Source organism: Bacillus sp. ISL-45, from assembly GCF_018613195.1.
Classification (GTDB): domain Bacteria; phylum Bacillota; class Bacilli; order Bacillales; family Cytobacillaceae; genus Mesobacillus.
Map to the genome: position 1 here is coordinate 108,911 of NZ_JAGGQQ010000001.1, position 57,671 is coordinate 166,581.

General features: G+C 45.6%; 54 protein-coding genes, 1 tRNA gene, 1 other RNA gene, 1 pseudogene and 1 other annotated feature (1 of these 58 cut by a window edge). Of the genes and pseudogenes, 11 read left to right on the forward strand and 46 right to left on the reverse strand.

Translation table 11 applies throughout. The features are described 5' to 3' along the window. Positions 1-269: 269 nt before the first annotated feature. Positions 270-512: a binding site (T-box leader), on the forward strand. A gap of 96 nt (positions 513-608) precedes the next feature. Continuing rightward, entirely contained in the window at positions 609-1,940 is a 1,332-nt protein-coding gene (gene brnQ, locus J7E35_RS00595; protein ID WP_214776274.1) for a branched-chain amino acid transport system II carrier protein, read from the forward strand. A 47-nt stretch (positions 1,941-1,987) separates the two neighbouring features. On the opposite strand, the gene J7E35_RS00600 is transcribed toward brnQ, so the two are convergent. Beyond that, positions 1,988-2,530: a GNAT family N-acetyltransferase gene (locus J7E35_RS00600; RefSeq protein WP_214776275.1), complete on the reverse strand. Its 543-nt coding sequence runs from the start codon at positions 2,528-2,530 to the stop codon at positions 1,988-1,990. 212 nt (positions 2,531-2,742) lie between these two features. Here J7E35_RS00600 and J7E35_RS00605 point away from each other — a divergent pair, with 212 nt between their 5' ends. Then, a complete protein-coding gene (locus J7E35_RS00605) occupies positions 2,743-3,375 on the forward strand; it encodes a DsbA family oxidoreductase (RefSeq protein WP_214776276.1) in 633 nt (210 codons plus the stop codon). Between the two features lie 85 nt (positions 3,376-3,460). On the opposite strand, the gene J7E35_RS00610 is transcribed toward J7E35_RS00605, so the two are convergent. From J7E35_RS00610 to J7E35_RS00625, 4 genes are all read right to left on the reverse strand, one after another. Further along, positions 3,461-3,640, reverse strand: a complete 180-nt coding sequence (locus tag J7E35_RS00610) for a hypothetical protein (protein ID WP_214776277.1) — start codon at positions 3,638-3,640, stop codon at positions 3,461-3,463. Positions 3,641-3,694: 54 nt separating this feature from the next. Further along, complete coding sequence (locus J7E35_RS00615) at positions 3,695-6,814, reverse strand: MMPL family transporter (RefSeq protein WP_214776278.1); 3,120 nt, start codon at positions 6,812-6,814, stop codon at positions 3,695-3,697. Between the two features lies 1 nt (position 6,815). Then, a complete protein-coding gene (locus tag J7E35_RS00620; RefSeq protein WP_214776279.1) occupies positions 6,816-7,271 on the reverse strand; it encodes a MarR family winged helix-turn-helix transcriptional regulator in 456 nt (151 codons plus the stop codon). Positions 7,272-7,610: 339 nt separating this feature from the next. Further along, positions 7,611-8,039 (reverse strand): cell wall hydrolase, encoded by a 429-nt coding sequence (locus tag J7E35_RS00625; RefSeq protein WP_214776280.1) that lies wholly within the window; start codon positions 8,037-8,039, stop codon positions 7,611-7,613. Between the two features lie 480 nt (positions 8,040-8,519). On the opposite strand from J7E35_RS00625, the gene J7E35_RS00630 reads away from it, so the two are divergent. The 4 genes from J7E35_RS00630 (at position 8,520) to J7E35_RS00645 (ending at position 10,789) form a co-directional block, all read left to right on the forward strand. Then, the gene (locus J7E35_RS00630; RefSeq protein WP_214776281.1) at positions 8,520-9,296 is read left to right on the forward strand and encodes a 2-phosphosulfolactate phosphatase; all 777 of its coding nucleotides are present in this window, start codon (positions 8,520-8,522) and stop codon (positions 9,294-9,296) included. Next, the gene (locus tag J7E35_RS00635) at positions 9,205-9,981 is read left to right on the forward strand and encodes a phosphosulfolactate synthase (RefSeq protein WP_214776390.1); all 777 of its coding nucleotides are present in this window, start codon (positions 9,205-9,207) and stop codon (positions 9,979-9,981) included. The genes J7E35_RS00630 and J7E35_RS00635 overlap by 92 nt, the downstream gene beginning before the upstream one ends. Beyond that, complete coding sequence (locus tag J7E35_RS00640; protein ID WP_214776282.1) at positions 9,978-10,376, forward strand: VOC family protein; 399 nt, start codon at positions 9,978-9,980, stop codon at positions 10,374-10,376. Before J7E35_RS00635 ends, J7E35_RS00640 begins: the two co-directional genes overlap by 4 nt. Positions 10,377-10,513: 137 nt before the next feature. After that, positions 10,514-10,789, forward strand: a complete 276-nt coding sequence (locus tag J7E35_RS00645; RefSeq protein WP_214776283.1) for a DUF2188 domain-containing protein — start codon at positions 10,514-10,516, stop codon at positions 10,787-10,789. A gap of 52 nt (positions 10,790-10,841) precedes the next feature. On the opposite strand, the gene J7E35_RS00650 is transcribed toward J7E35_RS00645, so the two are convergent. Further along, positions 10,842-11,405, reverse strand: coding sequence for an FAD-dependent oxidoreductase (locus tag J7E35_RS00650; RefSeq protein ID WP_214776284.1), 564 nt, complete (start codon positions 11,403-11,405; stop codon positions 10,842-10,844). Positions 11,406-11,577: 172 nt separating this feature from the next. Continuing rightward, positions 11,578-11,863 (reverse strand): annotated as a pseudogene (locus J7E35_RS00655) (DUF2935 domain-containing protein). 134 nt (positions 11,864-11,997) lie between these two features. Here J7E35_RS00655 and J7E35_RS00660 point away from each other — a divergent pair. Continuing rightward, positions 11,998-12,729, forward strand: a complete 732-nt coding sequence (locus tag J7E35_RS00660; RefSeq protein WP_214776285.1) for a YwaF family protein — start codon at positions 11,998-12,000, stop codon at positions 12,727-12,729. A gap of 47 nt (positions 12,730-12,776) precedes the next feature. Here J7E35_RS00660 and J7E35_RS00665 read toward each other — a convergent pair whose 3' ends face one another. The 19 genes from J7E35_RS00665 to J7E35_RS00755 form a co-directional block, all read right to left on the reverse strand. After that, entirely contained in the window at positions 12,777-13,493 is a 717-nt protein-coding gene (locus J7E35_RS00665) for an endonuclease/exonuclease/phosphatase family protein (protein ID WP_214776286.1), read from the reverse strand. Beyond that, positions 13,490-15,088 (reverse strand): alkaline phosphatase family protein, encoded by a 1,599-nt coding sequence (locus J7E35_RS00670; RefSeq protein ID WP_214776287.1) that lies wholly within the window; start codon positions 15,086-15,088, stop codon positions 13,490-13,492. The genes J7E35_RS00665 and J7E35_RS00670 overlap by 4 nt, the downstream gene beginning before the upstream one ends. Positions 15,089-15,210: 122 nt before the next feature. Then, positions 15,211-16,230, reverse strand: a complete 1,020-nt coding sequence (locus J7E35_RS00675; RefSeq protein ID WP_214776288.1) for an NAD-dependent epimerase — start codon at positions 16,228-16,230, stop codon at positions 15,211-15,213. Next, positions 16,227-17,429 (reverse strand): hypothetical protein, encoded by a 1,203-nt coding sequence (locus tag J7E35_RS00680; RefSeq protein ID WP_214776289.1) that lies wholly within the window; start codon positions 17,427-17,429, stop codon positions 16,227-16,229. The genes J7E35_RS00675 and J7E35_RS00680 overlap by 4 nt, the downstream gene beginning before the upstream one ends. Next, on the reverse strand, positions 17,402-18,379 hold the full coding sequence (locus J7E35_RS00685) for a glycosyltransferase (RefSeq protein WP_251040685.1): 978 nt from the start codon (positions 18,377-18,379) through the stop codon (positions 17,402-17,404). The genes J7E35_RS00680 and J7E35_RS00685 overlap by 28 nt, the downstream gene beginning before the upstream one ends. Before the next feature lie 951 nt (positions 18,380-19,330). Then, positions 19,331-19,666: a transfer-messenger RNA gene (gene ssrA, locus J7E35_RS00690) on the reverse strand. 157 nt (positions 19,667-19,823) lie between these two features. Beyond that, on the reverse strand, positions 19,824-20,291 hold the full coding sequence (gene smpB / locus J7E35_RS00695) for an SsrA-binding protein SmpB (RefSeq protein WP_023613945.1): 468 nt from the start codon (positions 20,289-20,291) through the stop codon (positions 19,824-19,826). A gap of 152 nt (positions 20,292-20,443) precedes the next feature. Continuing rightward, positions 20,444-22,834: a ribonuclease R gene (rnr, locus tag J7E35_RS00700; protein ID WP_214776291.1), complete on the reverse strand. Its 2,391-nt coding sequence runs from the start codon at positions 22,832-22,834 to the stop codon at positions 20,444-20,446. Between the two features lie 85 nt (positions 22,835-22,919). Beyond that, positions 22,920-23,666 carry an alpha/beta hydrolase gene (locus J7E35_RS00705; RefSeq protein WP_214776292.1) on the reverse strand — a complete coding sequence of 249 codons (747 nt, stop codon included), beginning with the start codon at positions 23,664-23,666 and terminating at the stop codon, positions 22,920-22,922. 172 nt (positions 23,667-23,838) lie between these two features. Continuing rightward, entirely contained in the window at positions 23,839-24,072 is a 234-nt protein-coding gene (secG, locus tag J7E35_RS00710) for a preprotein translocase subunit SecG (protein ID WP_102264285.1), read from the reverse strand. A gap of 746 nt (positions 24,073-24,818) precedes the next feature. Further along, positions 24,819-26,117 (reverse strand): phosphopyruvate hydratase, encoded by a 1,299-nt coding sequence (eno, locus tag J7E35_RS00715; protein WP_214776293.1) that lies wholly within the window; start codon positions 26,115-26,117, stop codon positions 24,819-24,821. A 12-nt stretch (positions 26,118-26,129) separates the two neighbouring features. Beyond that, complete coding sequence (gene gpmI / locus J7E35_RS00720; protein ID WP_214776294.1) at positions 26,130-27,668, reverse strand: 2,3-bisphosphoglycerate-independent phosphoglycerate mutase; 1,539 nt, start codon at positions 27,666-27,668, stop codon at positions 26,130-26,132. Further along, positions 27,661-28,422 carry a triose-phosphate isomerase gene (gene tpiA, locus J7E35_RS00725; RefSeq protein WP_214776295.1) on the reverse strand — a complete coding sequence of 254 codons (762 nt, stop codon included), beginning with the start codon at positions 28,420-28,422 and terminating at the stop codon, positions 27,661-27,663. The genes gpmI and tpiA overlap by 8 nt, the downstream gene beginning before the upstream one ends. A gap of 427 nt (positions 28,423-28,849) precedes the next feature. Next, the gene (locus J7E35_RS00730) at positions 28,850-30,034 is read right to left on the reverse strand and encodes a phosphoglycerate kinase (protein WP_214776296.1); all 1,185 of its coding nucleotides are present in this window, start codon (positions 30,032-30,034) and stop codon (positions 28,850-28,852) included. Positions 30,035-30,162: 128 nt separating this feature from the next. Further along, positions 30,163-31,170: a type I glyceraldehyde-3-phosphate dehydrogenase gene (gene gap / locus J7E35_RS00735; RefSeq protein WP_214776297.1), complete on the reverse strand. Its 1,008-nt coding sequence runs from the start codon at positions 31,168-31,170 to the stop codon at positions 30,163-30,165. A 49-nt stretch (positions 31,171-31,219) separates the two neighbouring features. Beyond that, on the reverse strand, positions 31,220-32,188 hold the full coding sequence (locus J7E35_RS00740; RefSeq protein WP_483297643.1) for a sugar-binding transcriptional regulator: 969 nt from the start codon (positions 32,186-32,188) through the stop codon (positions 31,220-31,222). Positions 32,189-32,368: 180 nt separating this feature from the next. Then, entirely contained in the window at positions 32,369-32,629 is a 261-nt protein-coding gene (locus J7E35_RS00745) for a glutaredoxin family protein (protein ID WP_214776299.1), read from the reverse strand. Between the two features lie 31 nt (positions 32,630-32,660). Continuing rightward, entirely contained in the window at positions 32,661-34,004 is a 1,344-nt protein-coding gene (rpoN, locus tag J7E35_RS00750; RefSeq protein WP_214776300.1) for an RNA polymerase factor sigma-54, read from the reverse strand. Positions 34,005-34,650: 646 nt separating this feature from the next. Next, positions 34,651-34,722 (reverse strand) — tRNA-Arg (locus tag J7E35_RS00755). Positions 34,723-35,084: 362 nt separating this feature from the next. On the opposite strand from J7E35_RS00755, the gene clpP reads away from it, so the two are divergent. Continuing rightward, the gene (gene clpP / locus J7E35_RS00760; RefSeq protein ID WP_214776301.1) at positions 35,085-35,690 is read left to right on the forward strand and encodes an ATP-dependent Clp endopeptidase proteolytic subunit ClpP; all 606 of its coding nucleotides are present in this window, start codon (positions 35,085-35,087) and stop codon (positions 35,688-35,690) included. 49 nt (positions 35,691-35,739) lie between these two features. On the opposite strand, the gene J7E35_RS00765 is transcribed toward clpP, so the two are convergent. The 15 genes from J7E35_RS00765 to J7E35_RS00835 all read right to left on the reverse strand — a co-directional run bounded on the left by J7E35_RS00765 (position 35,740) and on the right by J7E35_RS00835 (position 49,954). Next, complete coding sequence (locus J7E35_RS00765; protein ID WP_041967465.1) at positions 35,740-35,997, reverse strand: HPr family phosphocarrier protein; 258 nt, start codon at positions 35,995-35,997, stop codon at positions 35,740-35,742. Positions 35,998-36,020: 23 nt separating this feature from the next. Further along, entirely contained in the window at positions 36,021-36,968 is a 948-nt protein-coding gene (whiA, locus tag J7E35_RS00770; RefSeq protein WP_214776302.1) for a DNA-binding protein WhiA, read from the reverse strand. A 124-nt stretch (positions 36,969-37,092) separates the two neighbouring features. After that, on the reverse strand, positions 37,093-38,076 hold the full coding sequence (locus J7E35_RS00775; RefSeq protein WP_214776303.1) for a gluconeogenesis factor YvcK family protein: 984 nt from the start codon (positions 38,074-38,076) through the stop codon (positions 37,093-37,095). Then, complete coding sequence (gene rapZ / locus J7E35_RS00780) at positions 38,073-38,966, reverse strand: RNase adapter RapZ (RefSeq protein ID WP_214776304.1); 894 nt, start codon at positions 38,964-38,966, stop codon at positions 38,073-38,075. The genes J7E35_RS00775 and rapZ overlap by 4 nt, the downstream gene beginning before the upstream one ends. Positions 38,967-38,997: 31 nt before the next feature. After that, positions 38,998-39,456: an NUDIX hydrolase gene (locus J7E35_RS00785; protein ID WP_214776305.1), complete on the reverse strand. Its 459-nt coding sequence runs from the start codon at positions 39,454-39,456 to the stop codon at positions 38,998-39,000. A 531-nt stretch (positions 39,457-39,987) separates the two neighbouring features. Continuing rightward, positions 39,988-40,938 (reverse strand): thioredoxin-disulfide reductase, encoded by a 951-nt coding sequence (gene trxB, locus J7E35_RS00790; RefSeq protein ID WP_214776306.1) that lies wholly within the window; start codon positions 40,936-40,938, stop codon positions 39,988-39,990. 413 nt (positions 40,939-41,351) lie between these two features. Further along, a complete protein-coding gene (locus tag J7E35_RS00795; protein WP_214776307.1) occupies positions 41,352-42,860 on the reverse strand; it encodes a tetratricopeptide repeat protein in 1,509 nt (502 codons plus the stop codon). A 479-nt stretch (positions 42,861-43,339) separates the two neighbouring features. Continuing rightward, positions 43,340-44,032, reverse strand: a complete 693-nt coding sequence (gene hisIE / locus J7E35_RS00800; protein ID WP_214776308.1) for a bifunctional phosphoribosyl-AMP cyclohydrolase/phosphoribosyl-ATP diphosphatase HisIE — start codon at positions 44,030-44,032, stop codon at positions 43,340-43,342. Continuing rightward, complete coding sequence (gene hisF, locus J7E35_RS00805) at positions 44,029-44,787, reverse strand: imidazole glycerol phosphate synthase subunit HisF (protein ID WP_214776309.1); 759 nt, start codon at positions 44,785-44,787, stop codon at positions 44,029-44,031. Before hisF ends, hisIE begins: the two co-directional genes overlap by 4 nt. Further along, complete coding sequence (hisA, locus tag J7E35_RS00810; RefSeq protein WP_214776310.1) at positions 44,787-45,518, reverse strand: 1-(5-phosphoribosyl)-5-[(5-phosphoribosylamino)methylideneamino]imidazole-4-carboxamide isomerase; 732 nt, start codon at positions 45,516-45,518, stop codon at positions 44,787-44,789. Before hisA ends, hisF begins: the two co-directional genes overlap by 1 nt. Further along, positions 45,518-46,156 (reverse strand): imidazole glycerol phosphate synthase subunit HisH, encoded by a 639-nt coding sequence (gene hisH / locus J7E35_RS00815; RefSeq protein ID WP_214776311.1) that lies wholly within the window; start codon positions 46,154-46,156, stop codon positions 45,518-45,520. Before hisH ends, hisA begins: the two co-directional genes overlap by 1 nt. Positions 46,157-46,254: 98 nt before the next feature. Then, positions 46,255-46,842: an imidazoleglycerol-phosphate dehydratase HisB gene (hisB, locus tag J7E35_RS00820; protein ID WP_214776312.1), complete on the reverse strand. Its 588-nt coding sequence runs from the start codon at positions 46,840-46,842 to the stop codon at positions 46,255-46,257. Between the two features lie 20 nt (positions 46,843-46,862). Further along, positions 46,863-48,128, reverse strand: a complete 1,266-nt coding sequence (hisD, locus tag J7E35_RS00825; protein WP_214776391.1) for a histidinol dehydrogenase — start codon at positions 48,126-48,128, stop codon at positions 46,863-46,865. A 30-nt stretch (positions 48,129-48,158) separates the two neighbouring features. Then, a complete protein-coding gene (gene hisG, locus J7E35_RS00830) occupies positions 48,159-48,782 on the reverse strand; it encodes an ATP phosphoribosyltransferase (RefSeq protein WP_214776313.1) in 624 nt (207 codons plus the stop codon). After that, a complete protein-coding gene (locus J7E35_RS00835) occupies positions 48,779-49,954 on the reverse strand; it encodes an ATP phosphoribosyltransferase regulatory subunit (protein ID WP_214776314.1) in 1,176 nt (391 codons plus the stop codon). Before J7E35_RS00835 ends, hisG begins: the two co-directional genes overlap by 4 nt. A 265-nt stretch (positions 49,955-50,219) precedes the next feature. Between J7E35_RS00835 and J7E35_RS00840 the strand changes: the two genes are divergently transcribed. Further along, positions 50,220-50,771: an HAD hydrolase-like protein gene (locus J7E35_RS00840; protein ID WP_214776315.1), complete on the forward strand. Its 552-nt coding sequence runs from the start codon at positions 50,220-50,222 to the stop codon at positions 50,769-50,771. Between the two features lie 205 nt (positions 50,772-50,976). Here the strand turns inward: J7E35_RS00840 and J7E35_RS00845 are convergent, their stop codons facing one another. From J7E35_RS00845 to hprK, 5 genes are all read right to left on the reverse strand, one after another. After that, positions 50,977-51,507 (reverse strand): acyltransferase, encoded by a 531-nt coding sequence (locus J7E35_RS00845; protein ID WP_214776316.1) that lies wholly within the window; start codon positions 51,505-51,507, stop codon positions 50,977-50,979. 1 nt (position 51,508) lies between these two features. Then, positions 51,509-52,153, reverse strand: coding sequence for a pyrophosphatase PpaX (ppaX, locus tag J7E35_RS00850; protein ID WP_214776317.1), 645 nt, complete (start codon positions 52,151-52,153; stop codon positions 51,509-51,511). Next, a complete protein-coding gene (locus J7E35_RS00855) occupies positions 52,143-53,087 on the reverse strand; it encodes a nucleoside recognition domain-containing protein (protein WP_214776318.1) in 945 nt (314 codons plus the stop codon). Before J7E35_RS00855 ends, ppaX begins: the two co-directional genes overlap by 11 nt. Before the next feature lie 75 nt (positions 53,088-53,162). Then, complete coding sequence (gene lgt, locus J7E35_RS00860) at positions 53,163-53,975, reverse strand: prolipoprotein diacylglyceryl transferase (RefSeq protein ID WP_214776319.1); 813 nt, start codon at positions 53,973-53,975, stop codon at positions 53,163-53,165. 513 nt (positions 53,976-54,488) lie between these two features. Continuing rightward, positions 54,489-55,424, reverse strand: coding sequence for an HPr(Ser) kinase/phosphatase (hprK, locus tag J7E35_RS00865; RefSeq protein ID WP_214776320.1), 936 nt, complete (start codon positions 55,422-55,424; stop codon positions 54,489-54,491). Between the two features lie 275 nt (positions 55,425-55,699). On the opposite strand from hprK, the gene J7E35_RS00870 reads away from it, so the two are divergent. Further along, positions 55,700-57,073, forward strand: a complete 1,374-nt coding sequence (locus J7E35_RS00870; protein WP_214776321.1) for a PTS transporter subunit EIIC — start codon at positions 55,700-55,702, stop codon at positions 57,071-57,073. A gap of 292 nt (positions 57,074-57,365) precedes the next feature. Continuing rightward, positions 57,366-57,671, forward strand: the 5' end (the start) of a protein-coding gene (locus J7E35_RS00875) for a DUF871 domain-containing protein (protein ID WP_214776322.1). 780 nt of this gene lie beyond the right edge of the window; the window shows 306 of its 1,086 coding nt (coding positions 1-306); it begins with the start codon at positions 57,366-57,368; the stop codon falls past the right edge of the window.

A 57,671-nucleotide genomic window follows, 5' to 3' on the forward strand; every position in this document is an offset into this window, starting at 1 on the left:
AACAACACTTCTTAGACATTTCGAAGTGTCTTGGGCGTCAAAATGTCTATTAAGAGGAGCTTCTTAGACATTTCGGAGAGTAAAGCACTCAAAAATGTCTATTAAACAGGGCTTCTTAGACATTTTGAAGAAAACGAGCTTCAAAATTGTCTATTAAGCAGGGCATTCCGAGGGTATCGGGCTTAAAATGAAAAACTTTCCTTGGCTAATAGTATTGACATATCATTATCTGAATATTAATATAGTTCTTGTTAATATATTTTACAATAATAAAATCGATGACGAGAACACGTCCTTTATGGAACCTGATCCCCAGAGAGCCGGTAATTTGCTGCAAGCCGGTGTTCAGATTATAGAGGAACATCATCTCTGAGATGCAAAGCTGAAACCAAGTTGCAGTAAGCTTTGCCGGCTGGTCCGCCGTTAAACGGAACACGTATGATGGTACGTTGATGAGAGCCGCATGTTTGTGCGGAATCAGGGTGGTAACGCGAGCGCAACTCGTCCCTAGTATTAGGGTCGAGTTTTTTGTTTTTCATTGTATAACATTCCGTTCAGAAGTTCCTATACTCTCAGTGCCAGAACATTATATTAGGAGGAGAAAAAGAATGGGAAGCTTAAGGGGTAAAGAAACACTCACAATCGGTCTTATGTTATTTGCATTATTTTTTGGAGCAGGGAATCTGATTTTCCCGCCGTTCCTGGGGCAGGAAGCAGGGGCGAATTTTTGGCCAGCCATGCTTGGTTTTGTTGTAACCGGAGTTGGACTGCCATTATTGACTGTTGTTGTCATTTCGATGGCTAAGGATGGTATAAAAGAAATCGGCTCTAAGGTACACCCAGTTTTTGCAATCGTTTTCAGCGCTGCAGTGTATTTATCGATCGGACCTTTCTTCGGAATTCCAAGGAGTGCCAATGTCGCTTTTGAAATGTCCGTTAAGCCGTTCCTTGGGGAATCCGGACTGAATTCCACAGCACTTTGGCTGTTTACACTAGTCTTTTTCGCACTCGTTTACTGGGTTACGTTAAACCCTTCAAAAATGGTCGAACGGATTGGAAGCACCCTGACGCCTGTTTTGCTTGCGGCGATCGTCCTGCTCGTGATTGGCAGCTTTTTCAAGCTGGAAGGTTCGTTTGGACAGGTATCTGAAAAATATACATCAGCTCCATTTGCTACGGGATTCCTGGAAGGGTACCTGACGATGGATACCATTGCTGCATTGGCCTTTGGTATCATTGTGGTTGGAGCTATCCAGCAGAAAAAAAAGCTGGAACGCAAGCAGGTTGTAAGGGAAACAATGAAAGCTGGCGTAATCGCTGGCATCGGATTAGCTTTTGTATATGTAACAGTCGGCCTTCTTGGTGCAAAAATAGCCTCTGTTGGTGAATACGAAAATGGCGGTGCCATTTTAACAGAATCAGCAAAGCTGATGTTCGGGGCGCCAGGCATGCTGCTGCTCGGTTTGATCGTAACGCTTGCCTGCTTCACAACGGCAGTTGGCCTTGTAGCCGCGACAAGCCAATTTTTCGCCAAAATGATGCCAAAGGTTCCTTATAAGACTTTCACACTCGTTGTGACAGTGTTCAGCTTATTGATCGCGAATCTTGGCCTCAACCAGATCATTTCGATTTCGGTACCAGTGTTGATCGTCCTTTATCCGATCACGATCGTCCTTGTCATCCTCTCCTTCCTTGACCGTTTCTTCAAGGGGGCACGCGGAGTCTATGTGGGAGCAGTTTTTGCAACAGCACTAGTGAGTGTAGTTGACGGTTTGAAGACATTCGGTGTTGAGTCAGAGGCACTCGGATCACTTCTAAAATCATTGCCGCTATATGCGGAGGGACTGGGCTGGCTGCTGCCTGCACTTGTTGGCGCACTTGCCGGCTGGGCCTGTGACAGGCTTGTTCCATCTAAAGAGTTAAAGGCGGCCTCAGAATAATAGGACTGAAATGGACCGGGCGTGAAGTATGCCCGGTCCATTATTTTTTATATGGAGAGTTCTTCCCACTCCGGCCTTAGGATTCCCATATTGATTCGGTCGTAAATTTTGCCATCACGATGGACCCCTTGCCTCACCCTGCCTTCGATTTGAAAGCCAGCTTTCTGGTAGGCACGGATTCCCCGCTCATTATATTCAATGACATCCAGGCCGACACGGTTCAGGTTTAGTTCATGAAAGGCATAGCGAAGAATCAGCTGCAGCGCTTCGGAACCATACCCTTTACCACGGTCATTGGCGTTGCCGATGCCCATTGCGAGCATTCCAGCCCGATTATTCCATTCGATGCTGTGGATGACGATAAATCCAATCAGCCTGTCATCCTCGATCGTCCGTAAGCGGAAGTAAAAGCTATTCGAACTCGGATCACCCTCACCTTCAAAATGTTCAACTGGGCGGGGAATCGCAATATCGGTGTCAACATTTCTCAAATACTCCGGGTCTTCATCCCAGGAAGCGATGATATCTATATCCCCTTCCCTTTTTGCTGTAAGCTTTAGCGTTTGGCCGCGAAAAAGATTCTTTGTCATTATTTTTTCTCCTATTTTAGTATTAATTTCACCTCTTCATCTGAAAAAACCAAGCTATATATACGCAATATACTATCCCCTTTAAGTTTGATATTTCCATCTTATGGTTTCCGCGCGTTTTAGGCAATAAAAATTATTGTAAGTTTTATGTTCGATGTATAAAGGTATAATCCAAACAAAATCTAAAGATAACAATTTTACAGGAGGCTGCTATGACACTAAATATCAAAATCTACTCTGATTACGTTTGACCATTTTGCTTTTTGGCGGAGTTTCCGCTAATGGAAGCGATAAAGGGTAAGGATGTCCGACTTGAATGGATGCCTTTTGAATTGAGACCCTATCCGAACAAAACACTGAAGCCTGAAGAACACTATCTGCAAAGCACCTGGAAGCAATCCGTCTACCCAATGGCTGAGCGGATGGGCATCGACATTGTCCTTCCGGATGTGTCTCCCCAGCCATATACGCATCTGGCATTCGAGGGCTATCAGTATGCGAAGGAGAAAGGAAAAGGAAATGAGTATAACGACCATATGCTCCGTGCTTTTTTCCAGAGAGGGCTGGATATTGGGGATGTCGAGGTATTGACGATGCTTGCTGAAGAGATCGGCCTGGATAAAACGGAGTATCGTGAAGCACTGGAAACAAGGAAATATAAAGAGGCACATCAGCAGGCTCTTCACCATGCATATAACGAGGTTGATATAACCGCTGTCCCCACCTTCATCATTGGTGACAGGGTCGTTCCGGGAATGAGGTCGAAAGAAGCGCTGGAACAAGTGATCCATTCAGAAATGGGAGACTCAGATGATGGTTTAGCATGCGGAGTGGATGGATGCTAATAGCAGAAAGAGGCAGCCACAAAGTGGTCTGCCTCTCTTTTAAAATCTAAAATGTATAAAATTCAACTTCGATAATTGTCCAGCTTCAGCGCCTAGCCACTCGAGTCGCTTGTCTAGTTTCGCCTCCTAGAAACTCCGAAACTTCAACTCCGCCGGCAGAAGCAAAAAGCGCTTCTTTGTGGAAGTCTCCAATTTCTCCGTTTCTGGGCAGTCGGCTATACATTTCGTTTTCGGTCTGCCCAATGAAGTCAAAGAGCGACTTCACTGGCCAGCCCTCCAGCACTTGTCAGGGCTGACCAAGGCGCTTACGCTTTTCTTACTATGCCCTTTTAAACGGCCACCAGTTTGCTTCGCCAAAGTTCTTTACCAGTACAGGGATGAACAACGGCAGCATGATGAATGCGTATAAGAACAATCCAACAAGAAGGATTGATGCGATTTGCAGCAGGGACATCATGCCTGATGGCATCATTGCCGCGAATGTTCCGCCGAGGATGACAGCAGCCGAAATGATGACTGTTCCCATCTTCTTCATCGACAGCAGCATGGCTTCAGAGATTGATAGATTCTTATATTCATTGAAACGGTCCATCAAGAAGATGCTGTAGTCGACTCCAAGGGCAACAAGGATGACAAAGGCGAAGAACGGTACTGCCCAGCTGATGCCTGAGTATCCAAGGATATCAACATAGATGACCTCGTTGACCGCCATCGCTGTATAATAGGTTAAAATCAGTGAGCCGATAATGTAGATTGGCATGATGATCGAGCGGAACAGGAACACCAGGATGATCCCGATCCCCAGCAGCATCAGGATGACCGTCCGCGAGTAATCCTGGCCGGACATCGTATCAAGGTCGGCGTTCGTGCTCGTGATGCCGCCAATTGCCAAATCTGCGTTCTCAAGCTTCGTCCCTTTCGTCGCTCGCTCAACTGCTTCCTCGATTTCAGCAACCTGAGCCATCGCTTCATTTGAATAAGGATTCGCTTCGAAAATAACGTCCATCGTCATGACTTTGCGGTCGTTTGACATATAAACATCGAATACCTGGGTGAATTCTTCACTCTCAAGTACATCAGCCGGCAAATAGAAGCCATTGGAATCCGATTCAGCCAGGCCATCCAGATACTCCTGTGCAGAGCCAAGGCCTTCAGATACCTGGTTCAACCCGTCCGTACTCTGGCTGAGACCATCTGTAAGTTGTTCAAGCTGGCCTCCCAGACCGCCAAATCCGGCAAGCAGCTGCTGCTGTCCGGCATTGATTCCGGTCAGGCCATTCGTCAGCCTAGGAAAGTTATCGACAATCTTTCCTTGCCCGTCAGCTAGCTGATTTAATCCTGACTGCTGCTCTTCGATTCCGTCGATGAGCTGCTGGAGGCCAGGACCGAAGTTTGCCTGCTGTGCCAGAGCTTCGGCAAAGGCTTGATTTGCTTTGGCCATCCCGCCGGTCAGCTGAGGCAATTGCTCATTAAGCTGCTCCAGGCCTGCTGAAGCTTTTGCCAGCTCACCTTCCAGATAGCCAATCTGGTCTTTGATTTGCTGATAGTTTTCGTCTGCTTGTAACGTTTGGTCTCTCTGTTCCAAATAACCAAAAAGCTCGCCATTGGCCTGTGAGATCCCGCCTGAGAGTTGGGCAATCCCATCTCCAGCCTTTTTGTAGCCGGCTTCCAGCTTTGCCAGACCTGTCTGCATCTCAACATATTTTCCCTGAAGGTCCTTATACCCAGCAAGCAATGCCTCGGCTCCCGCTTTAGCTTCTGCTAAGCCGGCCTGAATCTGGTCAGAACCAGCAGACCCCTTGCGGATGCCGTTTTCGATTTTTTCCAGGTTGGTCTGGATTTCACCAAGACCTGACTTAATTTCGGTCGTTCCATTGATTAACTGGTTGATGCCATCAGCTGTACTATCCAGTTCCGGAGCTGATTTGGACAGTTCAGATTCTGCTTCCTGAAGACCTTCGCTGATTTTATCCAGGCCTTCTTTGCCTTCTCCAAGTCCTGAACCGAGTGTTTCAGCCTGCTTGGATACGAAGAAGTCTTCGATTGGTTCGCCGGTTGGTCTTGTCACCGAGCGAACGGTGTCAACGAGGTCGACCTTTTCCAATTCAGTGCTGATTCTCTCAGCCAGCTCGATGTATTCTGCCGAATCCATTCTTTCGTCATTTTTCAAAATGACCTGGGTTGGCATTGATTCACCAGGCCCGAAGCTGTCGGCGATTGCGTTGAAGGCCTTGATTGAGTTTACATCCCCGCTGATTTCATCCAGTGAGTTATAGCTCAACTCCCCATCGTAGGAAAACAGGAATGGTACGCATACTGCCGCCACAATCAACAGGCTGAGGAATGGACGAGCCAGTGAGAAGCTGCCGACTGTTCCCCATAGCTTGCTTTCACCATGTTCAGCGCTTTGTTTTGAAGGCCAGAAAATCTTTTGTCCTAATACCGCCATAAAAAATGGGACAATAGTGAATAATCCGAGCAAGAGCATTGCGACACCAATCGCTACAGCTGCAGCGGACTGATATAAAATAAATTCTGAGAATCCTATAGCAGCGAATCCGATCATAACCGCTACACCGCTGAAAAAGACGGTACGTCCCGCGTTCTTGTATGTTGCGACAATCGCAGCCGGCACGCTTTCATTATGTGTCATCTCTTCCTTAAAGCGGCTGAGCAGCAAAATACAGTAATCCGTTCCAATCCCGAACAAGACGGCAACAAGGAAAATCTGCGTATAGTTTGAAAGCGGGAAATTTAATTGATCAACAAGCATTGCTACGATTGATTGTGAAACAAGATAGGCCATCCCGACTGTCAATAATGGAATGACAGGAGCGACGACAGACCTGAATACCAGCAAAAGCACTACGAGGATAAAGACGACTGTGATACCTTCAGTCTTTTTCAAACCTTCTTCAGAGCTTGTCATCAGGTCTTCATTGATGAGCCACTGACTTGTGTAATAGTGGTCGACTTCGATATCTTCAATCGTTTCATACAGAAGCTTGCTTACCTCCGCTGGTTCGCGGTCATTCCAATTGACCGTGACTGAGGTTAAGATCGATTTCCCATCGTCAGAAACAAGCTGTTCCTTAAGGCTTTCTTCATTGAAATGTGTCAGGATATCGGTAATCCCGATTTCTTCCCTGTTATCTTCAAGTGCGCGGATTGCTTTCTCCGCTTCCTTGATCTCGTCCTGAGTCAATTTCTTTTCGCTATGGAAGACGAGTGCGACCTGGGTATCATCCCCTCCGCCTTCCTGTTTCCTTACGTCGTCCATGATTTTGCCGGCCAATGTTGATGAGTACTCGTCAGGCACGGTAATCTGGCCTTTTTCCCGGACAAGTTCAGCCATATTCGGCGCAGCCATGAACAGGCCTGCAGCCACAAGAATCCACACAATAATGACAAACCATTTCTGCTTAATAATGAATTTCACGTTACTCCACCCTGCTCTTTCTTTCTGTTAAAATGTCATTCAGCTTGTCGTACGTCTTAAGGAACTGGACGATTTCATCCTGGTCGAATTTTTCAATAAAGGATCCTACTAGCGCCTGTATCCGCTCCTCCGTCTTCCGAAAAAGTTCATTTCCCTTGTCAGTCAAAGACAGGTATACCAGGCGCCTGTCATTTTCATCCCGTTCCCGCTGGATTAGCCCTTTTTCCCACAGCCGAGTAATGATCGCCGTGATCGCACTCTTTTTGACATCGAAAACTTCAGCCAGCTCGGAGGATGTGCAAGTGCCAACCTTATCGATATAACGCAAAGTATAATGCTGGTCATTCGTCAGGTCGGAACCTATTTCTTCCTTGATCAGTCCCTCGGCAATTTTGTTGACCGAAAAAGAAACATGGATATAATGGTCAACTAAATCCTTGATTGATTTATCACACATGTCTATATATTCACCCCGCTCTAAACTTATTCCATCGTTTAACTGTTCAACTGTTTAACTATTAACCTTTTTAACTTTAATCCTAATCACTTCCTATGTCAATAAGAAAGGCTCTTTTCTCAAACTTTGTTACTATTGAATACAAGCTAGGATTGAAATGACCTATTTTTCTTCACAAAGTTGACTCTTTTGTGAGAAAAGAGCATGCAAACTTAATACCGACCAGCAAAATGGCCTTCTATCACGTTAAAATCGGCTTTAGGATTTTAACAACAATCTTTACGAAAACAGCCCTAAGAAAACAAAAAGACTGCCCAGGTTTTCAGGCAGTCCAGCTATTTAAAATGTGTTATAAATATTTGCGCACTCTTCACCTGTTGGTTCATAAAAACAGTGAAGCTTAAACCGGCCGACATGCGGCTGATTGTACCATGTCGGCGGACAATCTCCTGAAGGCCGGAAATACCATAGGCTATATTTGGACGGCCATAGCCTCTCCCCTTTCAGCACACGCCTTGCGAGTCTCTTTTCAGCTTCTCTTGCACGTTGATAAAAATAACCCTTTTGCGTTGCCTCAAAAGCATGTTCCTGATAAATCATCTGCGGAACGGTCCTTAACCCCTTAAAATCAGAACAGTTCGCACGTATCCGGTTGATCCCTACATTTCCCACCATCAGCATTCCCTGCTGCCCTTCACCCTCAGCCTCTGCTCTTAACAATCGGGCCAACAGATCGACATCAGCCTCCGTATGCTTCACTACTGCCATGGCATAACCCCCACCGTTTTTTTGCCTCTGTTTCCTGTAAAAATCTTAATAGTGCCATTATTAAGCTTATTTGTTGATGGCTCGGGCTATAACGGATTTATTTATTTGTTTAAATCGGACTAGTCTTTGTCATATAAAAGAAAGCGGCAAAAATGTTAAGACTCGGGCGCGAGGAATCCATATGGCAATGCGAGAAAGATGACCTAGTGGATATCGTTCTCATGAGTGTAAATCCTGACGCACATTCGCGGGTCCAAATTTATCCCCTTTTTCGGACACCAGTACTTGTATGCACTAAGAAAGGGTTCTATTTACGATGGATAAGGTACCTATATAAGTCCCTATGAATATAATCTTTTGTAATTTAGGCAAATGTAAATGCATGGGTTTTTAAGATTCACTCTGCAGTGTCCATATAAAAATTCCAATCACTCAGATACCTGGAATTTAATCTAATAAACTGCTAGGGGGAGAGAACATATGAGAGTAAATATCTACCAAGGCCATCAGCATAATCTGCCGTTTTCTGATGCAAATATTGTTATCGATGTCATCAGGGCCTTCACTGTTGCACACCATGCCTTTCTTGGAGGGGCAAAGGAAATCCTCCTCGTTAATTCGGTTTCGGAAGCTGTGGCTTTAAAGGAAAAATACCCAAATTATTTTTTAGCCGGAGAAATCAAGGGACTGCCCATTGCTGGTTTCGACCTCGATAATTCTCCGAGACGAATCAGCGGTGAGGATGTCAGGGGAAGAACAATAGTCCAGAAGACGACAAATGGAGTAAGAGCACTTCTGAATGCTTTGAACGCAGAGAAAGTCTATGCGACAGGTTTTTCAAATGCAAGGAAAACAGCGGGGCATATTCTGAAAACTTGCAGGCAGGATGCCTTAATTAATATTATCGCCTCCCATCCTGACGGGGATGATGACCTCGCCTGCGCTGAATACATCAAGTCGATCATCGAGGATGATGCAACCCTCGCAGCAGAGGATGTTGTACAAAGGATAGTAAGCTGTGAGGCAGCCCGGAAATTTTTTGATCACGGACAGCCGGACTTTGACGCACGGGATCTCGATTATTGTACAAAAGAGCTTGATGAAGCCTTTGTAATGGTGGTGGATGATAAAAAGGGATTACCCAGAATTGTGAGGTTATATGATGATGAAACATTTTGGTTTAAAGCTCCCGGCGCGGCAGGAAAAGCCAAGGACCAGGGGATTGACAATCTTAATAGACAACGGTCTTCCTTGTAATTATTTTAAAGACACGATTAAAGGGGCAGGCCATTATATTGACTTTGTAAAATTCGGCTGGGGCACCTCAATCGTTTCTTTGAACCTTGAAGAGAAAATGACGTGCTTAAAGGAAAACGATGTTGACTATTTTTTCGGCGGCACCTTATTTGAGAAATTCCTGAGCCAGAACAAACTGGATGACTTTTACCGCTACTGTAAGATGTATGATTGTCGTTATATTGAGATTTCTAATGGGACGCTGCCGATCACCAATAGGGAAAAAGCTGGATATATTTCCGATTTCGCCGGAGAATTCAACATCTTCAGTGAAGTCGGGAGCAAAGACAGTATGATTTCAGGGAATTCCAGCTCACAGGAATGGATTGAATATATTCACGAAGACTTTGAAGCAGGGGCAGAGAAAGTGATCACGGAGGCGCGGGAAGGCGGAACGAGCGGCATATGCACCGGCAGCGGAGACATACGGTTCGATATCATCAAAGAGATCATTTCATCGGGACTGAACCTGGATCACCTTATTTTTGAAGCACCGAACAAGAAAATGCAAACATGCTTCCTCAGCTCGGCCGGTCCACAGGTCAATCTTGCAAATATCCCATTCGCGGATGCCATAGCTCTGGAAACACTGAGGCTGGGCTTGCGCTCAGACACTTTTCATAATTATCAGGAGGAACGGGTATGAGAGATACGGACAAAGTGTTTCATCTTGCTATCCCGTGCAAGGAGCTTGATGAAACAGTGGATTTTTACGAACGGCTTGGCTGTAAATTGGCAAGAAGATATCATGACAGGGTGACATTTGATTTTTTCGGTGACCAGGTTGTCTGTCATTTGAATCCGGAAAAAATAGACCCTGAGCCCCGAATGTATCCCCGCCATTTTGGCATTACCTTTATTAAAAAGCAGGAATTCGACCTTGCCCATGAATATGCAGTCGAAAATAAACTGACGTTTTTCCAGGAACTGATGGTCCGCTTTCCAGGAAAGAAAGAAGAGCATGTAACCTTCTTCCTGATAGACCCGGCTAATAATTTATTGGAATTCAAATATTACCATGATCCAGCGATGGTTTATTAACAGATTCGGAGCCCTTTTCCGGGGCTCTTTTATTTGGTTGTTTTTTCTAAGAGCAGGGTTGATGTTTCTATATATACATAGCGGGTAAATCTATAGTACCTTTTCCAAGGTAAACTAAAGAAAAGTGAGGGATTATTATGGCACGGGACAACAAAAACAACAATGATAATATGGAACAAGAAGAATATTTTAAAGACCGCGCAGGTACAGATGAAGCAAGATTCCATGCAGTTCCTCATGATGAAGAAGGATGGGCCGTCAAGAAAGAAGGCGAGGACGATCCACAATTTACGGCCGATTCAAAATCTGAGGCTGCAGATGAAGCAAAACGCCTGGCAGAAGAAGCGGGAACCATGGCTTACATCCATGATGAGGATGGGAAGATTGAGGAACAATTCAACTACAGCAACTAAACCAACATGAAGAAGCCTTGCAGCAAAAAGCGGCAAGGTTTCTTACTATCTATTAAGCTTTCAATACATCATGATCTACATAACGCTCGCCGTTCAGCTCACTGATGACGTTGATGGCGACCTTTGCGCCGTCTCCAGCTGTGATGATAGTGTGCATGCTGACACCTGCGCATGTACCTGCAGCCCAAACGCCTTCAACATTAGTTTTTCCGGCAGCATCTACGTCAAAGATCGTCTTGATTCTTGGCTCTGTGCCATCCTTTGTTGCAAGACCTGATGCTTCAGCCACATCCGTCATCATCCCTGATGCGATGATCACATGCTTGACTTCATACTCGCCGTTTTCAGTTACGACTTTAACGCCGCTGTCTGTTTTGCTGACAGAAGTCACTGTCGTTTCGACGAACTCAGCACCAAATTTCTTCGCTTGCTTGATGCCAGTTTCTACTAAATCAGGACCTGCAATTTCAGGAGCACCATAGTGGTTCTCCATCCAGGCACGCTTCGTTACGCTTTTATTATTGTCCAGCACGATTGTTTTTTTGCCAGCCTTTGCCGCGAAAATCGCTGCGCTTCCGCCTGCAGGGCCTGCTCCAATAATTGCTATATCATACATAGGAAAAATCCTCCTTTTCTCTATTTCATTATAATCATAACAGATTTCTTTCTGTAAGCGAAAGTTTTAGAACTAGGAGTTTTGGCATAAAAACACAGCAGAAGATCAAAAAGCTTTTTCATAACAAGGCAAAAAAACAGCCAAACACCTGGCTGATTCTTTGATTGCTTTTCTAAGTTGTCTGCTGGTACAAAAGCGCCTGGGCAATCCCGACAAAGTATTCTGATTCCCGGATCATGTGGTCCAGTACCACTTTGGCGGTTGGGTTACTTCTCACTGCTTCACTTGGCGGGTCTCCCCTAATACCTTTTCCCATTCTTTCAGTGCGCTCACATATTCCTGTTCCAAATCAGGGTCAACTCCCTGATCACTACAGTATGCTCATCCTCCTGATGCTTCCAAAACTCAGCTTCATTCAATATCCGCAAGGGCATCTGCTCGCCGTAATAAAACTGCATGATCCCACCCTCCTCAAAACGGTAATCGTATGAAATGTATGTTTTTCTAACCATATATACGCCAGTTGAGAATATGTTAAAGTAAGAGTGTAATATGGAAAAATTGAACTATTACACGATTGGAGGAGGGCTTTATGAGGGAACTTTTTGAGCCAGGTACAGAAACTGTCTTTCAGCTATTTTCCAGTGTTCACCTGTATACACTTGCGGCTTTCCTGCTTATGGTCATCCTGCTCTTCTTGTTTCGTAAAACGCTGAGGGATCCTCGTGTCAACAGTACTGCACGGGTTGGATTATTTCTTGTGCTGATCATTTCTGAAATCAGCCTGCAGGCATGGCTTTGGTGGAGCGGCCATTGGAGTTACCAATACTCGCTGCCCCTTCATCTGAGCAGTATTTCTCTCATCCTCTCCGCCCTTTTACTTTTAACAAGAAGATATGCACTATTTGAATTCACCTATTTTGTCGGTGTCGGCAGCGCGCTGCAGGCAATGATCACGCCGGACATCAGCCTGTACACCTTCCCACACTACCGCTATGTCCATTTCTTCATTTCACATGGCGGAACGGTAATCGCCAATCTGTTCATGGTGTTTGTCGCAGGATACAGGCCGACCGGGAAGTCCATATGGAAAGCGTTTCTCTGGCTGAACGTCTATACTCTGATCGTATTCATCGTCAATTTCCTGATCGAAGGAAACTATATGTACATTTCTGAAAAACCCATCAATCCGTCGCTCATTGACTATCTCGGACCATGGCCTTGGTATATTCTTTCGCTGGAAGCCATTGCGCTTGTTACTTTTTTCATTTTGTATTTGCCGTTCTGGCTAGCTGGTCTTCTCAAAAAAACTGAACACCAATAAAATGAAAAGCACAACTTTGAAGTTGTGCTCTTCATTTTGGGCAGGCTTTAAATTGATAGGGTTGCCATCACCGGCAGATGGTCTGAAGCGATTGGCTCTGTATCAATAACACGGGCATCATTTATTTTTAACTCTTCAGTTACAAAAATATAATCAAGCCTCAATCTTGGTTTTGTTGAAGGATAAGTAAGCCCAGGTTCTCCTCCGGCTTCTTTCCAAACATCCCGGTAATTCGCTGTTACTCTTCCCCACTTTCTGCTGTGTGGTTTCATGTTCCAGTCGCCTAAAATTATCGCCGGGCTTTTTGCTTTTTCAAAAATAAACTGACTTTGTTTTTTATGAAGGCCGGGATTTAAGCTTAAGTGGGTTACGTAGGTGCCAAGCAGTTTCTTGTTAACTTCAATAGTTGTTTCAAGTACTGACCTGCCCTCGATGAGTCCAGGAATAAAGTTAAGCAAATAATTTTTGCTCGAAAGGATCGGAAAGCGGGAAAGAAGTCCATTCCCGTATTGTCTGATGCCATCTGCCTTTTTTGATGTTAAAGATATAGATGGACTAAAAGCGTAATGCAGTTTCAATTCATCTCCAAGGAATTGTACTTGATCGATAAAATCACTCCGGCTTGAGTAATTTTTATCAACTTCATTCAGTCCGATTATATCTGCGCCACTTTTCGAAATAACGTCAGCAATTCTGTTTAAATCCACCTTTTTATCCATCCCTTTTCCATGATGGATATTGTATGTCATTACTTTAATTTTCACTTTGCGCCTCCGGATTTCTTTAATTCTGGACTTTCCAGAATCCTCATTACCCACTCTTTAAAATCCATTATTCGTTCGTGTTGAGGCTCTTGTTCTGTACCTGCCACAATCACCGGGAAAAATGTATCCTGCTTATGGAGCGACCCGTGGGCGGCACCGCCAACATGTGTTGGAGACTCTTCGCCAACAAATTCATAACCAGGCTTAGCGTTAACAACCATATAAATGCCTGAATGAGAGTAAAAGGAGCTGTATAACCTTGCCAGACCATCTGGATAATCGTTGTATTCTATTTGGTTTTTCCCATTTGCCTCAAGATCCAAAATGTCAAAGTTGCCTTCAATACACCAAGTCTTCCCGTATTGGTCAGCAAAGTCTCCGTTTGGTTTAAATAAGAGATACCCACTGTGATCTCCCGATATAACTTTTACACTCTCCCCTTGTTTCCAGGCAATCTGGTCAATCCGTCTGTCTTTACTGAGAATACTCGATAAATCATCTATTTTAATGTTCTGGTCCAGAAGATAAATGAAGGTCATTCGCTCATTTAATCCCAGGACGATCTGGTCTTTTTCTTTAACCGGCCCGTCGATCTTATGGATACGGTATTCTTTAAGCAGCACCCTTAAATCGATTAATGCTTGCTCCTTATCGTTCTTTAAATCGGTTTGCCCGCTGTCTCCCATGATGATCCAGGCCGTATCATTTAACGCCTCTTCCCATGCAGGATAGGTATTCAGGATCTCTTGCAGCTGCTTGTCCGCATCTTCGATTCCTTTCGTGACGGAGACGCCTTTCTTATGGACCTGTTTATCGTTATCCGAAAAATAAACCAGCGAATAGGATGGAAGCCGATTATGCTTGATCAAATACTTCAGTTCCTGTGCGGCAAATTGATCATTAAAGCCAAACCCTTGCCACAAATGTGTATGTGGATTTTTCGGGTCCAGCTTTGATAATAGACCATAGGAAAAATATTCAGGCCCTTTAATAGATGCGTCTTCTTCAACAAGACCAGGCCAGCTTAACCCTCTTGGCACAGATAAAGGCTTGCTGTGCCCTCCGCGGTATACAAGAGTATTTATGGAAGCTGACTGCCCTTTCAGTTCCTCATGGATTGTTTTAACGGCAGGGCTCAAATGGCGGTGGTTCAGCTGGAAAAGACTATTCTCTAAAACTTGTTTCACTCCAAGTTTCCTGATTTCCTTTTGGGCACTTCCATAACTGATGAAACGCTTCTCGTTTGAATCATACCAGACGAGAGCCGGAACTTTATGCTGATCTGCATAGGTTCCTGTCAATAAGGTGCTATCTATAACAACAGACATCGTTGGAAAGGCACTTACCATTTCGGGATAATATTTGCCATGATTGATTAAAAACCGTAAGGCAGACACCTTATCTTCCTCAAGACTCGACTGCAGAGGCTGGTCCATCAAGGAATCGACTACAATCATCACTACCCGTTTTGAAGGAGGGGGATTCTGCTGTTGCTGCTGAAGCTGGCTGGGAGGGTTATTAGGAGATTTTATTAACATAATATAGGCTATAACTGTAATGATGATCAATAAGAGTAAAGGAATTAAAAACTTCATCAATGATTTATTCACCCCTGCTTAATACATTCAATGTAATTTAGAATGCCCATCGAAAGCCACTTTTATTGAAGGGCATTTAAAAAGCGTCTCCACTTAATTGGAAACGCATTGACCTTTGTTTATTCGTTTTTTTCTTTTAAATGATATTGTTTATACCAGTTAACAAACTTGCTTAACCCCGTCTCCAATGAGGTTTGAGGAGTGAAGCCGCTCACCTGGTGTAAGTCGTCAATACTTGCGTATGTCTCCTTGACATCTCCTGGCTGCATCGGCAGGAATTCCATTTTTGCTTTTTTGCCGATCAGCTTCTCCAATATTTGAATAAAGTCCGTTAACTTAACCGGGCGATTGTTGCCTATATTATAAATTTTATAGGGTGCATAGCTTGAGCCCGGTTCAGGATGCTCTGGATCCCATTCGGGATTCGGGGATGGAGGGCGATGAAGAAGACCAATGATCCCTTCCACTATATCATCAATATAAGTGAAGTCTCTTTTCATATCACCATGGTTAAATACTTTGATTTTGTTACCCTCTGTAATGTCTTTTGTAAAGCTGTAATATGCCATATCCGGACGTCCCCATGGGCCAAACACGGTAAAGAACCGAAGTCCGGTGGCTGGAACATTGAATAAGTGGCTATACGTATGTGCCATTAATTCATTCGCTTTTTTGGAGGCCGCATACATACTAACGGGATGGTCAACCGGGTCTGATGTGGAAAACGGAACCTTTCCATTCGCTCCATAAACAGAACTTGAAGAGGCAAATATTAGATGCTTTATATGATAATCCCTGCAAGCCTCTAAAATATTCAGGAACCCGCTGATATTAGAGTGGACATATGAATGCGGGTGGCTGATGCTATAGCGTACTCCTGCCTGTGCGGCTAAGTTTATCACTATACCAATTTCGTGTTTCTCAAAAACAGCATTGACCGATTCGGAATCTGCTAAATCAATTTTATAAAACCGGAAACCCTGCATTTTTCGCAAAATTTCTAACCGGTCTTCCTTTAAGCGGACATCATAATAGTCATTTAGATTGTCTGCCCCAATCACCTCATAGCCTTCAGCTAATAACCGACAGGCAAGATGGAAGCCAATAAACCCTGCAGCCCCGGTTACTAATATCTTCATTTCCGCTGGCCCTTTTCTTTTTTACTAATCTTTTTAACCTCTTTCGCCGCCTCTTCTTTTGAAAGGGGTATTGGCCTACTTGTCCATTCTGTATAGATTTGGGGGTTAATCACTTTGACTTGATCTAGAAAAGAATCGAGGAATTTCCGGTCATGCAGGTTTCTGAATAATTCAAGCGGACGTTCTTGTTTTTTAGAAAATGAATATACATGGTCGATTAACTTGAACCCCTGGCCCGTGACAAATATATGTCTTAAAGGTGCATCGATTTTCTCAAAGCCTGAATTCCTCATGGATTCCAGTATCTCCAGGAGATTGACCGTGACTTCTTCCGGCAGTGTTGATTGCTTCTTTAAAAACGTATTTAAATCCGGTCCCTGCAAGTATTCCATTAAAATATAATTAGGACCCGTTTCATAGACTTTAGGGATAAAAGAGAGGTGCTGGCTTGATAGTAAAACCTCCCTTTCTTTAAGAAAGTGGCTCTGTTTTGGATAAATTTTTACACATTTTTCTTCATCAACCCGATAGACTGCACCCTGACGCCCTTGGCCAATCAGATTATGTGTTAAATTTTCAAAATTCGCTTCAGCGTCAGCAGCAGACCTCTTATAATCCACCTGATTTTCCATTATAAACACCATCCATTTATTATATAGACCCGGGTCCAGATTTTTTACATGTTCCAAAAATGAATCCTGCAGTAAAATCCCCTTCAAGTCATTGAGTAAGGTAAGCGGAACAGGAGGATTTTCCTTGGTCGCTTTAATAGGACTGATCCATTTTAACTTTTCATTCCCGAGGACAAAAATATGCTTCAGCGGGTCACTGCCCATCATTAATTTTGCTTTTTTCATGCCCTTTATGATTGCCAGAAGCTCTTTCGCAATGGTTTCAGGAAGATACGTACAGTTCCTCAGGTAATTCTTTAAGGTTGGTCCATCAAAAAATTCCCTGATGATATAATTCGTCCCGACCTTATATAACTTTGGTATAGAGGGTAGCTTTTGCGCTGCAGCAAGGCCGTCTGCCTCTAGCTTAAGCTGTTCCATGCTGGTACTGATTTTTAAACATTGCTCATTGGATATTTTAAAAATGACACTTTCGGGACCCCTGCTAACAATTGGATAGTCCTTACTGGCCTCAATTTCAATACTTTCGGCACTTTGATTTAAATTAATAGATTCAAAAAACTGCATGCTCTTCCTCCTAACAGTTCATCATAATACTTTGCTTGTAAATGAAGCTGCTTCTTTTCATCAAAAAGCTGTTCAACTTTCTTTCTTGCGGCAATTGTATAATCCCGCAACAATGCCTTATGGCTTAACATAAATTCAAGTCCCGCCGCAAGCTCCTCAACATTGTTTTCTTCAACCAGATATCCTTCCTGTTTATGAGTGATCAATTCAGGAATGCCTGCATGATAAGTCGAGATGACAGGTACACCAAGGGCCATTGCTTCTTTTAGCGTGTTCGGTATGCCTTCGAGATCACCATTCGATGCTTCCAGACTGGCTGCACAAAACAAATCAGCATTCGCCATACGTTTCCGGACTTCATCTTTATGAAGATGATTCAACAACCGGAATGAATCTCCCAAATTAAGTTGAGCCGCCAACGATTCAAGCTGGTCCTTCAGTTCCCCCCTGCCGATTATCGTCAAGGTGGCCTGAGGGAATCTATCCTTTATTTTCCGGAATGCTTTCATTAACACATCATGGCCCTTTTTTTCTACTAATCTTCCTACAGACAGAATATCCTGCGCCCCATCCGCAGCTGGAGCCCTGTAATGGTATTTGGTTAAATCAACACCACCGTAAAGCACTTTGACTTTTTCAGGAGGACAGCCCCAGGAAATAATCCGGTCAGCCAAGTATTGGCACACAGGATAAAAATGGTCACCCTTGTCAAAGAGCAATTTCAGATTATCCAAATAACCAACAGGCTGTCCGCCTAACGTCGCATCCCTGCCACGGATGCTGGTCACCAAAGGAAGCTTTGTCTTCTCTTTGAACGGCAGCAATAAAGCTCCTAATTGCCCATGATGGGCATGCAGCAAGGAGACATTATGTTTCTTTACAAACTCTTTTGGATCCAAAATTTCACTAAGGTAATAGACTCTATCATTCAACAATGACAAATCCGTCATATATTTGGGCTGGCGCACTAAATGAATATAATCATATCCGGGGACATGACGTATCTGTGGGATATATTGCGTGGGATCAAGGCGTAAATTCAAATGCATAGCTGTCGGCAAATCCATCTTCTCCTTTCAACTGAATATGCATGTTAGTGTAAATTATGCAAAAATCGAAAAGAGGACATGGACAGACCGGCAAGAATTTATTTAGGGTTGGGGGATTTTGTTTATTTTTGGGTTAAAAGATCGAAACAGTAAAAAAGTCAGTATGAACAGTGATCATTAACGCAAAAGTGCATCATCATTTTCTGCTAGTTAAAGATTTAGCAGGCAGCTCGGTATAATTAGTTCTCTAACAAAGGCTCTTTTCTCAAACTTTGTTGAAAATAGCTCTAACAAAAGGCTCTTTTCTCAAACTTTGTTGCTATTGACTACAAAAAAGGATTGAATTGCCTATTTTTCTTCCCAAAGTTGACTCTTTTGTGAGAAAAGAGCAGGCAAACTTAATACCGACCAGCAAAATGACATTCTTAATTACGTTAAAATCGGCTTTAGGATTTTAACAACAATCTTTACGAAAACAGCTCTAACAAAAAAGCATAAGCCTGCCATTTGGCAAACTTATGCTTTAGTAGTTTATTGCAAATAAAAATCCACCAACATATGTATTGGTGGAGACGGTGGGACGTGCTATTCCATGCTTTCGCCATGGCACTGACTATATCTTGAACCTGTTTGACCAGGTCCTCCGGCGTATTATGCGAGATGTAGTTTTATCCGGACTCCCGGATAGATCACGCATCCTAGTACTGCCAGGCTGGCAGCCTATAAGTCGATACATGGCTGTTGGATTGCTCCACATACCACTCGGCATTGCCCTATCGCTATTCGCGACTTAGGTTTCACCGATAAAGCCGGATTTTCACTCGCGTGTTGCCACGCAAGGCGACTAATGACTAATCGAACCCACGTCCAAAGATATTGGCACTTAAGCTTCTACGAGTGTAGTCGGCATATTGGCGATTCGCTGGTCCTTTTGCCTACCGACAGGCGGCCGGCCAGCTAGCCTGGTTGTTCTCTTCCTTCATCCTCAGGCGGTGGAATCCGGCGTAGCCCACTTAGAGTGAGTCCGCTACCCTACCACATGGGCGATGGAGGGGCGAACCGCTATGCAGTATTAAGCTGCGAAAGCGAAGTTGTTGTTTTCTTTGCCAGTTATAGGCGTTGACGTTTTTACGAGGCCGATCCCCTCGACTCGCCACTTAAGCTCAAACTACCCCTGTCGAATCCGTAACGTCCCCATATAAAAGGCTGCTGTATCCATGATACAGACGTTAGGAGAACTCGGTTAAGCCGAGCATTAAGTTATGTTGTCACTCGTGGTGACAGTTATTATTATAACACACTGAGTACTTTTTTCAACTGGTACACTCTTCCTCAGCCAACAAGCTTACATTTTCTGACGTTCGCGGAATGCACGCTCGATATCACGGCCTGCTTCCTTCTTCTTCAGCGTCTCACGCTTGTCATAGTTCTTTTTACCCTTACCAAGACCGATTAAAACCTTTGCATACCCATTCTTCAGGTAAATCTTCAATGGCACAAGCGCATATCCTGCTTCCTTCGTTTCACCGATCAACTGGGCGATTTGGCGTTTGTGAAGCAAAAGCTTCCTTGTGCGCAGCGGATCATGGTTGTAACGGTTTCCCTGTTCGTAAGGGCTGATGTGCAGATTATATAAGAACAGCTCACCATTATGGACCTTTGCGTATGAATCCTTCAGCTGGACGCGCCCGTTACGGATTGATTTAATCTCTGTTCCCTGGAGGACGACTCCGGCTTCATACGTTTCTTCAATGAAATAGTCGTGGTTTGCTTTTTTATTCTGCGCGACGACCTTTCCCTCTCCTTTTGGCATAAAAACTTCCCCCTTCTATTGTTTATCATTTTAGCAAATAACGAACGCCGCCACAATGAAAAGCGCAAGCGCCTTGGTCAGCCCCGACAAGAGCTGCCGGCAATAGAGGACAACAGAGAGCCCCTTCAGCAGGAGCTCTCTTTTTCAGTTGCCTATTTTCTCTTTTTAGATTTACGCTTCGCGGCTGGTGCGTTCTCAAAGAACTTTTTCTTCTTGCTCTTTGGTTTTGAACCGGAGCCTGAACCGGTACCGGAGCCATTTCTGCCCCCTCCTGATCCTTTTCCACCGCCTGAACCTCTGCCGCCTTGCTTGCCTTCTTCTTCTTTACCGCGGCGCGGCTTTTTCTCGCTGCTGCCCGTCTTGAAGATCTTTGGCTGTGCCGGCCGCTCACGTCTTGGCGTGCCCTTCATGCCGACGATTTCAAAATCAATTGAGCGCTCATCCTTGTTTACCTTGATGACTCGGACAGTAATTTCATCTCCGATTCGGAAGACATTTCCTGTTCGCTCGCCAATCATCGCCAGGTGGCGTTCATCATAACGGTAATAATCATCCGTCATGTAGCTGACATGTACAAGGCCTTCGATTGTGTTAGGAAGCTCGACGAACATCCCGAAGTTCGTGACAGAGCTGATGATGCCATCGTATTCCGTCCCAATCTTGTCTTCCATGTATTCCGCTTTCTTAAGCTCATCTGTTTCACGTTCGGCTTCAACTGCGCGGCGTTCCATGTTGGATGAATGCTCGGCAATATCAGGCAGTATCGCATTCCATTTTTCCTTCGTTGCCTGGTCGAGCTTGCCCTCGATCAAGTACGTCCTGATCAAACGGTGGACAATCAAGTCAGGATAACGACGAATTGGTGATGTGAAGTGCGTGTAGAACTCTGTTGAAAGACCAAAGTGTCCGAGGCTTTCAGGATAGTATTTCGCCTGCTGCATCGAACGGAGCATGACAGTTGAAACGACCATTTCCTCCGGTTTTCCCTGGACTTCCTCGATGATTTCCTGCAGGGCTCTTGGGTGTACTCCATTTGCGGATCCTCTGACAAGGTATCCGAAGTTTGTAATGAAATCAAAGAATTTTCTAAGCTTATCCTCTTTTGGATCTTCGTGAATTCGATAGATGAATGGCACATCGAGCCAGTGGAAATGCTCTGCAACCGTTTCGTTCGCTGCCAGCATGAATTCTTCAATCAGCTTTTCAGCGACAGAACGCTCTCGCATAACGACATCCGTTGGGTGGCCTTCTTCATCAACCAATACCTTTGATTCTTTAAAATCAAAATCGATGGCTCCTCTTTCCATCCTTTTTTTACGAAGGATAGCAGCAAGCTCCTCCATCATCTCGAACATTGGCACAAGAGATTCGTAACGTGAGCGCGTTTCTTCGTCTTGATCGACGAGAATCCTGTTCACATCGAAATACGTCATCCGCTCCGTCGTCTTGATGACACTCTGATAGATTTCATGATCTACCACTTGTCCATCTGGAGTGATCTCCATATTACAAGACAGCGTCAGTCGGTCGACCTTCGGATTCAGCGAGCAAATACCGTTCGATAAGCGGTGCGGAATCATTGGGATGACCCGGTCAACCAAATACACACTCGTGGCACGGTCTTCTGCTTCACGGTCAATCGGTGAGTCCTCGGTTACATAGTACGTAACATCGGCGATATGGACACCAAGTTTATAATTGCCGTTTTCAAGCCTTGTGACCTGAACTGCATCATCAAGGTCCTTTGCATCAGCGCCGTCAATTGTGACGATGACTTCTTCACGCAGGTCGCGGCGGTTCGCAATCTCACTTTCATTGATCTGGTCCGGCGCTTCATTCGCCTGCTGGAGTACCTCATCTGGAAACTCCATTGGCAGTCCATGCTTGTGGATGACGGAAAGGATATCGACGCCAGGGTCATTTTTATGGCCGAGAATCGCGGTAACCTCACCCTCTGCACTTTTGCGTCCCTCAGGATAGCTCGTCAGTTTTACGACGACCTTATGCCCTTCGACTGCACCCATCCCTGACTCTTTTGGAATGAAGATGTCACTCGTGAACTTTTTATCATCAGGAATCACAAACCCAAAGTGCTTGCTTTCGGTATAGGTACCAACGATTTGCGAGACACCTCTCTCAATGATGCGTACAACAGTGCCTTCACGGCGCTGCCCAGAGCTGTCTGATGACACTCGTACAAGGACTGTATCCCCATTCATTGCATTGCTTGTTTCATTAGGCGGGATGAAGACGTCATCCATTCCCTGCTCTTCAGTGATGACAAAAGCAAATCCCTTGGCATGGGCACTGAAACGGCCGCGAACGAGGTTCATTTTTTCAGGCAGACCATATCGGTCACTTCTAGTCCTCACGACCAGCCCCTTTTCCTCCATGACCACTAGCGCTTTAACAAATTCCTTGAATGTTGAGGAGTCCTCGATCCCAAAGGCGCTTTCCAGTTCCTGAACCGTAAGAGGTTTGTAAGCTTCATCCTTCATATAATGCATTAGCCTGTCTATATGGCCTTTAATATTCTCATCCATTAATAAATCCCTCCTTTATTGGGCTATTTTCGTAATTTTGTCGCTCATGGTGTGAAAAACAACTCAATAAATTTTTTATATGTTTTTATTCTTTCCAATTTAATGACTCGAGAAACTCGTAAACATCTTCGTGCAGCTGATCCCGTTCTTTATCAAGAGTGATGACATGCCCTGATTCCTCATACCACTTTAACTTTTTATGTTCAGACTCGATGTTGTCATGGATGATATTGGCGCTGTCTGGGTCGATAATAATGTCATGGCGAGCCTGGACGACAAAAGTCGGTGTATAAATCAGGTCGATGCTTCCACGGACTTCCTTGATCAGTTCCTGGAGGTCTTTTAAAGTGGCCATCGATTTCTGTTCGAGTTCCTTTACCTCTGCCTCGATTTGATCCTCAGGCTTGCCTTCCATCCTCTTATATTCGCGCGCATACTCAAGCACACCGCGGTACATCAATTCTTCCGTCTTAAGATGCATTGGTGCGCACATCGGCACGATTCCCTTTAACGGCTTGGTATATCCGAGTTTCAGTGAAAGGACACCGCCCAGTGACAAACCGGCTACAGCAATCTCTTCATAGCCTTCATTCTTAAGGAATTCATAGCCATCAAGCGCATCCTGCCACCAATCCTCAGGACCAGTATGTATCAGTTCTTCAGGCGGTACACCATGTCCTTTAAACACAGGCGCATGGCATGTATATCCTTTTCCTTCTAAAAATCTGCCCATCATCCTGACGTCTGCAGAATTGCCGGTAAATCCATGCAGCAGCAATACCGCTCTTTTTCCAGCTTTAAATGTAAAAGGTCTTGGCACTAACTTTCTCATTTTCCTACTCCCTCTATCAGATATCTTCCTTAGTTTTAACAAACATGCTTGTAACATTCAATTAAAAGCCTTTATATATGTAAATACCCATATTCAAAAGAAATATGTGAGAGTTTTGCTTATGTAAACACAATAAAACCCGGCCTCTATTGAAGCCGGGTCAATGTGTGTATTATAGTTCGAAATAAGTAACGGCAATAGTCAAAACAAAGAATAAAACAGACAACACGATCGTAACACGGTGCAAGACAAGGTCAAGGCCTCTTGCCTTCTGCTTACCGAACAATTGCTCAGCGCCGCCGGAAATCGCACCGGACAGACCAGCACTCTTGCCTGATTGAAGAAGAACAACTCCAATAAGAGCAATGCTGACGATCACTAAAAGAACAACTAACAATGTATGCATGACGTACCTCCCGATAAAACTGCTAACAGTATTTTAAATTTATCACATTTTCAGGAATGAAACAATACTTGTCTGAATTGTTGAGGATTAAATGAGTTAAAAACAAAGCTTATAGGGAGTTTGCGCTCGATTCCTTTAATCAAATTTTTGCATACTAGAAATTTTGATAGGGTTACCTGCTCTAAATATCATACAAACTTCTCTTTTTAGAAATTGAAAGGCTTCCTTGTTCGAAATGTCTATTAAAACTCTTTTATTAGACATTTTGGAAGACTCCATTGCTCAAAATGTCCATTAAACCCCTTTTATTAGACATTTTGAAAGGCTTCCTTACTCGAAATGTCTATTAAACCTCTTTTATTAGACGTTTTGAAAGACTCCATCGCTCTAAATGTCCATTAAACCCCTTTTTTTAGACATTTTGAAAGGCTTCCTTACTCAAAATGTCCATTAAACCTCTTTTATTAGACATTTTGAAAGACTCCTTCGCTCTAAATGTCCATTAAACCCCTTTTTTTAGACATTTTGAAAGGCCTCCTTACTCAAAATGTCCATTAAACCCCTTTTTTTAGACATTTTGGAAGACTCCTTCGCTCAAAATGTCCATTAAACTTGATGTCTCATATACCTATAAATGTGCCCACTTGCTCTTGATGGAACAAAAAAACACCGGCAGCATCGTCATGCCGCCGGTGTCCTGGTATTACAGGGTTTAATCGCACCAATGGCGACTTTACCTCGTAAAATTACTTCTTAAGGTTGTAGAAAGATTTGATTCCGTTGAAGCGAGCTGTTTCGCCAAGCTGGTCCTCAATGCGAAGAAGCTGGTTGTACTTCGCTACGCGGTCTGTACGTGATGGTGCACCAGTCTTGATCTGGCCAGCGTTTGTTGCAACAGCGATGTCAGCGATTGTTGAATCTTCAGTTTCACCAGAGCGGTGAGAGATAACAGCTGTGTATCCTGCGCGCTTCGCCATTTCGATTGCGTCGAAAGTTTCTGTCAAAGTACCGATTTGGTTAACTTTGATCAGGATAGAGTTGCCAACGCCTTGCTCGATACCTTGAGCAAGCTTCTTCGTGTTTGTAACGAACAGGTCGTCACCAACAAGCTGGACTTTTCCGCCAAGGCGCTCAGTCAATAGCTTGTGGCCTTCCCAGTCGTTTTCATCCAAACCGTCTTCGATTGAGATGATTGGGTATTTTGAAGCCATTTCTTCGTACCAGTCTACCATTTCTGCAGAAGTTTTAACTACGCCTTCACCAGAAAGGTGGTACTTGCCGTCTTCTTTGTTGTAGAACTCAGAAGATGCAGCGTCCATAGCCAGCATGATTTGCTCGCCTGGCTTGTAGCCTGCTTTTTCGATAGCCGTTACGATTGTTTGAAGTGCTTCTTCGTTTGAACCTAGGTTTGGAGCGAATCCGCCTTCGTCGCCTACAGCTGTGTTCAAGCCTTTTTCTTTTAAAACTGCCTTCAGGCTGTGGAAAATTTCCGCACCCATGCGAAGTGCTTCACGGAAGTTTTCAGCGCCAACAGGCATGACCATGAATTCCTGGATGTCAACGTTGTTGTCAGCGTGCTCGCCGCCGTTTACGATGTTCATCATTGGAACTGGAAGCTGCTTGGAGTTGAATCCGCCAAGGTATTGATATAAAGGAAGGTCAAGATAGTCTGCAGCAGCGTGCGCAACAGCCATGGAAACGCCAAGGATGGCGTTAGCGCCAAGCTTGCCTTTGTTTTCAGTGCCATCTAATTCGATTAGCGCCATGTCGATTCCGTTCTGATCTAGAACGTTGAACTCTTCGCCAACCAAGAATGGAGCGATGATATCGTTCACGTTTTCAACTGCTTTTAATACACCTTTGCCAAGGTAGCGGCCTTTGTCGCCGTCACGAAGCTCAACAGCTTCGTATTCACCAGTTGAAGCACCACTTGGAACTAGTGCGCGTCCGAATGCGCCTGATTCTGTGAAAACTTCTACCTCAACTGTTGGGTTACCGCGGGAATCTAATACTTCACGTGCGTATACGTCTGTAATGAATGGCATAGTAATCTCTCCTTATTTTTTAATTAATGATGTTCCTGTCATTTCTGCTGGCTTATCCAGTCCTAGCAGTTCCAATATGGTTGGGGCAAGATCCCCGAGAATTCCGTCTTCACGAAGCTCAACGCCTTCTTTTGTGACAATGACAGGCACTGGATTTGTTGTGTGGGCCGTCATTGGATTTCCTTCAAGCGTTACGACTTCATCCGCGTTTCCGTGGTCAGCAGTGATGATCGCAGTACCGCCTTTTGAAACAATCAGGTCAACGATGCGGCCTAGGCATTCGTCAACAGTTTCGATAGCCTGGATGGTCGGCTCGAGCATGCCTGAGTGTCCAACCATGTCAGGGTTCGCAAAGTTCAATAAAATCGCATCAAAGTTTTCAGCTTCGATTTCCTTGAGCAATGCCTCAGTTACTTCATTAGCGCTCATTTCCGGCTGCAAGTCATATGTTGCAACCTTTGGCGAGTTGATCAGAATCCGCTTTTCTCCAGGGAATTCCTGCTCACGTCCGCCGCTCATGAAGAACGTTACGTGCGGATATTTTTCCGTTTCAGCAATACGAAGCTGAGTCATTCCAGCCTGGGAAATCACTTCACCGACCGTGTTATCAAGGTTTGATGGCTCGAACGCTACATAACCGTCAACCGTCTCACTGAAGTGAGTCAAGCAGACAAAGTGAAGGTTTTCAGGGTGCCCTTCGCCTCGGTCGAATGAACGGAAGTCTTTGTTTGTAAAAGTGTTGGAAATCTGGATTGCGCGGTCAGGACGGAAGTTGTAGAAAATCACAGCATCGTCGTTCTGAACCGTCGCAACCGGTGATCCATCCGGGCGCACAAGCACAGATGGGACAACGAACTCATCAAAGATTCCGTTATTATAGTTATCTTCGATTAATTCCATAGGGTTTGAATACGTTGGTCCGTCGCCGTACACCATTGAACGGTAGGATTTCTCTACACGTTCCCAGCGCTTGTCGCGGTCCATAGAATAGTATCGCCCAGAAATTGTCGCAAATTCACCGACACCGATTTCGTTCATCTTTTCAAGTGTATGTTCGATATATCCAGGTGCTGTTTTCGGTCCGACATCGCGTCCGTCAAGGAATCCGTGTACATACACTTTTTCCAGACCTTCGCTGGCAGCAAGCTTCAATAGAGCAAACATGTGCTCAATATGGCTGTGCACGCCGCCGTCAGACAGCAAGCCCATCAAATGAAGGGCAGTGCCCTTTTCCTTCGCATGCTTGATCGCTGCAAGGAATGTTTCATTTTTTTCGAATTCACCTTCACGAATCGAAATATTCACGCGTGTAAGGCTCTGGTACACGATACGGCCGGCACCGATGTTCAGGTGTCCAACTTCCGAGTTACCCATTTGGCCTTCTGGCAGGCCGACCGCTTCCCCGCTAGCAATTAATTGCGCATGAGGAAAGTGGTTCCAGTAGCGGTCAAAATTCGGCTTTTTTGCCTGGGCAACGGCATTACCCATCCGTTCGCCACGCAATGCAAAACCGTCCAGAATGATCAAAGCTGTTGGTGACTGTTTACTCATTCGTACCTGCCTCCAATAGCTGCAAGAAGGAATCAGTTTCAAGGCTTGCTCCGCCGACCAATGCGCCGTCGATGTCAGGCTGTGACATGTATTCCTTGATGTTAGCCGGCTTCACGCTGCCGCCGTATTGGATGCGGACCGCTTCAGCCACTTCTGGTGAAAATTGCTCTGCAACCACCTTGCGGATGTGCGCGCAAGTTTCATTCGCATCTTCTGCAGTAGAAGATTTACCTGTTCCAATTGCCCAGATTGGCTCATAAGCGATGACAGTCTGCTTAACCTGTTCTTCTGTCAGGCCATTTAGAGCTGCTTTGATCTGGCCGCCAACAAACTCATTTGTTTCGCCGTTTTCGCGCTGCTCAAGGGTTTCTCCGCAGCAAACGATCGGAGTCAGATTGTATTTGAATGCAGACAAAGTCTTTTTATTCACTGTGTCATCTGTTTCATTGAACATTTCACGGCGTTCAGAGTGACCGATGACCACGTATTTAGCGCCGATGTCCTGCAGTGCTTTCGGGCTGACTTCACCTGTAAAAGCTCCGCTTTCTTCAAAGTGCATGTTTTGCGCACCGATTTCAACGTCTGAATTCTGTGTAAGCTCGACCAGCTGTCCAAGGAACAAAGCTGGAGCACATACTACAGATTCAACCTTGTCCTTTGAAGGTACAAGTCCGCTAACTTTTTCGATGAAATCCTTTGCTTCAGGCAGCGTTTTATGCATTTTCCAGTTACCTGCAATGATAGGTTTTCGCATGCTGACACTTCCTTTCAAGATTGCTGTTTAATACAGCGTTGTAATGCTTTTTAAAAAAACCTCTGGATGTTGGGCTTATCACTTATAATTGCAGGCTCTGTTAATATAGGCTGTTGATTTCCGTTCCAGGCGCTTCGCTTTCCGCGGGTGGCTCAGGGAGCCTCCTCGTCGTTTCACTCCTGCGGGGTCTCCCCTAACCCATGCTCCCGCAGGACATTGAATAAGCTTCCTCGAATATGCCCACGCACGATGGAAATGCATTAGCATTTTCGGAGGAGTCTTCGCGCCTTCCACTACAATCAACAGGATGCTAAAGGTCATTATTGGGCTTTAACAGAGCCATCTTTTCAATAGAGCTAAACGTTGACAATGGTCAGGATCCGCACCCTTACATTGCTGCCATCATAGCTCCTGCTAAACTCAAATCTTACTTATCGTTCAATGCCACGACGCCTGGCAGCTGCTTGCCTTCCATGAATTCAAGGGATGCTCCGCCGCCTGTGGAGATGTGGCTCATTTTTTCTGCTAGGCCGAATTTTTCTACTGCTGCTGCAGAGTCGCCTCCGCCGATGACCGAATATGTATCGTTAGCATCGGCTAAAGCTTGTGCAACAGCTTTTGTTCCTTGTGCGAACTTATCGATTTCAAAAACTCCCATTGGTCCATTCCAGATGACCAATTTAGACTTTTTAATGACATCGCTGTAGGTTTCAGCTGTCTTAGGCCCGATATCGAGAGCTTCCCAGTCTGCAGGAATTTCTTCAATCGCTACGACCTTTGTATTCGCATCAGCAGAAAAATCATCGGCAACGATCGCATCTACAGGCATGTAGAAGTTAACGCCTTTTGCCTTTGCTTTTTCCATGAAGCTTTTAGCCAATTCGATTTTATCTTCTTCTAAAAGAGATTTTCCGATTTCGTGGCCCTGTGCTTTTACGAATGTATAAGCTAGTCCGCCGCCGATGATCAGGTTATCTACTTTTTCCAATAGGTTGTCGATTACGCCGATCTTATCTTTAACCTTCGCGCCGCCGATAATGGCTGTGAATGGGCGCTCAGGATTTGATAATGCTTTTCCAAGCACATCAAGTTCTTTTTGCATCAAGAAGCCTGATACAGCAGGAATGTATTTGGCGATGCCTTCTGTTGAAGCATGCGCGCGGTGTGCAGCTCCGAATGCATCGTTTACATATACATCTGCAAGCTCTGCAAATGCCTTTGCAAGTTCAGGATCATTTTTCTCTTCGCCTGGATAGAAACGGACATTCTCAAGAAGCAGGACGTCGCCTTCGTTCATGCTGTCGATTTCGGATTTTACAGATTCGCCGTATGCTTCATCTGTTTTCTTAACATCCTTGCCAAGCAGCTCAGACAAACGCTTTGCTACCGGAGTCAAACGCAATTCTTCAACAGCCTGCCCTTTTGGACGGCCAAGGTGGCTTGCAAGAAGGACTTTAGCTCCCTGGTCAACCAGGTACTGGATCGTTGGAAGCGCTGCACGGATTCTTGTTTCATCCGTTACCTGCCCATCCTTCATCGGCACGTTGAAATCAACGCGGCAAAAAACTCGTTTTCCTTTTACATCCACATCTTTTACTGTCTTTTTGTTCAAGGCTAGAGACCTCCTTTAGAATAGCGCAAATGCGCGATTAAGCAGGAAAAGAGGAGAGGGAATTACCCCGCTCCCCTTTTCATCCCACTACATTATAGTCAATATTGGATGGTTTATCCAATCTAAGCTTACAGACCTTTTTTAGCGATGAAATCAACAAGGTCAACTACGCGGTTAGAGTAACCAGACTCGTTGTCGTACCAAGAGATTACTTTTACCATGCTGCCTTCCATAACCATTGTTGAAAGTGCATCGATTGTAGAAGAGTATGCGTTGCCGTTGTAGTCGCTTGATACAAGCGGCTCTTCGCTGTAGCCAAGGATTCCTTTAAGGTCGCCTTCAGAAGCTTTCTTGAATGCAGCGTTGATTTCTTCAACTGTTACGTCTTTGTCAAGCTCTGCAACAAGGTCAACCAATGATACGTTAGGAGTTGGAACACGCATAGCTCCACCGTTCAATTTGCCTTTAAGCTCAGGCAATACTAGAGAAACTGCTTTTGCAGCACCAGTTGTTGTAGGAATGATGTTTTCCGCAGCTGCACGAGCACGACGGTAGTCTTTGTGCGGAAGGTCAAGAATTTGCTGGTCATTTGTGTAAGAGTGAACAGTTGTCATCATACCGCGCTTGATGCCGAAGTTGTCGTTCAATACTTTTGCAAATGGAGCCAGGCAGTTTGTTGTACAAGATGCATTCGAGATTACATGGTGGTTAGCTGCATCGTACTTGTCGTCGTTAACACCCATAACGATTGTGATATCTTCGTCAGATGCTGGAGCAGAAATGATAACTTTCTTTGCTCCTGCTTCAAGGTGTTTCGCAGCGTCAGCACGCTTAGTGAAACGTCCAGTTGATTCTACTACTACTTCTACGCCAAGGTCGCCCCAGCCAAGTTGTGCAGGATCTCTTTCAGCTAAAACTTTAACGCGTTGTCCTGCAACTACAAGGTAGTCACCATCAACTTTTACGTCTTCGTTCAAAGTTCCGTGAACTGTGTCATATTTTAAAAGGTGAGCAAGCATGTTTGCATCAGTTAAATCGTTAACTGCTACTACTTCTACGTTAGGGTTGTTCAATGCTGCGCGGAAAACTACGCGTCCAATTCTTCCAAATCCGTTAATACCAACTTTTACTGCCATGTGTATTTCCTCCTTTGATTCCTATAAAGATGTTGTTTATATTAAGGTGTTACCCTTGTAACAATGTTTTAGCGGCGCCCTCATCCGTGATCAGGATCGTTGAGGAAGGTGCCTGCTTCATATAGGCTCTGATCGCCTTTGCCTTTGATTCTCCGCCGGCAACAGCAATGACATCCCCTATATTTTTGAGATCGTCCATTTGGAGACCGATCGTCAGCACTTTGTGGACGATTTCCCCGGCTTCGTTGAAATAGTAGCCGAAAGCCTCGCCAACTGCATTTCCATCGAGAATCTTATGTAGATCCTCCGGGCTGGTATTGCGACGTTCCGCCATTGTAATAGCGTCTCCAATACCATGTAAAACCATGCTTGCTGATTTAACTAAATTCCAAACCTCATAAATCAGCGGTTCTTTAATGAAGGACTTATATACCTCAGTGCTGACCTGGTCGGGTACGTAGAATACCCGGTGCCGCGAATTCGTGTTATCGGCCATGATTGCGCAAATCGTGTTTGCCTGATTCTTGACGTCTTCACCAATACCGCCTCTTGCCGGCACAAACAGTAGGTCCTTCTCGCCGAAGTCGGGCGGCAGCATATCCGCAACAGCCGCCATTGTCGATCCCCCGGTCACAGCAATTATATTTTTGCTTTGGAGAAGATCTTTCATGCAATCGGCTGTGGCCCGCCCCAGCTCACTTTTCACCCATGGCGACCGGTCGCTGTCCCCCGGGACAACAATCACTCTCCGGATGTCCATGCGCTCCTGAAGCTGGCGCTCTAATGTGTTTATACCCATAATGTCCCGCATTACTCTTTCAAGACTTTCCAGTATATCTTTTCCCTCTTGTGTCAGTGTCATTCCTTGTCCTGACATCGAGATCAGATTCTGGTCCTTCAAAAACTCCACCTCAGAACGCAAAACCCGTTCGGTCAGATTAAGACTGACTGAAAGGTTTCTCCTGCCAACTGGCTGCATCACGTTTATGTACTGCAGGATGAGGTATCGTTTTTGCATAACTTGCAATAAATCGGGCAATATTCTTTTTTGAATATCAATGAGAGAAAAGTCCATGTTGATATTCTCCTTTTCCGGCGTTGGACTTAAAATGTCCCGCTAAGACATATTATGTCCCACTCGCGGTAAAAAAAATCACCCCTGCTACAAAATTCATTCTAACAGGAGTGAAAACCTTAATCAACTTTTAAATTCAAGGTTTTTTCGTGAAAACGCTTCACTTATGAACATTTTGTTAATGATGCCGTATTGGAGCTCTTCACCGTCCAATTCGATCACCGGAATCATGATTCCATACTTCTCAACAAGCTCGTCATCAAGGTCTATATTGATTTCTTCTATTGTAAAATTCCATTGCTGTTGTAAGTCTGCGAGAATCTCCCTGGCGTTCTCGCACAGATGGCAGCGCGGTCGGGAGTATAGTTTGACTGTTTTTTGCATGTTTGTCTCCTTTTCTAACTGATCAGACCTCTTAATCAAACCGCTTCCGTTTCGACGACGAAGGTATGCCCAGCTGGTCCCTGTATTTAGCGACGGTTCTTCTTGAGACGACCATGCCCTCAGTCTCTTCCAGCATTTCAACTAGTTTTTGATCTGAAATGGGCTTCTTTTTATCTTCCTCTTTAATATACTGCTCGATGGCCGCTTTTACTTTTTGCGAGGAAGCCTGGTCGTTCTCTGTGGTAGCGATCGCGCTTGTAAAAAATGATTTCAATTCGAATGTGCCGGCTGGTGTCTGCATGTATTTTTCGCGGACAGTGCGGCTTACCGTTGATTCATGGATTTCGAGCTCATCGGCCACTTCCCTCATTGTCATTGGCTTCATATGTGCAGGGCCTTTTAAAAAGAAGTCGGGCTGTTTTTCAATGATTTTCATCGAGACCTTCAACAGCGTTTCCTTCCGCTGTTCCAGGCTGCGCCTGATCCACTGGTAATCCCCCTGCTTTTCCTGGAGGAATTTATTGACTTCAGGGTCCCCGTGCGCAGACAGCTGCCGAAAATATCCATCGTTAAAAGAAACCTTTGGAATCAATTTATCAAACACGCTTACAGAGAGTTCGCCGCCTTCATGCTTGACCACTACATCCGGAACGATATAGGCAAGTCTTTCACGTTGGAAGGCAGCTCCTGGTCTCGGATTGAGCTTTTGTATCTCGTCATGGACTCTCTGGATATCCTTTGGTTCGACCCCCAGCATCTTCGCCAGCGCTTTCCATTTTTTCTCCGCAAAAAGAAAGAAGTGGTCACGGATGATCGTCAGTGCCAGCTCGTTTTCCGGTGTCCGTTTTTGCCTCATTATTTGCAGCAACAGACACTCCTGCAGATCCTTAGCTGCAATTCCAGCAGGATCCAGTGACTGAAGCTTGAAAAAAGCAGAATCAATAATCTCTTCCTCCACGCTGAACCTTTTAACAAGGTTTTCTTTTTCGAGAGTCAAGTAACCGTTTTCATCTATGTTCTCAATCAATTCATGTAAAATCAGTTTTTCCTCAGGACTGGCTTTTAACAAGTTTAATTGTGATAGCAGATAGTCTTCGAGCGTATCTGTTGCTCCGCCGCCGATCTGCTCAATTAAATTTTTCTGGTCCCGTTCGAATGTTTTTCTTCTCGTTTTTCGAGTGCTGTCCATACTGGCATCAAAATTTGAGATGTTTTTAAAGTCTACTTGCATCAGGGGATTTTCCATTGATTTAGCTTCAAGAAAGGCCGCAAGCTCCTGTGCTGAGTATTGCAAGAGCGCGATTGCCTGGGTCAGCTCCTGAGTCATCGCCAATTTTAAGGTCTGCTTTTGCCATAAACCAGCTTTCATATCCATCCAAATCACCCCTGCACTCATTTTACATGATAAACAGGCTTTGGTGTATGGAAAGAATTTGGCATTGGCCGGGAAAAGACATAGAGAAATCTGAAAAAAGATGACTGGAAAAATTATTCTCTTAATGGAACACGTTAATTACCTGAACACCGGGCGTATTCTCCCAATCAAACGGAATAATCTCCCGAAAATGGAACGGATTCTCCCGAACAGCAGCAATAATCATGCCGTCATCCAAATATTAGGAAAAACCCAGGGGGATTATTGTAAATAAATAGTGATTTCGATTTTTGATAAAGGTATTAAGCTTGCCAAAAAGCTCAGTAAAGCGCCTTCTACTTTACAGAGCAGCCTCCCAGGTAAAAAAGAATGGCTCTTTTCTCAAACTTTGTTGTTATTGACTACAAAATAGGATTGAATGACCTATTTTTAATCGAAAAGTTTACTCTTTTGTGAGAAAAGAGCATGCAAACTTAATAACGACCTGCAAAATAGCTTACATTACGTTAAAATCGGCTTTAGGATTTTAACAACAACCTTTACGAAAACAGCCAAAAGAATATAAAAAAGGCTTTCGAAGAGATCGGACAAAACTTGGACAGTTTTATCTGAGTACTCTCAAAAGCCATTTGAATTAAGTATTTTACGCCCTCGGCAGGAATCGAACCCACATCTCAAGAACCGGAATCTTACGTGCTATCCGTTGCACCACGAGGGCATGGTTGAAGTTGGCGTTACGCTTACCTATTATAGGGTAAGTTTACCCGCTTTGCAAGGAAGTTTTTTTTGGAAACTCGGCCATTGCTCTTGTTTAAAAAATACAATCTTGGGTAAGATGGATACGGTACAGTAAATTGGAATATACATTAATGTCGAACAGTTTTTGCTGCTATTGCAAGCGATTCGTTTGACCTTTATTGACCATGCGTGTATCATGAAACTACATAAGTGCTCTGGCAAACAAACCAGTTTATGCCAGCCTGCAAGCTGCCTTTTAAGGGCAGTTAACTGTATTTTTAAAGATGTGTAATGCCTTTAAAAATACAGTCAATGATCTTACGTTAAAGGAGGAAAACAAACATGAACTTGATTCCTACAGTTATTGAACAAACGAATCGGGGCGAAAGGGCATATGACATTTATTCCCGCCTTTTAAAGGATCGCATCATTATGCTTGGAAGCGGGATTGACGACAATGTTGCCAATTCAATCGTAGCCCAGCTGCTTTTCCTGGAAGCTGAAAATCCGGAAAAGGACATCTCCATCTACATCAATAGCCCGGGCGGCAGCATCACTGCCGGCATGGCAATCTACGATACTATGCAGTTCATCAAGCCGGATGTACAAACAATCTGTATCGGTATGGCTGCTTCAATGGGTGCATTCCTTCTCGCTGCTGGCACAAAAGGCAAGCGTTACGCACTTCCAAATGCAGAAGTCATGATTCACCAGCCACTGGGCGGTGCTCAGGGACAGGCGACAGAAATCGAAATCGCCGCTAAGCGTATCCTCTTCCTTCGTGACAAGCTGAATAATATCTTGTCAGAGCGTACGGGCCAGTCTCTAGATGTAATCGCAAGGGATACAGAACGCGATAACTTCATGACAGCTGAGCGCGCGAAGGAATACGGTCTTGTTGACCAGATCATCACTCGCAACGTTCTTGAAGAAAAGAAAGATAAATAAGATGTATAAAAAACTCGCTCCTGTCAGTCAGGAGCGAGTTTTTTGTTTATCAGTTTTCTTTCTGGATATATTCAGCCAGCTTTTCCACTGCTTCTTCTTCATCATTGCCTTCGGCGATCAGGTTTACGGATGCGCCTGCGCTTACAGCAAGACTCATCAATCCCATGATGCTCTTCGCATTCACCTTTTTGCCGTCCTTCTCTAAAAATATATCAGATGAGAACCTGTTAGCTTCCTGCACGAATAATGCTGCAGGGCGAGCCTGTAAACCAGTTTTCAATTTTACTTCTACCTGTTTTTCCACCATTGCTTTTTTCCTCCTCTAGCCCTCTATTTATTTATTATTTGCCCGGCGCGCAGTTTATCCGCTATTTCATCGATCTTTCTCAGCCGGTGATTGATTCCTGATTTGCTGATTGTCCCTCCGCTTACCATCTCGCCCAGCTCTTTAAGGGTGACATCCTGGTAGTCGACTCGGAGCTGTGCGATTTCCCTCAGTTTATCCGGCAAAATTTGCAGGCCGACGGTATCCCGTATGTAGCGGATATTCTCTACCTGTCTTAGTGCGGCACCAATGGTTTTATTCAAGTTAGCTGTTTCACAATTCACAAGACGATTAACCGAGTTTCTCATGTCGCGGACAATCCGGATATCCTCGAACCGCAGCAGCGCATTATGGGCGCCAACGATGTTCAGAAACTCCGTGATTTTTTCCGCTTCCTTCAAATAAGTGATGAAGCCTTTTTTCCGCTCAAGCGTTTTGCTGTTAAGCCCGAACGTATTCATCAGTTCACATAATGATTCATTATGCTCCTGGTACATCGAGGCAATCTCCAAATGATAGGAGGATGTCTCCGGATTGTTTACAGAACCTCCCGCGAGAAAAGCGCCTCTTAAATAAGAACGCTTACAACATTTCTTTTTCACGAGAGCAGGCGAAATATCATGGATTATTTCAAATCCTTCTCCTATAATCTTTAAATCCTCCAGAATTTCCCTGGCTGATTCCTTAAGGCGGACAATATAAACATTATTCTTTTTCAGCCGCATCTTTTTTCGCACCAGAAGCTCTACCTGAACCTGATAACTTTTCTTGATCAAGGTATAGATACGCCTGGCAATCGCGGCATTTTCCGTCTGTATGTCTACGATGAGTTTGCGATTTGAGAAGGAAAGGGAACCATTCATCCGGATTAAAGCCGACAATTCCGCGTCAGCGCAGCAGCCCTTTACGTCAATATTCGTAAGTTCCTTTTTTGTTTCCGAAGCGAACGACACCTTCTCACCCCCTGGCTACACAGTGCTGACAGAAGCAGCAGCTGATTTGTATTTTTAGCTGAGGCGCCCAATAATACCCTGAGCACCCATTCCCAAAAGAGAGACAAACGCTTGCACCCTATATTTACGCGTTATATCTCTTTTTGGTTTCATCTATTATCATAGAATATAAAATTTCTGAAACTTTTTTTGTATCATGCCTGATGACATTGCCATCGAGCTCTGCGATTTCATCCTGTACGACTTCAATTCCCAGAGACGTTAGCCGGTCAAGGTCAAAATGGACAGGCTGGGCAAGCTCTTCCTTATAGCGGAGCTCGACATCCGGCGGGATTGTCTCACTGTTCACAAGGATCGTATCAATAAACGCACAATCCATGTGGTCATAGATAGCCTTTATATGGTCACTGGCAGCAAAGTCATGCGTCTCTCCCGCCTGGGTCATCAGGTTGCAAATATACACCTTCCGCGCCTTCGCTTTGCACACTTCCTTGCCAAGTCTCTTAACGAGCAAGTTAGGCAGGATGCTTGTATACAAACTCCCAGGCCCGATCACAATTAAATCTGCTTCCCTTATGGCCTGGAGAGTTTCTGGCAAGGGCTTTACGCCTTCCGGATTCAAAAAGACTCTTTTAATCCGTTTTCCTGAGTAAGGAATCTTGGACTCTCCCCTGACAATACTGTCATCCTCCATGACAGCATTGAGCATGACACTCCTGTTTGCTGCCGGCAGTACTTTCCCGCGAACATTCAGGACCTTGCTCATTTCCTGGATTGCGTGGACAAAATTGCCGGTGATCGACGTCATCGCAGCCAGGATCAAATTACCGAGTGAATGGCCGGACAATTCATTGGCTGTATTGAACCGGTGCTGAAACATCTCTTCAATCAATGGTTCCACATCAGATAGCGCCGCAAGGACATTCCGGATATCACCGGGCGGAGGTATATGCATATCCTCCCGCAATCGGCCGGAGCTGCCGCCATCATCAGCAACCGTGACAATCGCAGTAATGTCGACAGGATGCTTTTTCAAGCCCCTCAGCAGGACTGGGAGTCCGGTTCCACCCCCGATGATGACGATTCTTGGCAGTCCCTCATTCATCATTTTGGAAGTCCCTGCCTTTTATCGATATCACGGTGGGTTACACGTGTATGATAGTCCTTCTCGAAAAACTTGGCGATATGTTCAGCCAAGGCCACGGAACGATGCTGGCCGCCTGTGCAGCCAATGGCAATGATGAGCTGCGCCTTTCCTTCCCGCTTATAGTGCGGGAGCATGAAACCAAGCAAATCCGTCACCTTTTCCAGGAACTTGGAAGTCTCATTCCATTTTAAAACATATGTCGACACGTCTTCATCAAGACCAGTTTTCGGTCGCATGTGCTCGATGTAATGCGGATTCGGCAAAAAGCGGACGTCAAAAACAAGGTCTGCATCAATCGGTATCCCATGCTTGAATCCAAAGGACATGACGTTCACGGTGAAAATGGTCTTCTTGTTGACCGAGAACTCCTCAAGGATTTTTTCGCGGAGGTCCTTCGGTTTCATGCCCGTTGTTTTATAAATAAGCTGCGCCCTGCCCTTCAGCTCCTCCAAAAGCTCGCGTTCAAGCTGGATGCCTTCGAGCGGCAGTCCTGACGGAGCAAGCGGGTGCGAACGTCTCGTTTCCTTATAGCGGCGCACAAGAGTGGAATCATCCGCGTCAAGGAACAATACCTGCGGTGTCACCCATGAAGTTTCAGCCAGTTCATCCAGGGCTTTGAATAAAGAATCAAAAAATTCGCGACCTCGTAAATCCATGACGAGTGCCACTTTGTTCATTTTTGTGCCAGATTCCTTCATTAACTCCAGGAATTTCGGCAGCAATGTCGGCGGCAGGTTATCAACGCAGAAAAAACCTAGGTCTTCGAAGCTCTGAATGGCAACAGTCTTACCTGCGCCGGACATACCTGTTATGATCACGAGCTGGGTATCAGTGCTTGAACCGGTACTCATTTCTCTTTCCCCCTGCAAATTATTTATGTTATCAATTTGGATCGAGCCTGTAGTTGATCAGCTCAAATTCCGGTGTATAAGTAAAAGTGCCATAGATAATTCCTTGTCCATGGACCATGTATTCCAGGATGTGATAATCTCCCGCAGCCATTGGCAGGTCTTTGATACTGTCAAGCTCATGCCAGGAAATCGTGCCTTCCTCCGATTCATCAAGATTGATGCCATCTGCCTCAGTCGCGTAAAACGTGAACATCATCCATTCCGAGACGACTTGATCATCTTCCTTGATGACAAATGTAAAAATCCCTTTAATTTGCGGATTGCGGAGATAAATTCCTGTTTCTTCACGGAATTCCCGGACACATGAATCCTTCACGGTTTCTCCTGGTTCCATTTTTCCGCCTGGAGCCACCCACCAATTTCGGCGCGGCTTTTGCAGCAGTAAAATTTTATCATCTTTTACTAAAACACAATTCGTCACTCGCTGCATCAAATCCACCTCTTTATATGTGCTTGCGCAAGAGCAAGTTAGACACTTTAAAAGTATTCCTGATCTATGCTGTTTTTTCACACTGTTTTTTAAGTCTAATCAGTATCCTAAAGCTGCCTATGAAAAAAAACAGTCCTGTTAATTAGCCGAACTTTTATTCTTTCCATTATACTATTTTTAGTTTTTCGCCACAATGAATACAAAGATGATATTTTTGTTAAGGATTAAGCGGGAACAGCCAATTGAAATTTCAACTTTTTTTATGGTGTTATAATCCTTTATAAAAGGCTGTTTCACTTTTATGCAAAAAAAAGAGCACAGGATAACCTGTGCTGTCAAAGGATTATATTTTTAAAAGGGGGTCAATTTCTATTCCTATAATACCCCATGATTGTTTCACTACTGTTACAGTAGAATTAATAAATAATTACGTTTTGTTAATTTATGCCGAGACATGATGTTTTTACCATCGGATTGGAAAAAGCCCTTTAAAAAACCGCTGAATCGAATCCAGCGGGTCTGGCATTTATTTTATGCGTTTGCTTTCAATTCTTCGATCAATTCTTCGACATAATGCTGTGCGTTTTGAGCAGCGATACTTCCATCGCCAGTCGCTGTAACAATTTGGCGAAGTGTTTTTTCACGGATGTCACCCGCTGCAAAAATACCTGGCACTTTCGTTTCCATCCGCTCGTTCGTTTCGATATAACCATTGCTGTTCGTGATGCCAAGACCTTCGAATGGCTTTGTCAATGGAACCATTCCAATGTAGATGAATACCCCATCAGCCGTGAATTCCTGCTCAGCTCCATCCTGGGTTGAAACAAGAGTCACGCTGCCGACCTTGCCATCCTTGTCGTTGATTTGCTTAACAGTATGATTCCAGATGAAATCAATCTTATCATTGGCAAATGCGCGGTCCTGAAGGATTTTTTGCGCACGAAGCTCTTCACGGCGGTGAACGATTGTCACTTTTGACGCGAAGCGAGTCAAGTAAACGCCCTCTTCTACCGCTGAGTCTCCGCCGCCGACAACAACAAGTTCTTTGCCCTTGAAGAATGCGCCGTCACAAACCGCACAGTAAGAAACCCCTCGGCCGCCAAGCTCCTGCTCGCCAGGAACGCCAAGCTTTTTGTACTCCGCCCCTGCCGAGATGATGATGGAACGCGCCTTATATTCCTTGTTGCCGGCCTTGATTGTTTTATATTCCTTGCCGTCGATAACTTCTTTTACATCACCGTAAGCATATTCCGCACCAAACTTTTTCGCGTGGTCGAACATTTTCGTGGAAAGCTCAGGTCCAAGAATGTGGCCAAAGCCTGGATAGTTTTCAACTTCTTCAGTATTGGCCATTTGTCCGCCCGGCACGCCCCGCTCGAGCATCAATGTCGACAAGTTCGCACGTGAAGTATAAACAGCAGCCGTCATTCCAGCCGGACCAGCTCCGATGATAATGACGTCGTAAATTTTCTCTTCTGACATGGTGTACAACTCCTTTGAATTTCATAATCCGTTAATTTTCGATATCATACCATAATTAGTATTTCCTGCCTAAACATATCCTATAAAACAAGTGGCGCATAGTCCAAAAATATGCTTAAGTTCACGGAATTGACATATAGTTTCACAATACTCTCTTCTGTATATTTTAAAAAGGCTCTTTTCTCAAACTTTGTTGCTTTTGACTACAAAATAAAATCAAATGACCCATTTTTCTCCGCAAAATTGACTCCTTTGTGAGAAAAAAGCATGCAAACTTAATACCGACCTGCAAAATGGCCTTATAATACGTTAAAATCGGCTTTAGGATTTTAACAACAACCTTTACGAAAACAGCCTTTAAAAACGAGAAAAGGGTAAACCTCGTCTCGATTGCTCGGACTTAGTTTACCCTCTTAAATGCTGTCTTCTTCATGTAGAAACTCGTTTGCCAAATTTATATATTTGGACAGAGTCGATACGGACAATCCGTATTTTTTCGCTACTGTCGCTTTTGAAGTCTTGATATTTCTCAGCTTATCCCAGAGATAATCAACTGCTGCGGCCCATGCTTTTTTGTTCTTGAAGTCATAGCCAGCTTCTGATGCCTGCTCGAATACCGAGAACCACATGATGTATACCCCAGCTTCATTTTTCCCGATCGGCTGGTGGTGGTCATAAAGGAGCTTTGCCGTTTCATGCGCGCCCTTTACTTCATCTTCCTTGCTGCTCAATTTGCCTGATGCCACATACGCAAGGTATGACTTTTCCATTTCGGTCATTTTATCCGTTGACGTCTCCGCTGCGAGAATTTCCTTCTTTTTAGCGGATAGAGATGTAAGGAATAGCGCAAAAAGGCGCTCCTCTGGATAATCGCTGTTCAGCTGGTTCAGAATCGCCGAAACCTGCGTTTCGAACTTTACTCCCGGTTTGTCAGCCCAAGGCTCCATTCCCTCTTTTTCAGGACTGAACTCGAGCACCTTTTTCCATGCAGACACTGCTGTATTTTCCCTGCCGGTAAAATAGGAAGCATGCGCCAGCCAGTAATAGAAAGCACCATCGCCTTCAAAACCAGTTTTTTGCAGCTTTTTCAGCCAGCGGTATGCCAGGTCGTACTCGCCGACCAGCGCAAATGTGGCGCCAAGCTTGAACTGGTGTTCAACGTGGATCGGATGTATTTTTTCCAGGGAGTCCTTTAGATCCTGGCCTTCCTTCTCCTGTCCCTGGTAATGCGCAAACACAAGAGCATTGCATAAAGCATGCAGATTGCCAGGGTTCCGCTCAAGCACATCATTCAGGATGTCACGCGCCTTGATGGTCTCGCCAAGGTAAAAATACGCCAGCGCCAGATTATTGTAAGCTGACCAGTATTCAGGATACTCCTCGATGACCTCCTGGAAGATCTCGATTGCCTTTGGAAACTCGCCGGATTCCAGATGGTTGCGGGCTTCCTCCTGCTTGACGATCAGGTCATCCTCTTCATAATAATCTTCATCCATCTCTTCCGCTTCCATCGTGAGAAGCTCAAGCAGATCATTCGTATCTTCTGCAAACTCGCCGTCTTCATTCATTTCCAAATATAGATTAGCATGCCTGAACGCATCCCGGAACAAACCCATATGAGCGTAGTTATTCGCTAAGAAATAATGGCACTCGGCCATGTTTTCATCAAGTTCTTCGAGGACCAAGCGCAATAGGCGGTTAGACTGCTGGTATTCACCAAGCTCCGACTGTACGATTGCCAGCTGGCAAACGATCATCGGCTCGCCAGGCTCGAGATGCATCGCACGCTGGAAATACTTCTCAGCCTTTTTAAGGTCCCGCCTGTGGAAAGCCTTGACCCCTTTGGTGAAATAATACTCACCAGTAGGAACGAATGACAGCAATTGGCCTTTTTGCTTCATTGCTTTAGAGTCTTTTCCCATGTGATCCTCCATTTGTATTTTAGTAAAACTATATCCTTTTGAACCTTTGAATTGTATAAGAATACACAAACAGTGTTATATCGAAGCAACTTTAACTAATGTAGTATAACATACGGACAGAGTGTTCGAGAAGGTGTGGATTTTAAAATGTGGTGCGGGCTTTGTATATGATTTAGCACTGTTCGGTTTTCCATAATATGGTCAAAGGCACGATTATTGCTGTTGTTCGGGAGATTCCGCCCGTTTTTCGGGAGATTATTACGGTTGATTAGGAGATAATGGCCCATGATCGGGCAATTAAAGGGTTCTATTAAGAGAATAATTTTTCCAATTACCTTTTCACTCTATATATGGCCTTTAATCGTTCTCAAAAGTGCAGTACTTTTGAAATTTTCCACCTTGAATGCTTAATTAATGTGAAAAATTACATTTTTCCTGCTGAAAATCAGGCTCCGGAGCAAAAATAAACCCAGCGCAATCTATTCTTCTGCGCTGGGCTTCTTCCTTTTATTCAATACTGCCAATACTTCTTTCAGCGGCAGTTTCTGTTCCTGCAGCAAGACCATCAGGTGGTAGAGCAGGTCGGCGGCTTCCCACTTCAACTCTTCGGGATCGCGATTTTTTGCGGCGATGATGACTTCCGCGGCTTCTTCACCGACTTTTTTCAGAATCTTGTCGACGCCTTTTTCAAATAGATAGGTGGTATAGGCGCCTTCCGGCATGTCCTGTTCACGCTTGCGGATTGTTTTTTCCAGCTCGAGCATGACGGCGAAATCGCCCAGTGAAGCGAGCTGATCTGCGGAACGCTTCAGGGTGCTTTCTGTAAACTCCAGTGAATCACGTGCATCGGGACGCTCCAGAAGATTCTCTGAAAAACAGCTGACAGCACCAGTATGGCATGCCGGCCCGGCTGGTTCGACGAGCACCACAAGGGCGTCACCATCACAATCATATTTGATTTCGACGATTTTTTGGGTATTTCCGCTTGTTGCGCCTTTATGCCAGAGCTCCTGGCGGGAACGGCTGTAAAACCAGGTTTCTCGTGTCTCAATCGACTTGGCGAGGGATTCTTCATTCATATATGCAACCGTCAGGACTTCAAGTGTCGCTGCATCCTGGACGACTGCGGGAATCAAGCCATTGGCATCGAATTTTATTTTTTCGAGTTTCATCTTACAATCACTCCTTTTTCACGGAGATGGGATTTTACTTCTTTTACAGAGGTTTCACGGTAGTGGAAGATCGATGCAGCCAGTGCGGCATCAGCTTTTCCTTCGGTAAAAGCGTCGGCAAAATGGTCGGCGTTTCCGGCACCGCCTGAGGCAATCACGGGGACAGTCACCGCTTCACTGACGGCACGGGTCAATGCCAGGTCAAAGCCTTTCTTTTCACCATCACTGTCCATGCTTGTCAGCAGGATTTCGCCTGCCCCAAGGCGGACAGCCTCTTTCGCCCATTGAATCACTTCCCACTCGGTCGGCTTACGGCCGCCATGGGTGTATACCCGCCACGATTCGAGCTCAGGGTCGTACTTTGCATCGATGGCGACGACAATGCACTGGGCACCAAAGAAATCAGAGCCTTCTGCGATTAGTTTTGGATTGTTGACAGCTGCGGTGTTCAAGGATACTTTATCAGCACCTGAACGAAGCATCCTCTTCATATCCTCAAGTGTGTTGATGCCGCCGCCGACTGTGAACGGGATGGCCAGCTCTGACGCTACTTCCCTGACCACCTCGACCATTGTCTTCCTTCCTTCAACGGAAGCCGATATATCAAGGAAAACGAGCTCATCGGCTCCTTGCTCATCGTAAAAACGCGCAAGCTCGACAGGATCGCCGGCATCGCGGAGCTGGACAAATTGCACTCCTTTTACGACGCGTCCCTCTTTTACATCTAGACAGGGAATGATCCGTTTACTTAACATCAGGCATTCCCCGCTTCCAGCGCAGATTTTACCGAAAAACGACCTTCATAAATGGCTTTTCCGACAATCGCGCCGCTGACGCCATCTTCGCTAAGCTGCCGGAGAGCAGCTAAATCGTCAAGCGAGCTGACGCCGCCGGAAGCGATGACGCTTTTGCCCGTTTCCTGGGCAAGCTTGCGGGTTGCTTCGACGTTCGGTCCTGCAAGCGTGCCATCTGTAGCGATATCGGTAAAAATGAATGTCTCTGCTCCGGCGTAGGCGAATCTTTTGCCAAGCTCGACAGCACTTACCTCTGAAGTATTCAGCCAGCCATGTGTCGCGACGAACCCGTCTTTCGCATCTAGGCCGATAGCAATTTTCGCGCCATATTTCCTGACCATTTCCTCAGCGAACTCTGGATTGGAAACGGCAATGCTGCCGATGATGACACGGGTGACTCCATTTTCAAGATAGTGATTAATGTCTGCTTCACTGCGGATGCCGCCGCCGATCTGGATGTTCACACCAAGCTCCTGCGCAGCCTGGATGACAGATTTGTCATTGACCCGCTTGCCGTCCCTTGCGCCATCGAGGTCAACCATATGAATCCACTCTGCCCCTTCATCAGCGAATTTCTTCGCCATTTCAAAAGGGGAATCTCCATAAACAGTTTCCTTGTCATAATCACCTTGCAGCAGCCGGACACATTTTCCGCCGCGCATGTCGATCGCCGGGTAGATTGTGAAATTCATTATTCAGACTTCCTTTCTGTTGCAAGGTTGGCAAAATTGCGGAGCAGCGCCATGCCCATATCGCTGCTTTTTTCCGGATGGAATTGCATCCCGAAGATATTGTTCCTGCCAACGATGGCCGGCACTTCTACATCATAATAGTCGCCGACTGCTACCAGGACTTCTGGGTCGTTTGTTTTTACATAATAGGAATGGACAAAGTACACATAATCTTCACTAACTGATGCCACCAAAGGCGACTCTCCGGTAAAACGAAGCTTGTTCCAGCCCATATGCGGAACTTTATAGCTTTCCCCTGCTGCCGTCTGGCCGGTAAAACGCTCCACTTTTCCTGGCAGCAGGTTCAAGCCCTTCGTCAGGCCATTTTCCGTGCTTTCTTCGAACAACAGCTGCATGCCCAGGCAGATTCCGAGCACTGGCTTGCCGGTAGCGGCGAAAGCCTGGATCATTTCCGTCAAACCGGTACGGTTCAATACTTCCATTGCATCACGGAATGAACCGACACCTGGGACAAGCAGTGCATCTGCTTCCATCAAATTGCCCTTATATTGTGAGATAAAGTATGGCGCTTCCAACCGTTCGAGCGCTTTGCTGACGCTGAACAGATTCCCCATGCCGTAATCGACGATGCCAATCATGAGCTAACTTCCTTCCTTTACAGATTGCGTGTTATATCCTCGCTTCAAGATCAAAGATTTCCTTTGCATGCTGCAGACCAGATAATCGGTCTAATTCCTTACAGCATCCCCTTCGATGAAGGAACGCCTTTTACCCGCGGATCGATGGTCGTCGCTTCATCAAGCGCACGGCCAAGGGCTTTGAATACTGCTTCAATCATGTGGTGAGTATTTTTTCCATAATGGACGATGACATGCAGGTTCATCCTTGCCTCAAGCGCCAGTTTCCACAGGAACTCGTGGACCAGCTCCACATCGAAAGTGCCAACCTGCTGAGCAGGAAATTCTGCGCGCATTTCTAGGTGCGGGCGGTTGCTGAGATCGATGACTACCTGCGCCAGTGCCTCATCCATTGGGACAAAAGCATTTCCATAGCGTTTGATTCCTTTTTTATCGCCAAGTGCTTCGCGAAGCGCCTGTCCGATGCAGATGCCGATATCTTCGGTGGTATGGTGTCCATCCACCTCAACATCCCCCTTCGCATCCACTTTCAAATCGAACTGGCCATGCTTGGCGAATAAATCGAGCATATGGGAAAGAAAAGGCACACCGGTCTCCAGTTCCGTTTTACCCTCGCCATCGATGCTAAAATCAAGATCTATCTTTGTTTCATTCGTATATCGATTCACCGTTGCGGCGCGTTCCATGAGCATTCCCTCCATCTTAACTATTTTAGTCTTGCCTCCACAGCCCGGGCGTGGGCTTCCAAGCCTTCAAGCCTTGCGAACTCGGCAATCTTTGCACCATTGTCATTCATCGCTTTCTCACTGTAAAGGATGATGCTGGACTTCTTTTGGAAATCCTCGACACTCAACGGGCTTGAAAAGCGCGCTGTCCCATTGGTAGGCAGGACATGGTTCGGTCCGGCAAAGTAATCACCTACAGGCTCTGAGCTGTATCTCCCAAGGAAAATCGCGCCAGCGTGCTTTATTTTTCCCAGAAGCTCCATCGGATTGTCCGTGACGATTTCCAAATGCTCCGGTGCAAGCTGGTTGATGGCGCTGACTGCTTCTTCCATATCAGCTGCCACATAAATTGCCCCGAAGTTTTCGATTGCCTGTGTAGCAATCTCTTTTCTAGGCAGTTGCGAAAGCTGCTTATATACTTCATTTTGTACGTCTTCAGCAAGCGTACGTGATATGGTCACTAATACCGCACATGCCCGAGGATCATGCTCGGCCTGAGAAAGCAGATCGGCCGCAATTTCATTGGCCCGTGCTGTTTCGTCAGCCAGGATGCCAATTTCGCTTGGTCCGGCGATCATGTCAATCGCGACGTCTCCGAAAACCTCACGCTTGGCGAGGGCGACATAAATGTTTCCCGGACCAGTGATTTTATCGACCGGATTGATCGTTTCAGTCCCGTATGCCAGGGCGGCAATTGCCTGTGCTCCACCGACTTTATAAATTTCTTTTACCCCGGCAATATCTGCGGCAACGAGCACGCCTGCCGGAAGCTTTCCGTCCCGTCCAGGCGGTGATACCATCACAATCCGTTCGACACCTGCTGTTTTTGCCGGAATGACATTCATTAAGACTGATGAAGGATAAGCGGCTGTCCCGCCAGGCACATACACACCGACAGAATCGAGCGGTGTCACCTTCTGGCCAAGCATAGTGCCATTTTCCTCAGTCGTCATCCAAGAAGGGCGCAGCTGTTTTTCGTGGTATTTACGTATATTGTCAGCTGCCTCAGCGATGATGTCCACAAGCTGGCTGCTGACCGTTTTATATGCATCCGAGATTTCCTCATCTGTCACCAGAAAATCATCGAGCGCCACTGCATCGAATTTTTCAGTAAAATTCCTGATTGCCAGGTCACCTGAAGCCCGGACTTCCGCGATTATATTCTGTACGGCTTTTCGCTGCTCTTCCGTACCGCCATCGACGGTCCGTTTGAGTGACAGACTTCCATCTATCTGTAAAATCTCCATGGGAGAATCAAATCCTTTCAGATTCACAATCTATATGACTCCATCCAGACGTTTGATCAGTTCACTGATCCGCTCATCCTTGATCCGGTAGCTGACGGGATTGACAATCAGCCTCGATGTCACGCTTGTAATCGTTTCGTACTCTACCAGGCCATTTTCCTTCAATGTCCTACCGGTTGAAACGATATCGACGATCCTGTCGGCGAGCCCGATCAATGGCGCAAGCTCAATTGATCCATTCAGTTTGATGATTTCGACTTGCTCGCCCTGTTCACGGAAATAGGCTGCAGCGATGTTCGGGTATTTCGTCGCGATTTTCGGGGCGACATCATTCATTTTTGTATCTGGAAGCCCTGCGACGGCAAGATAACAGCCGCTTATTTTTAAATCGAGCAGCTCGTACACGTCCCGTTCTTCCTCAAGCAGGACGTCCTTGCCGGCAATCCCGAGATCGGCGACTCCATGTTCGACGTATGTAGCCACATCCATTGGCTTCGCTAAGATGAAGCGGAAGTTTTCTTCTTCAACGTCAATGATCAGCTTGCGGGAATCATCGAATTCAGGAGGCAACTCAAAGCCAGCGTTCCGCAGCAGTTCAGCCGCTTCGGTAAAAATCCTGCCCTTTGGCATTGCGATGGTCAGCTGTTCATTCATTGCACTCCCTCCTTCCCAACAAGATAAACGACATCAGCATAAGCGGCGGAACATGCATCAAGATTGCGTACGGCGCTGATGTCCTGGAGAATAATCCGTTCCCCGTCTTCCCTGCGCTGTGCCGCCAGCTGGTATGCTTCCTTTCTCCGTTCCTGACTGAAAAGAATGCAAGTGACCGGCTCAGGCGCACCCAGATCGCCAAGGCTTTCAAGCAGACGGTCGAGCCTGATCGCGAACCCTGTGGCTCCGGTTGTTTTCCCGAATTTCTCGAGCAGCTTATCATAGCGGCCTCCATTGCCGATTGGAAAACCGACCATTCCTGCATAAACCTCGAATAAAATGCCTGTATAATAGCTCATATGGCTGACAATGGTTAAGTCAAATTTGATTCGGCTGCTTTCACCGAAATCTTCGATGATTTCACAAAGAAGCTTCAATTCATCCAGTGCCACCCTGCCTTTTCCGTTCTCAATGAGCTCGGAGGCCTTGTCAATCACTTCCGCCCCCCCGCGCAAATCAAGGAAAGCCAGAAGCCTTTGTGAATCGATTGATGACAGCGGCAGTGCTTTGACATGTTCTTGATAACCGACATAATTCTTTTCATATAAAAATTTCGTCAGCTCCCTTGCTCGATCCTCTGTGCCAAGTATCTGGACGAACAACTCGTTGACGAAGCCAACATGACCAACAGAAAGCTGAAACTGTTCCAGCCCAGCTTTTTTCAGCGAAGAAATCGCAAGTGAGATCATTTCGCCATCCGCGCTGACCGAACCGTCACCTATACACTCGACGCCAATTTGCTCAAATTCCGCCGGCCTGCCGCCTTCCCGCTGCTGAGCACGGTAGACATTTGCAGAATAGGCCAATCTTAATGGAACCTGGTCCTTAAACAATTTGGAAGCCGCAACCCTGGCAATCGGCGCAGTCATATCCGGCCGCAGAACGAGTGTATGCCCCTGCTGGTCCAATAGCTTGAACAGCTGCTGATCCAGGATCGCTGAAGCCGTCCCCACCGTTTCGTAATATTCAAGCGCCGGCGTTTCGATGAATTGGAAACCCCATTGCTTCATTTCTTTTTCAATAGTGCCTCGGACTCTTTCCTTCGCTTCATGCAATTCCGGCAATGTATCCCGCATGCCAAGCGGCTTTTCAAACATGAATAATCTGCTCATTGTTTTTCACCCTCTTCGTTGCTGGTGTTTTATCTCTCTACCCAATTATGTTGTATCTTAATTATCTAAATCCTTTAGTTCGCTAATATGGTAACAAGATGAAGTTATATGTAGTTTATCGTTCATTTTATTATCCGTCAACCATAAGCTGTTCATGTTTGCTTTTTAAAATAGAGTTGGTAGAATGGTGGCAACCAGAAATGCGGAAGCGTTTGGTGGTAGGCGCTGAAACTGGATAACACTTTTATAAAGGAGGCTTGGTGATGTGAAAATCCTCTGGGACCTGGATGGGACAATCCTTGATACCTGGCCGACACTTGTCGAGGCATTTACGGCCATTGCGAAAAAAGACCTGCCATATGAAGAAGTCCTGCCGCGTCTGAAATACGGAACAGCCTATGACTTTTACGGTGTAGATAAAAATAAGGTGAATGAATTCCGCGAGATTGAACGCACTTTGCCAAATGATAGGAAACCACTTTTTCCATATGTTAAAAATGTACTTGCAAACGCAGATGCAAATGTCCTCGTAACTCATCGCAACCGGCGCTCAACGGAAGAGCTGCTGGAACACTGGAATTTGGAGCAATTTTTCGAAGAAGTCATTTGTCCTGCCGATGACGGCTATTCGTTAAAGCCGGATATTCATGCCTATAAATACCTGCATGACAGATATGGGCTGGACGTGGCAGTCGGTGACCAGAGCACTGATCTAATTCCCGCCAGAAAAATCGGTATTAACACCTGCTCCTTCCGGGAAGCAAACGAGTTTGCAGACAAAACCATCTATTGTTATTCAGAGTTTCCATATAAATAGGTGCGCATTGGGACATTCATATAAGAATGATTGTTGCCGGCAGCCTTTTTCAGCTAAAAAATAAATTTATTGGCGAAAATTGATTTTTATTGGCGACTTGGAAATTTTCGCGGAATTTTTCCAATAACAGACCTAATTTTTCATGAACACTTTTAAAATTAATAGATACGAAAAAAGCGAAGCGAGCAGTGCCCGTTTCGCTTTTTTAACTATTCCCATAAATCTCATCATCTGCCCAGCGTTCTGCAAGTTCTTCTTTTGTGTAAATCACGCGCATTGGATTGCCGCCGACAAAGGCGCCGGCCGGGACGTCTTTGTGGACGAGTGTTCCGGCGGAGACGATTGCACCGTCACCAATCCTGATGCCTGGCATGATGGTGGAGTTGGCGCCGATCATGACTTCGCTGCCAATCTCGACGTCTCCAAGGCGGTATTCCTTGATCAGGTATTCATGTGCCAGGATGGTCGTGTTATAGCCAATGACCGTATTGCGGCCAACGGAGATTTTTTCCGGGAACATAACGTCAAGCATAACCATCAGCGCAAAGGATGTCTGGTCGCCGACCTTCATTCGCAAAAAATTCCGATACAGCCAGTTTTTCATGCCGAGAAACGGCGTATATCGCGCCACCTGGATGACAGCGAAGTTTTTGACGACCTTCCAGAACGGGACGGTTTTATAAACATGCCAGAGTGAATTTGCTCCTTCTACTCGATAACGAGTCGTCCTTCTCATTTTACACCCCGAGGATTGGCAGGATATCAGCCATATTTTCCAGAATGTAGTCTGGCTTGTATTCCTCTAGATGCTCTCTCCCCTTTATGGACCAGGCAACTCCTGCCGTTTTAGTACCGGCATTTTTGCCGCCTAGGATGTCATGGTGATTATCTCCAACCATGATTGCGCGATCCGGCGAGGATCCAAGCATGTCCAATGCTTTTAAAAGCGGCTCCGGATCCGGCTTCGCTTTTTCAACGTGGTCAAGTGCGACGACAACCTCGAAAAACTCATCCAATCCGGTCAGCTTCAAGCCCATTTGAACTACATCAGACCGCTTAGTGGTGACGATTCCCAAATGGAAGCCGCTTTCCTTCAGCGTCCTGACTGTTTCATACACTCCCTCGAAACCTTTTACCAACAGGTCGTGGTTTGCCAGGTTGTAAGTACGGTAGGTGGTGATCATATCCTCGTAGCCTTCAGGATCCAGCTTCTCGAATGATTCTTTTAAAGACGGCCCGAGAAACGGAAGGACATCCTCCCTTTCGTACTGGCCGGGATAATAGGTTTCCATTGTATGGAGAAAAGATGAAATAATCAGTTCGTTCGTATCAATTAAAGTCCCGTCAAGATCGAACAGGACTGTATCTATTTTATTGCTCATATACTGCTTCCTTTCTTTTTGCGATGTCCGCGCGGTTCCAGATGATTGCGACTGTTATCGTCAATAATATTGCCACACCAAGGCGGATCAATAACAGCGGCAGCACTGGAATTCCAAGCGGAATAAAAATTAAAGTATCTTCAACGACCGCATGGCAGGCAACAAGGAAAATGAACGCAAGCGTAACATCCTTTTTGCTGACTCCATCCTCCTGGACTGCCTGGATCATCACGCCCGCGCCATATGCAAGCCCGATCAGCAGGCCGGCCGCCATCGTCGTCGAGGTGTTCTCCTTCATGCCGAGCGCTCTTGTCATCGGTGCCATCCATCTTGAAAAAACGGCAAGCCACTGCTTATCCTTCATGATCTGCACAACCACCATCAGCGGGATGACGATGATGGCCAGCTGGAAAATGCCAAGTCCTGCCTTTGTTATGCCTTCAAGCAGGATCGCTCCCCATCCCGAAACCTCTTCGCTTTTAGCAGGGACCATTCCATATTGTGCGAGTTCAGACCCGCCGTTCCAGACAAGATTGATGACCACTGCGGATAAAAATGCAAGTCCGAGACGAACCAGGACGATAGCCCACAGCTTGACGCCTACCTTGACGGCTACACTCGATTCTACCAGCATATTATGCGAAAAGCTCAGCATCACCGCGATGATGAAGACTTCTTTTACCGTCAAATCAAGCGTCAGGATGGCTCCAATGGCCGCGTATAAATTAAGGAAGTTCCCGATGACAAGCGGAATCGCCGCATCTCCTGACAGCCCGAGCAGCGACATTAATGGCGTGATCAGTTTGATTACCCACGGCAGGACAGGAGTGTATTGAAGGACCGACACAATCAAGGTGACGGGAAAGATGACCTTCCCGAGCGCCCATGTTGTGTTCAAGCCAACCATCAACCCTCTTTTTAATGTAGAACCCATCGAAGCATCTCTCCCATGTTTTTATGCCTTGATTCATTTTATTTGCCGGTTTCCACTTTTAGTAATTCGAAAATTCTAGTTCTCTAAATAGCGTACTTTTGAATAACCTTTGACTCTTCTGAAAATCCATAAGCCGATCGCCAGTAAAATCAATGCAATCGAGATAGTCTGGGCAATCCGCAATGATTCTGTCAGCATCAGGCTGTCCGTGCGCATTCCCTCAACAAAGAAACGGCCGATTGAATACCAGATGACATAGCTGAGGAAAATTTCTCCGCGGCCAAGGTTGACCCTGCGCAATGACATCAGCAGGATGAAACCAAGCAGATTCCAGATTGATTCATACAAGAATGTTGGATGATAATATGTTCCATTGATATACATCTGGTTGATGATGAACTCGGGCAGGTACAGATTCTCCAAAAATGCCCTTGTTACTTCCCCGCCATGAGCTTCCTGGTTCATGAAGTTGCCCCACCGCCCAATTGCCTGTCCAAGGATGATGCTCGGCGCTGCGATGTCCGCAAGCTTCCAAAACGAAACATCCCGTGACTTCGTAAAGAAATAAGCAGTGACAACAGATCCGATCAACGCACCGTGAATCGCGATGCCGCCATTCCAGACCTTGAAAATCTCGCCTGGATACTGTGCGTAATAATCCCATTGAAAGATTACATAGTAAAGTCTCGCTGATAAGATCGCAATCGGTATGGCCCAGAGCATCAGATCCGCAAAAATATCTTTTGGCAGACCGCGGCGTTCACCTTCCCGCATGGCAATCCACAATGAAAGCGCAATTCCAAGTCCGATGATGACGCCATACCAGTGCACCTGGATCGGCCCGAGCGAAAAGGCAATCGGGTCGATTGGCTGAATATTTTTTTCCATTTGATTTCCCCTTTTTCACAAGAAAAGCGCATGCGCCTTATCCAGCCCTGACAAGCGCTGTCCGCCTAAAACCGCCACGTCCTGTGGCTGGCGGATCAGCACATCGTGTGCCGCAGAGGGCCGACCGGTGAAGTCGTTCTTTGACTTCAATGGGCGGACCGAACTTGAAAAGCGTAGGCGACTGCCCAACTCCGACAAGCGCTGGAGGGCCTGACAGTGAAGTCGTTCTTTGACTTCATTGGCAGGACCGAAGCGTCTCGAGGAGTTAGGAGCCTCAGCTAGACAAGCGACTCGAGGAGCTAGGCGCTGAAGCTGGACAATTCTCGAAGTGAATTTTATATATATATTAAAATTTAATAATTAGAAAGTCACTCTTACCAACACTTTGGCTGTTTTTAATCAAACGTTTGATTAAGGCTTCATTCTTAAACCTGATTGCTTTAACTTACGAGTGCCTCTTGAAAAAGGCCCCACTTCATTCATGCAATTACTTAGAACAGCTTTGATTACTTCTTAATGTTCATCATGGTCGCCGTCTTCAATGACATCGGACAGCCTGTTGGTGAATTGCTCTGCTGCATTGACGCCCATGCGCTTCAGCCTGAAGTTCATCGCTGCTACCTCGATAATGACAGCAAGGTTTCGGCCTGGACGTACAGGAATCGTCAGCTTGGTTATATCAGTGTCGAGAATTTTCATCTTCTCTTCATCAAGGCCCAGTCTGTCATAGGATTTTTTCTGATCCCAGATTTCGAGATCAATGATAAGTGAAATCCGTTTATGGGAACGTACGGCACCTGCACCGAACAGCGTCATCACATTGATGATTCCTACCCCGCGGATTTCCAGAAGATGCTCAATCAAATCCGGCGAATTTCCGACCAGAGTCCCGATATCCTCCTGGCGGATTTCAACACAATCATCCGCTACGAGGCGATGTCCCCTTTTTACCAGTTCGAGCGCTGTTTCACTTTTACCAACACCGCTTTTACCGGTGATCAGGACGCCAATTCCATATAAATCGACCAATACCCCGTGAACAGCAGTCGTAGGGGCCAGCTTGCTTTCTAGATAGTTTGTCAGGTGACTTGAAAGCCTCGTGGTTTTTTGCTTTGAGCGCAAGAGTGGCACCGATTCTCGTTCAGCTGCCTCGACCAGTTCAACAGGTACCTCCATGTCTCTTGTGACAATGATACCTGGAGTAATATCAGTACATAGCTTTTGCATCCGCTCAGCCCTGTCGCGAGGAGCCAATTTCTCAAAGAAGGTCAGCTCTGTCTTTCCGAGAAGCTGCAGGCGCTCCGCAGGGTAATACTCAAAATAACCAGCGATTTCGAGCCCTGGTCTTGAAATATCAGTAGTCGTAATCGGACGATTGATTCCTTCCTCTCCGCTTACCAATTCCATGTCGAATTTCTTGATGAGGTCTTTAGTACGGACTTTTGGCAAAGAAGTTCCTCCTTTATTTAGCACGTTAATTTCCATATGGTCACAATACCTTTTATTTTAGCACTTTTTCATGAAGAACCAAATACAAGAAGATAAAAAACAGCTTTGGCTCGTTACAATCATCCTAAATTGGTATTATCCACTTCACTCCTGGTAATACCAAAGCTATATTTTTTCAAAAAGGTATAGACAACTATACAGTAGGCTTGTTATCATCTGAATGTAAGCGAATTCATTTAGTTTTTGATTATTTTACACTAAGAGGGGGAAACACCATGCGTAATGAAGAACGCCTGGCAAGGGAGATACTTGAGCAGCTTGGCGGCGCGGACAATATTGCAGATGTTGCTTCGTGCATGACACGGCTTCGCGTAAAGCCGGCAGACTACAGTAAAGTCGATCTCGCTGCCATCAAGAAAATTGATGGCGTACTCGGTGTCGTTGAAGAAGAGACATTACAGATTATTCTGGGACCCGGGATTGTCACCAAAGTGGCGAATGAAGTTTCTGAAATAACCGGCAAGACATCAAGATTAGTAGATGAAGAAGACCCAAATCCATTCGAGGGACTTGCGGGCCGCACAAAGAATGACTTGAACAAGAAAAACGCGACTCCGTTCAAGCTATTCCTGCGCAGGATCGCCAGCATCTTCATTCCGCTGATTCCGGCGATTGTCGCTTCCGGTTTGATTGCGGGAATAACGAATGTAATTGTCCGTTCTGGTGCTGACCCTGAATCTTCACTGATCCAGATTCTGAACCTGATCGGCTGGGGTATCTTTGGTTATCTTGGAGTATTTGTCGGTATCAATACGGCTCGGGAATTCGGCGGCTCACCTGCCCTTGGCGGCGCTGCAGGAATCCTGATTATCAATCCTGGACTTGCCAATATCACCTTGTTTGGCGAAGCGCTGGTACCTGGCCGCGGCGGTCTGATTGGCGTCATGCTTGCTGCAGTTTTTATTGCAATGCTTGAAAAACGGATTCGTAAAATCGTTCCGTCTTCATTGGATATTATCTTTACTCCTACTCTATCATTGTTGATTACTGGTGTTGCTACACTGTTCATCCTGCAGCCTGTCGGCGGCTGGATTTCCGACCTCATCACAAAAGGCTTGCTTGGCCTTCTGGATGTCGGCGGAATCCTGGCAGGACTGGTTCTTGCCGGAACATTCCTTCCTCTTGTAGTTACAGGTTTGCACCAGGGCTTGACTCCTGTGCATATGGAATTAATCAACACGATTGGCGATGACCCGCTGCTGCCAATCCTGGCAATGGGCGGTGCTGGCCAGGTAGGCGCGGCATTCGCGATTTATTTTAAAACAAAGAATGAGAGACTTAAAAAGGTCATTAAGGGCGGACTGCCAGTAGGTATGCTTGGCATCGGCGAACCGCTTATCTTCGGGGTTACCCTGCCGCTGGGCCGTCCTTTCATCACGGCATGCCTTGGCGCAGCAGTTGGAGGAGCCTTCCAGGCATTTTTCAAAATCGCAACAATTGCCATTGGTGTTTCTGGTATCCCGCTTGCATTCCTGGTTCATACAAATCAAATCATTCTCTACCTGATCGGCTTGTTGATTGCCTATGCCTTCGGATTTATTTTCACATGGCTGTTCGGCTTCAAGGAAGAAATGGCTAAAGATATTTAGAAAAGCGCAAGCGCCTTGATCAGCCCCGACAAGCGTTGGAGGGGCTAACAGTGAAGTCGTTCTTTGACTTTATTGGCAGGATCGAAACGACTCGAGCTGCTCAAAGCTGACGCTTCTCGCAAGATACTCGAGGAGCAAATTCGAGGATGAAAACTGGCTAGGCGCTGGAGCTGGACACTAATCTTGGTGCAAAGGTTTGCACTAATATAGTAAAAAACAAATAGAGAAAAGGAGGAAAATTTTTTCCTCCTTTCTTCTTGTCTATTAAATTGTCTTGATTGGAGGGATTGCCATGCTTGGCATTTCCGTATATTTGAACAAGGAGCGGATGGAGAAGAATGCTGCCTGGATTGAAAAAGCAGCTGTATACGGCCTTAACTCAATTTTCACCTCCTTGCATATTCCAGAAGATAACCCCGCTGACTACAAAGAGCTCTTGCAAAAGCTCGGTTCCCTGGCGAAAAAGCACAACATGGAGCTGATGGCCGATGTATCTCCCCGCTCATTGGATTATCTCGGGCTGGACTGGGATCATTATGACGAACTGCTTCATTGGGGACTATCAGGAATTAGGGCTGATTATGGATTTACAACCATG

Excerpts from the sequence above, each read along its gene's own strand:
- brnQ (WP_214776274.1), top strand. The coding sequence starts at position 609 with ATGGGAAGCTTAAGGGGTAAAGAAACACTCACAATCGGTCTTATGTTA.
- J7E35_RS00600 (WP_214776275.1), bottom strand. The coding sequence starts at position 2,530 with ATGACAAAGAATCTTTTTCGCGGCCAAACGCTAAAGCTTACAGCAAAA.
- J7E35_RS00620 (WP_214776279.1), bottom strand. The coding sequence starts at position 7,271 with ATGTGTGATAAATCAATCAAGGATTTAGTTGACCATTATATCCATGTT.
- J7E35_RS00625 (WP_214776280.1), bottom strand. The coding sequence starts at position 8,039 with ATGGCAGTAGTGAAGCATACGGAGGCTGATGTCGATCTGTTGGCCCGA.
- J7E35_RS00630 (WP_214776281.1), top strand. The coding sequence starts at position 8,520 with ATGAGAGTAAATATCTACCAAGGCCATCAGCATAATCTGCCGTTTTCT.
- J7E35_RS00635 (WP_214776390.1), top strand. The coding sequence starts at position 9,205 with ATGAAACATTTTGGTTTAAAGCTCCCGGCGCGGCAGGAAAAGCCAAGG.
- J7E35_RS00640 (WP_214776282.1), top strand. The coding sequence starts at position 9,978 with ATGAGAGATACGGACAAAGTGTTTCATCTTGCTATCCCGTGCAAGGAG.
- J7E35_RS00645 (WP_214776283.1), top strand. The coding sequence starts at position 10,514 with ATGGCACGGGACAACAAAAACAACAATGATAATATGGAACAAGAAGAA.
- J7E35_RS00650 (WP_214776284.1), bottom strand. The coding sequence starts at position 11,405 with ATGTATGATATAGCAATTATTGGAGCAGGCCCTGCAGGCGGAAGCGCA.
- J7E35_RS00660 (WP_214776285.1), top strand. The coding sequence starts at position 11,998 with ATGAGGGAACTTTTTGAGCCAGGTACAGAAACTGTCTTTCAGCTATTT.
- J7E35_RS00670 (WP_214776287.1), bottom strand. The coding sequence starts at position 15,088 with ATGAAGTTTTTAATTCCTTTACTCTTATTGATCATCATTACAGTTATA.
- J7E35_RS00675 (WP_214776288.1), bottom strand. The coding sequence starts at position 16,230 with ATGAAGATATTAGTAACCGGGGCTGCAGGGTTTATTGGCTTCCATCTT.
- J7E35_RS00680 (WP_214776289.1), bottom strand. The coding sequence starts at position 17,429 with ATGCAGTTTTTTGAATCTATTAATTTAAATCAAAGTGCCGAAAGTATT.
- J7E35_RS00685 (WP_251040685.1), bottom strand. The coding sequence starts at position 18,379 with ATGACGGATTTGTCATTGTTGAATGATAGAGTCTATTACCTTAGTGAA.
- smpB (WP_023613945.1), bottom strand. The coding sequence starts at position 20,291 with ATGCCAAAAGGAGAGGGAAAGGTCGTCGCGCAGAATAAAAAAGCAAAC.
- rnr (WP_214776291.1), bottom strand. The coding sequence starts at position 22,834 with ATGGATGAGAATATTAAAGGCCATATAGACAGGCTAATGCATTATATG.
- J7E35_RS00705 (WP_214776292.1), bottom strand. The coding sequence starts at position 23,666 with ATGAGAAAGTTAGTGCCAAGACCTTTTACATTTAAAGCTGGAAAAAGA.
- secG (WP_102264285.1), bottom strand. The coding sequence starts at position 24,072 with ATGCATACATTGTTAGTTGTTCTTTTAGTGATCGTCAGCATTGCTCTT.
- eno (WP_214776293.1), bottom strand. The coding sequence starts at position 26,117 with ATGCCATTCATTACAGACGTATACGCACGTGAAGTATTAGATTCCCGC.
- gpmI (WP_214776294.1), bottom strand. The coding sequence starts at position 27,668 with ATGAGTAAACAGTCACCAACAGCTTTGATCATTCTGGACGGTTTTGCA.
- tpiA (WP_214776295.1), bottom strand. The coding sequence starts at position 28,422 with ATGCGAAAACCTATCATTGCAGGTAACTGGAAAATGCATAAAACGCTG.
- gap (WP_214776297.1), bottom strand. The coding sequence starts at position 31,170 with ATGGCAGTAAAAGTTGGTATTAACGGATTTGGAAGAATTGGACGCGTA.
- J7E35_RS00740 (WP_483297643.1), bottom strand. The coding sequence starts at position 32,188 with ATGCAAAAACGATACCTCATCCTGCAGTACATAAACGTGATGCAGCCA.
- J7E35_RS00745 (WP_214776299.1), bottom strand. The coding sequence starts at position 32,629 with ATGCAAAAAACAGTCAAACTATACTCCCGACCGCGCTGCCATCTGTGC.
- rpoN (WP_214776300.1), bottom strand. The coding sequence starts at position 34,004 with ATGGATATGAAAGCTGGTTTATGGCAAAAGCAGACCTTAAAATTGGCG.
- clpP (WP_214776301.1), top strand. The coding sequence starts at position 35,085 with ATGAACTTGATTCCTACAGTTATTGAACAAACGAATCGGGGCGAAAGG.
- J7E35_RS00765 (WP_041967465.1), bottom strand. The coding sequence starts at position 35,997 with ATGGTGGAAAAACAGGTAGAAGTAAAATTGAAAACTGGTTTACAGGCT.
- J7E35_RS00775 (WP_214776303.1), bottom strand. The coding sequence starts at position 38,076 with ATGATGAATGAGGGACTGCCAAGAATCGTCATCATCGGGGGTGGAACC.
- rapZ (WP_214776304.1), bottom strand. The coding sequence starts at position 38,966 with ATGAGTACCGGTTCAAGCACTGATACCCAGCTCGTGATCATAACAGGT.
- J7E35_RS00785 (WP_214776305.1), bottom strand. The coding sequence starts at position 39,456 with ATGCAGCGAGTGACGAATTGTGTTTTAGTAAAAGATGATAAAATTTTA.
- trxB (WP_214776306.1), bottom strand. The coding sequence starts at position 40,938 with ATGTCAGAAGAGAAAATTTACGACGTCATTATCATCGGAGCTGGTCCG.
- J7E35_RS00795 (WP_214776307.1), bottom strand. The coding sequence starts at position 42,860 with ATGGGAAAAGACTCTAAAGCAATGAAGCAAAAAGGCCAATTGCTGTCA.
- hisIE (WP_214776308.1), bottom strand. The coding sequence starts at position 44,032 with ATGAAACTCGAAAAAATAAAATTCGATGCCAATGGCTTGATTCCCGCA.
- hisF (WP_214776309.1), bottom strand. The coding sequence starts at position 44,787 with ATGTTAAGTAAACGGATCATTCCCTGTCTAGATGTAAAAGAGGGACGC.
- hisA (WP_214776310.1), bottom strand. The coding sequence starts at position 45,518 with ATGAATTTCACAATCTACCCGGCGATCGACATGCGCGGCGGAAAATGT.
- hisH (WP_214776311.1), bottom strand. The coding sequence starts at position 46,156 with ATGATTGGCATCGTCGATTACGGCATGGGGAATCTGTTCAGCGTCAGC.
- hisB (WP_214776312.1), bottom strand. The coding sequence starts at position 46,842 with ATGGAACGCGCCGCAACGGTGAATCGATATACGAATGAAACAAAGATA.
- hisD (WP_214776391.1), bottom strand. The coding sequence starts at position 48,128 with ATGGAGATTTTACAGATAGATGGAAGTCTGTCACTCAAACGGACCGTC.
- hisG (WP_214776313.1), bottom strand. The coding sequence starts at position 48,782 with ATGAATGAACAGCTGACCATCGCAATGCCAAAGGGCAGGATTTTTACC.
- J7E35_RS00835 (WP_214776314.1), bottom strand. The coding sequence starts at position 49,954 with ATGAGCAGATTATTCATGTTTGAAAAGCCGCTTGGCATGCGGGATACA.
- J7E35_RS00845 (WP_214776316.1), bottom strand. The coding sequence starts at position 51,507 with ATGAGAAGGACGACTCGTTATCGAGTAGAAGGAGCAAATTCACTCTGG.
- ppaX (WP_214776317.1), bottom strand. The coding sequence starts at position 52,153 with ATGAGCAATAAAATAGATACAGTCCTGTTCGATCTTGACGGGACTTTA.
- J7E35_RS00855 (WP_214776318.1), bottom strand. The coding sequence starts at position 53,087 with ATGGGTTCTACATTAAAAAGAGGGTTGATGGTTGGCTTGAACACAACA.
- lgt (WP_214776319.1), bottom strand. The coding sequence starts at position 53,975 with ATGGAAAAAAATATTCAGCCAATCGACCCGATTGCCTTTTCGCTCGGG.
- J7E35_RS00870 (WP_214776321.1), top strand. The coding sequence starts at position 55,700 with ATGCGTAATGAAGAACGCCTGGCAAGGGAGATACTTGAGCAGCTTGGC.